General features: G+C 39.5%; 43 protein-coding genes. 10 read left to right on the forward strand and 33 right to left on the reverse strand.

The genetic code is table 11. The features are described from left to right. Positions 1–361 (forward strand): transposase (locus ABJL82_RS12545; RefSeq protein WP_347275034.1); only part of this gene is annotated, 361 nt, incomplete at its 5' end. A 310-nt stretch (positions 362–671) separates the two neighbouring features. On the opposite strand, the gene ABJL82_RS12550 is transcribed toward ABJL82_RS12545, so the two are convergent. The 12 genes from ABJL82_RS12550 to ABJL82_RS12605 form a co-directional block, all read right to left on the reverse strand. Beyond that, positions 672–1,850 carry a glycosyltransferase family 4 protein gene (locus tag ABJL82_RS12550; protein WP_347275035.1) on the reverse strand — a complete coding sequence of 393 codons (1,179 nt, stop codon included), beginning with the start codon at positions 1,848–1,850 and terminating at the stop codon, positions 672–674. A gap of 35 nt (positions 1,851–1,885) precedes the next feature. Beyond that, on the reverse strand, positions 1,886–2,110 hold the full coding sequence (locus tag ABJL82_RS12555) for a four helix bundle protein (protein ID WP_347275076.1): 225 nt from the start codon (positions 2,108–2,110) through the stop codon (positions 1,886–1,888). 310 nt (positions 2,111–2,420) lie between these two features. Continuing rightward, positions 2,421–4,256, reverse strand: coding sequence for an IS1634 family transposase (locus tag ABJL82_RS12560; protein WP_347275036.1), 1,836 nt, complete (start codon positions 4,254–4,256; stop codon positions 2,421–2,423). A gap of 241 nt (positions 4,257–4,497) precedes the next feature. After that, positions 4,498–5,526, reverse strand: a complete 1,029-nt coding sequence (locus ABJL82_RS12565; RefSeq protein WP_347275037.1) for a radical SAM protein — start codon at positions 5,524–5,526, stop codon at positions 4,498–4,500. 138 nt (positions 5,527–5,664) lie between these two features. Further along, positions 5,665–6,582 (reverse strand): methyltransferase domain-containing protein, encoded by a 918-nt coding sequence (locus ABJL82_RS12570; protein WP_347275038.1) that lies wholly within the window; start codon positions 6,580–6,582, stop codon positions 5,665–5,667. Between the two features lies 1 nt (position 6,583). Then, the gene (locus ABJL82_RS12575; protein WP_347275039.1) at positions 6,584–7,831 is read right to left on the reverse strand and encodes a glycosyltransferase family 4 protein; all 1,248 of its coding nucleotides are present in this window, start codon (positions 7,829–7,831) and stop codon (positions 6,584–6,586) included. 2 nt (positions 7,832–7,833) lie between these two features. Continuing rightward, complete coding sequence (locus tag ABJL82_RS12580) at positions 7,834–9,003, reverse strand: glycosyltransferase (RefSeq protein ID WP_347275041.1); 1,170 nt, start codon at positions 9,001–9,003, stop codon at positions 7,834–7,836. A 136-nt stretch (positions 9,004–9,139) separates the two neighbouring features. Then, entirely contained in the window at positions 9,140–10,489 is a 1,350-nt protein-coding gene (locus ABJL82_RS12585) for an O-antigen ligase family protein (protein ID WP_347275042.1), read from the reverse strand. A gap of 171 nt (positions 10,490–10,660) precedes the next feature. After that, the gene (locus tag ABJL82_RS12590; RefSeq protein ID WP_347275043.1) at positions 10,661–11,599 is read right to left on the reverse strand and encodes a glycosyltransferase; all 939 of its coding nucleotides are present in this window, start codon (positions 11,597–11,599) and stop codon (positions 10,661–10,663) included. Positions 11,600–11,604: 5 nt separating this feature from the next. Further along, the gene (locus ABJL82_RS12595; protein ID WP_347275044.1) at positions 11,605–12,504 is read right to left on the reverse strand and encodes a glycosyltransferase; all 900 of its coding nucleotides are present in this window, start codon (positions 12,502–12,504) and stop codon (positions 11,605–11,607) included. Positions 12,505–12,677: 173 nt separating this feature from the next. Beyond that, positions 12,678–14,345, reverse strand: coding sequence for a polysaccharide biosynthesis tyrosine autokinase (locus ABJL82_RS12600; RefSeq protein ID WP_347275045.1), 1,668 nt, complete (start codon positions 14,343–14,345; stop codon positions 12,678–12,680). A 176-nt stretch (positions 14,346–14,521) separates the two neighbouring features. Further along, entirely contained in the window at positions 14,522–15,361 is an 840-nt protein-coding gene (locus ABJL82_RS12605; RefSeq protein WP_347275046.1) for an SLBB domain-containing protein, read from the reverse strand. Positions 15,362–16,583: 1,222 nt separating this feature from the next. Between ABJL82_RS12605 and ABJL82_RS12610 the strand changes: the two genes are divergently transcribed. Further along, positions 16,584–16,784 (forward strand): hypothetical protein, encoded by a 201-nt coding sequence (locus tag ABJL82_RS12610; protein WP_099323956.1) that lies wholly within the window; start codon positions 16,584–16,586, stop codon positions 16,782–16,784. Positions 16,785–16,858: 74 nt separating this feature from the next. Here ABJL82_RS12610 and ABJL82_RS12615 read toward each other — a convergent pair whose 3' ends face one another. Next, positions 16,859–17,026 (reverse strand): hypothetical protein, encoded by a 168-nt coding sequence (locus tag ABJL82_RS12615; protein WP_347275047.1) that lies wholly within the window; start codon positions 17,024–17,026, stop codon positions 16,859–16,861. Between the two features lie 533 nt (positions 17,027–17,559). On the opposite strand from ABJL82_RS12615, the gene ABJL82_RS12620 reads away from it, so the two are divergent. Together ABJL82_RS12620 and ABJL82_RS12625 are read left to right on the forward strand one after the other, a co-directional pair. Beyond that, positions 17,560–18,927 carry an NAD-dependent succinate-semialdehyde dehydrogenase gene (locus ABJL82_RS12620; protein WP_347275048.1) on the forward strand — a complete coding sequence of 456 codons (1,368 nt, stop codon included), beginning with the start codon at positions 17,560–17,562 and terminating at the stop codon, positions 18,925–18,927. A 1-nt stretch (position 18,928) separates the two neighbouring features. Then, positions 18,929–20,563 (forward strand): acetolactate synthase large subunit, encoded by a 1,635-nt coding sequence (locus tag ABJL82_RS12625; RefSeq protein ID WP_347275049.1) that lies wholly within the window; start codon positions 18,929–18,931, stop codon positions 20,561–20,563. 19 nt (positions 20,564–20,582) lie between these two features. Here ABJL82_RS12625 and ABJL82_RS12630 read toward each other — a convergent pair whose 3' ends face one another. The 19 genes from ABJL82_RS12630 to fliE all read right to left on the reverse strand — a co-directional run bounded on the left by ABJL82_RS12630 (position 20,583) and on the right by fliE (position 38,551). Beyond that, the gene (locus ABJL82_RS12630; protein ID WP_347275050.1) at positions 20,583–21,344 is read right to left on the reverse strand and encodes a FliA/WhiG family RNA polymerase sigma factor; all 762 of its coding nucleotides are present in this window, start codon (positions 21,342–21,344) and stop codon (positions 20,583–20,585) included. Between the two features lie 154 nt (positions 21,345–21,498). Further along, the gene (locus ABJL82_RS12635; RefSeq protein ID WP_347275051.1) at positions 21,499–21,786 is read right to left on the reverse strand and encodes a hypothetical protein; all 288 of its coding nucleotides are present in this window, start codon (positions 21,784–21,786) and stop codon (positions 21,499–21,501) included. Between the two features lie 314 nt (positions 21,787–22,100). Further along, positions 22,101–22,946, reverse strand: a complete 846-nt coding sequence (locus tag ABJL82_RS12640) for a MinD/ParA family protein (RefSeq protein ID WP_347275052.1) — start codon at positions 22,944–22,946, stop codon at positions 22,101–22,103. An 86-nt stretch (positions 22,947–23,032) separates the two neighbouring features. Continuing rightward, positions 23,033–25,120 carry a flagellar biosynthesis protein FlhA gene (gene flhA, locus ABJL82_RS12645; RefSeq protein WP_347275053.1) on the reverse strand — a complete coding sequence of 696 codons (2,088 nt, stop codon included), beginning with the start codon at positions 25,118–25,120 and terminating at the stop codon, positions 23,033–23,035. Positions 25,121–25,196: 76 nt separating this feature from the next. Then, positions 25,197–26,246: a flagellar biosynthesis protein FlhB gene (gene flhB, locus ABJL82_RS12650; protein WP_347275054.1), complete on the reverse strand. Its 1,050-nt coding sequence runs from the start codon at positions 26,244–26,246 to the stop codon at positions 25,197–25,199. A 6-nt stretch (positions 26,247–26,252) separates the two neighbouring features. Beyond that, positions 26,253–27,035, reverse strand: coding sequence for a flagellar biosynthetic protein FliR (gene fliR, locus ABJL82_RS12655; protein ID WP_347275055.1), 783 nt, complete (start codon positions 27,033–27,035; stop codon positions 26,253–26,255). Between the two features lie 148 nt (positions 27,036–27,183). Continuing rightward, positions 27,184–27,453, reverse strand: a complete 270-nt coding sequence (fliQ, locus tag ABJL82_RS12660; protein ID WP_164995263.1) for a flagellar biosynthesis protein FliQ — start codon at positions 27,451–27,453, stop codon at positions 27,184–27,186. 42 nt (positions 27,454–27,495) lie between these two features. After that, positions 27,496–28,260 (reverse strand): flagellar type III secretion system pore protein FliP, encoded by a 765-nt coding sequence (fliP, locus tag ABJL82_RS12665; RefSeq protein WP_347275056.1) that lies wholly within the window; start codon positions 28,258–28,260, stop codon positions 27,496–27,498. 47 nt (positions 28,261–28,307) lie between these two features. After that, complete coding sequence (locus ABJL82_RS12670; RefSeq protein WP_347275057.1) at positions 28,308–28,772, reverse strand: flagellar biosynthetic protein FliO; 465 nt, start codon at positions 28,770–28,772, stop codon at positions 28,308–28,310. Positions 28,773–29,554: 782 nt separating this feature from the next. Next, positions 29,555–29,917, reverse strand: a complete 363-nt coding sequence (gene fliN / locus ABJL82_RS12675) for a flagellar motor switch protein FliN (protein ID WP_347275058.1) — start codon at positions 29,915–29,917, stop codon at positions 29,555–29,557. Positions 29,918–29,951: 34 nt separating this feature from the next. Continuing rightward, the gene (gene fliM / locus ABJL82_RS12680; RefSeq protein WP_347275059.1) at positions 29,952–30,905 is read right to left on the reverse strand and encodes a flagellar motor switch protein FliM; all 954 of its coding nucleotides are present in this window, start codon (positions 30,903–30,905) and stop codon (positions 29,952–29,954) included. A 48-nt stretch (positions 30,906–30,953) separates the two neighbouring features. Then, positions 30,954–31,520: a flagellar basal body-associated FliL family protein gene (locus ABJL82_RS12685; RefSeq protein ID WP_347275060.1), complete on the reverse strand. Its 567-nt coding sequence runs from the start codon at positions 31,518–31,520 to the stop codon at positions 30,954–30,956. Between the two features lie 74 nt (positions 31,521–31,594). After that, on the reverse strand, positions 31,595–32,320 hold the full coding sequence (locus tag ABJL82_RS12690; protein ID WP_347275061.1) for a hypothetical protein: 726 nt from the start codon (positions 32,318–32,320) through the stop codon (positions 31,595–31,597). Positions 32,321–32,341: 21 nt separating this feature from the next. Beyond that, positions 32,342–32,806 (reverse strand): flagellar export protein FliJ, encoded by a 465-nt coding sequence (fliJ, locus tag ABJL82_RS12695; protein WP_347275063.1) that lies wholly within the window; start codon positions 32,804–32,806, stop codon positions 32,342–32,344. A 14-nt stretch (positions 32,807–32,820) separates the two neighbouring features. Continuing rightward, positions 32,821–34,140: a flagellar protein export ATPase FliI gene (gene fliI, locus ABJL82_RS12700; RefSeq protein WP_347275064.1), complete on the reverse strand. Its 1,320-nt coding sequence runs from the start codon at positions 34,138–34,140 to the stop codon at positions 32,821–32,823. Further along, a complete protein-coding gene (locus ABJL82_RS12705) occupies positions 34,140–34,841 on the reverse strand; it encodes a FliH/SctL family protein (protein WP_347275065.1) in 702 nt (233 codons plus the stop codon). The genes fliI and ABJL82_RS12705 overlap by 1 nt, the downstream gene beginning before the upstream one ends. Next, entirely contained in the window at positions 34,838–35,866 is a 1,029-nt protein-coding gene (gene fliG / locus ABJL82_RS12710; protein ID WP_347275066.1) for a flagellar motor switch protein FliG, read from the reverse strand. Before fliG ends, ABJL82_RS12705 begins: the two co-directional genes overlap by 4 nt. Positions 35,867–36,088: 222 nt before the next feature. Then, complete coding sequence (gene fliF, locus ABJL82_RS12715; protein WP_347275067.1) at positions 36,089–37,843, reverse strand: flagellar basal-body MS-ring/collar protein FliF; 1,755 nt, start codon at positions 37,841–37,843, stop codon at positions 36,089–36,091. A 405-nt stretch (positions 37,844–38,248) separates the two neighbouring features. Next, positions 38,249–38,551: a flagellar hook-basal body complex protein FliE gene (fliE, locus tag ABJL82_RS12720; RefSeq protein WP_347275068.1), complete on the reverse strand. Its 303-nt coding sequence runs from the start codon at positions 38,549–38,551 to the stop codon at positions 38,249–38,251. Positions 38,552–39,073: 522 nt separating this feature from the next. On the opposite strand from fliE, the gene ABJL82_RS12725 reads away from it, so the two are divergent. Continuing rightward, positions 39,074–39,478 (forward strand): hypothetical protein, encoded by a 405-nt coding sequence (locus ABJL82_RS12725; RefSeq protein ID WP_347275069.1) that lies wholly within the window; start codon positions 39,074–39,076, stop codon positions 39,476–39,478. Positions 39,479–39,535: 57 nt separating this feature from the next. On the opposite strand, the gene ABJL82_RS12730 is transcribed toward ABJL82_RS12725, so the two are convergent. Beyond that, positions 39,536–40,141 (reverse strand): hypothetical protein, encoded by a 606-nt coding sequence (locus ABJL82_RS12730; protein WP_347275070.1) that lies wholly within the window; start codon positions 40,139–40,141, stop codon positions 39,536–39,538. 338 nt (positions 40,142–40,479) lie between these two features. Here ABJL82_RS12730 and ABJL82_RS12735 point away from each other — a divergent pair, with 338 nt between their 5' ends. From ABJL82_RS12735 to ABJL82_RS12755, 5 genes are all read left to right on the forward strand, one after another. Further along, entirely contained in the window at positions 40,480–41,349 is an 870-nt protein-coding gene (locus tag ABJL82_RS12735) for a prephenate dehydrogenase (protein ID WP_347275071.1), read from the forward strand. A 13-nt stretch (positions 41,350–41,362) separates the two neighbouring features. Next, positions 41,363–44,230 (forward strand): phosphoribosylformylglycinamidine synthase subunit PurL, encoded by a 2,868-nt coding sequence (gene purL / locus ABJL82_RS12740; protein ID WP_347275072.1) that lies wholly within the window; start codon positions 41,363–41,365, stop codon positions 44,228–44,230. A 221-nt stretch (positions 44,231–44,451) separates the two neighbouring features. Next, positions 44,452–45,237: a phosphoribosylformylglycinamidine synthase I gene (gene purQ / locus ABJL82_RS12745; protein WP_347275073.1), complete on the forward strand. Its 786-nt coding sequence runs from the start codon at positions 44,452–44,454 to the stop codon at positions 45,235–45,237. Positions 45,238–45,325: 88 nt separating this feature from the next. Beyond that, positions 45,326–45,796, forward strand: coding sequence for an NAD(P)H-dependent oxidoreductase subunit E (locus ABJL82_RS12750; RefSeq protein WP_347275074.1), 471 nt, complete (start codon positions 45,326–45,328; stop codon positions 45,794–45,796). Between the two features lie 180 nt (positions 45,797–45,976). Continuing rightward, positions 45,977–46,505, forward strand: a 529-nt coding sequence (locus ABJL82_RS12755; RefSeq protein ID WP_347275075.1) for an NAD(P)H-dependent oxidoreductase subunit E, incomplete at its 3' end; no start/stop codon positions are given.

Below are 46,505 nucleotides of genomic sequence, written 5' to 3' on the forward strand. Positions count from 1 at the left end.
ACTACAAAACGCAGAAGTCGAAAGCCCTCCTCCTGATGAAACGAACCGTAAGGGAAAAAGGGGGAGGGTAAGAAGGACAAAGGCACGGAATCTTCTGGAACGATTGAGGAAGTATGAGGGTGATGTGTTGAGGTTTATGGACAATAAAAATGTCCCCTTTACGAACAATTTGGCAGAAAACGATATCAGGATGACAAAGGTTCAGCAGAAGATATCGGGCTGTTTTCGTTCTTTGGAGGGAGCGAAAATTTTCTGCCGCATTCGGAGTTATCTCTCGACCTGTCGAAAACAAGGGGTAAATTTGAGCCGGGCATTACAGATGCTATTCCGTGGTGAATTGCCTGATTTTGCCAGCTCGTAGCGACAGTGGGTGAAAATACGCTGAATAGATACTCATGTTATTCTTGATACGCTTCAACAATATCCCCTTTTTTCTGTGATAAAACAACTCAGGGCCGTCTGTCTTGTCGAATTGAGGTTTTTCTACGCTGTACTCAATTGGTACTGTTTTGCATACGTGGATATTCTTTTTTTAATCCTCCCCCGCTTTCTTATGCAAGGTTGTAGTAAAATTGGGTATGCTAGTGCGAAAAAACAAGTATAGTATTTGTCAGTTACCTATCGCAAAAGTTTGCTGAAACTATAACCATTTAGACGGCAAACTTTCAACATCAAAGCGTGCCATTATATACCTCCAGAGTCTTTTCCGCTATCTTTTCCCAATTATATTTTTCAGCAATAGTATTTATCTGTTTCTTCCTTTGTTCTTCGTTTAATGACCTTTGAATAAATCCTTGTATCTTCAATGCAATAGCGTCAACATCTCCAGGCTTAAAAAATCTGTCGCTTTCCAACCATACCTCTCTGTTAGCAGGAATATCGGATGCAATACAGGAAAGACCATAGCTCATCGCCTCAAGCAAAACTATCGGTAAACCCTCATAGTAAGAAGGTAGTACAAAAAGCCCCGCGTGGCTATAAAGCTCCCGCAGCGGTTCACCAGTGAGGAATCCTGTCAATATAATATTACTACTTTGACTCGCCTTATTTTTTAAATCCAGGCTGTAGTTATCTTCATGATCAGCCCTGCCCGCGATAACCAGTTTCCACTTTTCTGTTAGAAGGCGGGAGTTAGCAGTTGTCAGTTTATTAAAGGCGACAATCAGGTCGTGAAACCCTTTTTCAGGCACAAAGCGCCCTACCGCCAGGATATATTTCTCTTTTGCGAGGGCATACTTTCCCAACGTATTGTTACCCGGTAAAATTGCAGGCAACACTACCCCGTTGGGTATTATTGTTGCGCTTCTCTTGTATTTAGCATGAATATGATCCGCTATTGTTTGAGAAATAGTGATTATGTCGTTAGCCCATTTACTCCCTGCAAGCTCTCCGAGTTTCAAAATACCCTTTGCCAGTATCCCCCACTTCTTTCTTTGATAATCAGGCCCATGATGAGTCATAACTACTTTTAGTCCAAAAAGCCGGGCGAGTGGTATGAACAGGGATGGCCCTATTGCATGGATATGCAGGATATCAGGAGAAAACTTTTTGGCGGCAAAAATTCCGATAAAGGTATGTAAAAATGTCTCAAGGAATTTATTCTTTAAGCATGGCAAAGGGATTAACTTTACCCCTTTGTATTTAGTAATCTTTAAATCAACGTAGGGTTTTCTGGTAAAAACTATTACCTCACAGCCTTTTTCAACCAATTGAGGATAGAGATTTTCGCAATGTGTCTCTACACCGCCCTGTATGTGCGGAAATCCACGGGTACCGAGAACGGCTATTTTAAGTTTAGAATAGTTCATGGGTGATGGCTGATAGCTCATGGGTAATGGCTTATGGTTCATGGGTTTTAACTCTAAAATCAGCCATCAGCCATCAGCTAAATAGTTTTCCTTATTGAATTTATAAGACTTGAAAGCTGCTTACCAATTGTATCTCCTGCTATTCGTAAATCATTAAGGTTTGAACCGGAAATCCATTTCTTTTTGTAAAATATAGTTAGAAAAGTAATTGTTTCGAATAGTGATCCACGTGCAATATGCAGATATTGGATAAATTCCTTTTTAGAATTACGTCCTTTGCCTTCGGCAATGTTTGAGGAAATTGGATGTTACATGTGATTCTAATTGTTCTATAAGCCTGTAATGATTCCGATTAGTATTTATTATTTCAGCAATATAAATGACACTTACTGCAAAATCTACAGCTTTTTGCCAAACCTCCAAATCTTCAAAACTAAACTTTATTTCACCCATCTTCTTCCCCTCCATTAACCATCAGCCATCCGCTAAGGGAGCGACCAAAAATAACATTGCATTATATCCCATGTTCCGGAAAGAAATTACTAAAGTCAAATTTGGCAAACACTTATAAACATTGATTCTGCGACTACATGTCTTTTGGAAGTCTTTTAATTACTGGCCGAAAACAACATTGGACATTCCAAGTTTTTCCAATAGCATTTGTGTGACGGCGGGAAGTTTCACGGCTTTCTTTAGGGTTTCACCGGTATTTTTAGCCTCAAGAGTGGCGATATCTATATCTTTGAACGGCGCATAGAGTTCCTTTGAGTTTAAAAAATCTTTTTCTCCTATTACCTTTCGTTGGTTTGATAGATAACGGTTTATAAAATATGCCAGGATGCAGATAGTATAGACGGCTTTAACATGTGCCCCGGTATTGACAAAGAATGGTCTGATTTTTAAAAACGATTTTACATTTTTAAAGACATCTTCTATTTTTGTCTTGTCCCGATAGGCTCTAACTATAGATTGGGGTTTTGCTTTAAATCCAACTCCATCTTCCCGTTCTGTATGGTTCGTGATAAAAACACATACGCCGTCCAACAATCTATCTGCGGCTATAATATCAGTTAACAGCTTGATTTCTATTTTGAAACTTTTGACGGATTTGACCTGCCCGTTTTTCAGTCTATAGGTAACGGTTATGGACGTCAGAACAGGGTCTTCGAAATATTTATGAATCTTTAGCCTTTTAAGCGCATCTACAATGCGGCTCTTTGTTGCGTCATATTGCCGGTCTCTTTGGGCATTTTTAAGTTTTTTATTCTCTTCTTTGAGATAATCCTTAAAAAAGGCTATTTTCTCGTCTCTATTATTGCGGTCTTCTATAAATAAAGTGGTATTAAAACCGGTAATAAAACGCTTGTTTCCTATGACACCATTGTCATGGTAGTATAATTCATCATCATAGTTTAAAAATCCTTGCGGGATAGGTATATTGGAGGCGTCCTTATCTTCTATGGATAACCCATTAAGAGACTTTAAACTGACGCCGCAAGAGGGTATCTGATTTCTATCCAATGCCGAGATGTATTTGAGTTTGGCTTCTTCTATCAAATTGGCATTGTCCTCAGAGATTATGCCTCTGTCAAATACAAGGGTGACGTTTTTATCAGTCAATTTGAATCTGGTTTTACAGGTATTGATATTCTGTTTGAGGGTTTTTACCTCAGCGGTGTTCCCGGGGAATACATCCCATTTGAAAGGATATCCCTCAGAGTTGATAAGAACACCCAGTAAGACCTGTCGCCTGCCATGACACTCTATTTTGCCCTTGCCAAATGCCGATAGATCACAGTTATATCCCACAAAGTAGGAAGTAGTGAGGTCGTAGTTGATAAATTTATAGGATTCCGGACGTTTCCTGAAGGTTTGGTTAAAAAGGTGGTTCTCTATAGATATTTTGTTTTTGTGTATTTTATCTAATTCATAATAGATTTTATCGTCATTTAGGCCTGAAAGATCAATTTTAAGAACGTCCTCCAGCGCGCTCTTTTTCGCCCAAAGAGGAATGGAATAATGAGAACACGGATCGGTGCACCTGTTAATAGTCAGTATCTTTGCAATCGTATTGGTAGGAAGGGCGCCTGCAGTGACGTCGTAGTCAAAAGCCTGATCAAGCTGCCACTGGTTCCACAACTCATTAACAACGGCTATATCGAGATATGCCCTGCTTTCCAGGACTGCAACGTCTTTGAGCTGGGTCTGCAATTGATCTGTGTTTTCAACTGTTTTACATATCAGTTTGATTTGCTCGGCTTGAATATCGGAAAGTTTCCCGATGGGCCAAAGTATTCTTTTTCTGACCTTTTTACCATCCCTGTAGGATTCGGCAATAGAGTAAGATTTATAGGTTTTCCCTTTGTATTTAGAATTGCTATAAGTAAGGTGCATAATGTAGTCCCAATATTCTTTGACTACACTATCATTAATAAAATATTTTGTCAAGTCAGTATTTATAGGGTTATAAAGGATTTATAGTAATAAATAGGCCGTCTATTCTGCGACTACATGTCACTTTGAATTTGCGGAAAACCCGCTTAAAATAAGGATTTTGTTGAAATCTTTCCGGAAAGGGGGGTATATAGTACCAATAGTATCGTTGCAGTATCTTTGTGTATATCACAGGAGCAACCATGATAATTAGTTAAATTAATAAAAAAAATACCAAATTATTTTTGGACAGTGCCTAAGAACCATCACCCATCTCCGGTAAGCACAATTCAGGTTTTTTACTCATCATAACACGTAGTTTATTTTTCACAATCCACTGCATTGGAATACGTATATGCTTCTTTATTACAGGCGCTGCATTACCCACCATCCAGCATCGTTTATCGCATGTATCAACGGCATTACGAACCGCATCTGCCTTTTTGCTATTCCAGATATCTTCAAATGAACTTTCTTTAATATTTCCCATAGGCATTTTACAGTTCATGCCATTGCAGGGAAGAATGTCCCCTGATGGGTCTATAAAACAGGATTCGGAACCCATTTCACATTTTAAAAACCTATTGCCACCATAGATGTAATTCATAAGACCGTAATTAAAATATGCACGGAACCATTTTTTCACAGAGTTGGATTTTAATAACTCCACAATAAGCTTTGAAAACTCCCCACATACTATATCTTTATTCTCAATTCTATTATCCAGCTTATGGAAATAATGTGAATTATGAAGTGCAGCAGTGGCAAACTCATAGCCAAGTGCATTTGATAACTCATAGAGTGGCATGAGGTCTTTACAATTCATATCCTGGACTGTCATACCAAAGCCAATGTCCTTTAAACCCATTTTCCGTAATGTGAACAGTGTTCTCAAGCCCCTGTCAAATCCTTCTGGAATTCCTCGAATAGTATCACTAGCTTTTGGGAATCCTTCGATACTTATCCTTATTCCAATATCAGGATGTTTTTGGCACAAACCTACAATCCGGCAGGTTAAAAATCCATTAGTACTTATAACTATTCGTTTTGTCTTAGGACGTATTGCTTCAATAATTTCAGTAATATCCTGCCTGAGAAAAGGCTCCCCACCGGTAATATTTATAAACTTCAACCCGAATGGTAATTTTTCAATATCTTTTATGGTAATTTCTTCGTTTGATTTAGTAGGATAATGCCACACATCACACATGTTGCACTTTGCGTTGCATCTGTAAGTAAGTATGATGCAAATTTCCCTTGGCGGTAGCATTTTCTGATTCACCATAGTTTGTCCTTTTTTAGTAAAAAGAAGTTTTTAAAATAAGCGTGTAACCCTATTATATTTATATTCACAACATTAAGATACTAAGGACACGAGGCATTATTTCTTCTTTTCTTTGCGGCGCTGTGGCTTTGTGTGAGATTATTTCTTTCTCGCCATTAGCAAAAAACCAAGTGTTTTCATTTCTGAAGAATCCATATTCCTGAATTTTTTATTTAGCCTTGGCTTAACTTTCTTTAAATATTCTTCTTCCACAACAGCAACAGGTTCTACCTTTACATCAACCCATCCTTTTTTTTCTAACATATCTTTATACTCAAATACCCTTACTCTATTTGGAGATCCTTTAAACTTAAAGGTATTCCAAAACCAATCACAATATCTATATATATTTAAAGGGTCACGATCTCTTATCCATGAAGTGTGTGTCTTCAAATCAATTAATGCAACTAATACTCCACCCTGATTAACAACATTGCTTAGTTCAATAAATGTTTTTTCGACATCTGTAAAATGTTCAAAAGCAGCCTGGCTAAAAACAACATCGACTTTCTCTTTAATTTTTGAAATCGCGAAACTTTTATCAATAATATAATTTATTTCAGCATATTCATTTTTATAACATTTACTTAATGTTTCTTTTAAGTGTTCAATATTACAGTTCGTATAACGTTCCTTTAATCGTTCAAATAATTTCTCATAAAATTTTACTGGTGACGAAAAGGCTAACTTATTCACATCAAGTGCAATATACTTTTTCGCTCCTAGCGCTAATAATATTAACCCTGCTCCAAAATCAGGACCTGGTCCAAGCTCAAGAACTACTTTCTTTGTTAAAGGCTTTTCATCCTTAGAATAGAAACGAAGATATTCAATCCAACTATCAACAACCTTGAAATCATAATCAATAGATCTCTCTATTTCATTGACAGAAAAAGCTCTTGGTGTCTTATAGCGAAAGAATCTGTGTCTCAAATAATTCAGGATAATAAATACTGCGCCGATAAAATGATATTTATTATTTTTAACGTCTCCAGCTTTGACTGTCTTTATGTTCATGTCAATATTTTCCTATCGCTGATTGATAAATGTTTATTAATCCCTGATAATATTTTTCAGCGTTCAAATTTTGTTCTACAAATACCCGGGCATTTTCCCCCATCTTTACGGTTTTACCAGGGTTGTCCAATACGTATCTAATCTTTTCAGCCAGCTCATGGGCATTTCCTGATTCAAATGTCAATCCTGTTATTCCATCTTTTACTAATTCCGGAATTCCACCGATTTTTGCCCCGATAACCGGCATGCCAAGAGCAAAGGCCTCTAATACTGACATAGGATTGTTTTCATACCACTCGGAAGGAAGAACAACAGCCATGCATTTTTTGATCTCTTTATATAACTCCTCACCTTTCATATATCCAAGAAATTGAATATTATGATTCCCACCAAGTTTAGCCTTTTCTTCCAGGTCCCCTCTTATTGGACCGTCACCGATTATCTTAACCACAACATTGCGAATAGTATCCAGCAGTTTTGTCGCTTTAATGAGTGTATATAACCCTTTCTCCGGCACTAGTCTGCCAAAATAAACTATGGCATTCTCGCGACTATTTTCCCCGCCTTTACCATTTCCAAATTTCTTCATATCAACAAAATTGGGCAAATGGATGATTTTCTTCCTGAATCCCATCTCCACCAGTTTTTCTTTCAGAAAAAGGCTTGGGGAAATGAAGGCATCAACATTGTCATATATGCCAATAATACTGTGATGCACATACATCTCAAATGCACTAAGACAGCTTTTCGCAAGTGACCTTTTAACACACTTGTTTTTGATTACCGATAAATAGTACCCTCCGGAGCAGGCATCACAGTTTTTACCATTGACCATCATTAGATAAGAAGCGCAGACCATCTTATAGTCATGGAGCGTCATCACTACAGGTATATTCCTTTTTTTTAAAGTATGCAGGATTGAAGGGGATATCTGATGGTATATATTATGGAGGTGTGCAATATCCACGGGATATTCATTCAACAATTTAGAAAGCAATTTCTTTGCCTTTAGAGAATAAAGAATCCTGCCTGTGTTTTTTAGTTTGTTTATCACACTATTGCTATTCGTATTCAACTCTACATAAGACATGAAATAATCCCTGTTTTCACAGGATAGATTTTCCGGATGTTGCATGGAGAAGAATATAGATTTGTGACCATGAGATTCCAGTATTTTTGCCGTCTCAAAGTAAACAGTCTCACACCCGCCGCGCATATAATGAAATTTATTGATGTTAAGGATATTCATTTTTACAAGTATTTTTTAAATTCGATATATCTGGCTTCCCAGGAATTTTCACTTATAAAGTGTTCAAACTGGTCATCAGGAATTGCGCTTAATTTGTTTTCGCCTTTAAACAGGGAATCCTGAACAAATTTAATGAACTCTTCTTCTGTGTGAGCAACATATAAATATTTTTCATATTCAAGGGTATCAGGTAATGCGGTAGAAACTATGGGTTTCTTAAAATACAGGTATTCAAAGAGTTTCGTTGGGAACACCCCCTTCCCATGCTCACTCAATACATATGGAATGATAAACAAATCCATGCACTCCATATATATTGGAAGCTGTTTGAAATGTTTCCAACCAAGAAAAACAATATTCTTACAATCGAGTTTCCTCTTTGCTTCGGATGTTTCACTTCCGATTAATATCAACGTAGCAGCAGGTATATCTACTGCAAGTTTTCTAACAAGGTCAAAGTCAAAAGTTTGGTGGAAACTGCCGATATAACAAATTCTATTCTTGCCTATATTTGCCAAATCGCCTGGTATTCTAACATCTTTTATTCTGTTAATATTATAATTCCCGATATCTATTCCCTGAGGTATGCGTACTACATTTTTATTCAATTCCAGTTTTTCATTAAAAATAGTTATTGAATCGACAATAACCAGATCAACTTTTTTTGCTATATTTTTATCATTAAAAACAACTTCTGGCGGAAAGTATTTATTGAATTCGAACCTCTGTACACAATCATATATTCTTTTTAAGGCAGGAATTTTATCAAAAATATCATTCACGTAATTCGCTGGATGGCTAATAATAACACTATCAAAATGATTTATTTTGTACTTTTTCATTATTTTTCTTATCTGCAAAAGTGCTAACCTCGCATTGAGGAATCGAAAGATTCCTCTTTGAAAAGGGAATATCTTTAATTGTATAAAACAAAGATGCTTCATAGTAAACTGGCCTTTTCCACCAATGTTTCTAACCAAAAAAAATCTTTTAATGAATGCTTTAAGCATTTTGATAATTCCCACATTTTTAGCACTTATTCTTTCAATGTAAAATACATTAAAATCTTTAACCAAGAATTCGACTATTGTTTGTTGTCGTTGTTTTAATAACTCCCAATCACGAATAGAAAATGAACCTATAATCAAAATATTTTTATTTTTTATATTCATTAAAATCTTTTCTGGTTAATCACCTTTTAAAACGAGCTACTATTAAAGTGGTACAATAATTAATTATTTAAAATTCTTACGCAGCCTAAAAGATACCGGAGGATATTCGTATGATTCATACCTTTCTCCATTCATACTAATTCCTCTCAAACTCAAGACCTGAAGAAATATTTTTTTGCAGGTTTTCCCGTACGATTAACCCATTATATATCCCAAGCAATCCCCAAAATAAATGGCTGTATCCAAGTGCGTTATCTGTTATACCAAATATTATAAAACCAACAAGCATTAGTAATGCCGCCTTTGCAAAATCGCTTTCTTTAAGGTTTTTTATTGCAAAAACAATCATAGTAAATAATAAGATTACATAGCCTATACCTCCGAAAATCCCCGTTTCGGCAAACATTAACATATAATCCCCATGTGCAGCTATATTTCTACCGAATTCATGGACGGATAATCCAAAGAATGTCCCAATCCCACTACCAAAGACAGGATGATCTTTGAAGATACTCAGCGCATATTGAAATAACTCTAACCTCCCCAATGCAGAGCTATCAACGGTTGACGCACGAGAAATGATCTGGTTCGATATAAACACAAAGATTATCCCTAACGGCAAAGCAAATCTCAGTATTTTTTTATATTTGAACAAGAAGAAAAAGAGGATTAATTGGATAGCAACGGCGGCCCAGGTAATTCTGGTAAAAGTTAGAAGTATATTTAATAAAAACAAAAACGGGAGAAGACGATAAAGATATTTGCCGTCTTTTTTTCTCATAAAAAAATAGAGGTATAACGGTAAAAAAATTAACAGAGCAAATGAATAGCCAGATGCGTGCGGAAAGCTGGTTCGTATTCTTTCAAAACTTTGGATAACTTGATAATCCAGATAAATAAGATTAGTTATTGAACGTCCATAAAAGATATTATACCCTGTTATGTACTCAACAATTCCAAAGACTAACAATGCGATAAAGATAGCCGTTATGAATTTGAATATTTTTTTCTCAATGTTTTTATTGCTAACAACAACAAAGTAGGTTAATAAATAAAAGGAAAAAGCTGCAAGTACCCTGGTTAAACCCCTGACAGATGCCGGCAAACTCACTGAAAATGGCGTTGTTAACACTAAATAGAGTGAAAGCAGAGCTATAGGATATATGATGCTTTTATCCCAATACTCCCTTTTTACCTGAATAAAATCTTTTAACCTTATATAAAAAAACAAAATCATCATTATATTGAGAATACCAAGCAAATTAATACTTTGGTTTCCCGATAATGAAATACTCAATCTATCTGCAAATCCTGCAAAAGCCAGATAGACAAAGAAATAAATATTTATAACTGCCAGTTCACTCCTCGAAACAAAGATGATGGTTATCGCCATTAACAAAAAGACAACCGCCAGTTTGATATCATATAATAAAGAAACTGCAAATAGAGTTGAAAGCAGCGCTACCGCAAAGATGTTTTTTCCCATTTCTTGTAACTTCTTAATAAATTGTGGTAGTTGGTAGTAAAAATATAATTAACACCTTGCGGCAAACATTTTTATTACTGGAATTTTTCAAAAAAATAAAGTGTTACAAAATGAACAAACCTGGCTCCCTTTGGCAGCGACTTTATTATGTTTGGGTAAGTTGCCAGTTCTTCAGGGATTATTGTTTGTTTTTAAAAGACCGACGATCCCTTCTGTAAAACCTTGCAGTTGCTGACCCTTTTCCTGATTACCGTTACATAAGAATTCGATCCCATAGATTATCCATAAGCCTGATAATGAATAGAAAAATACTATATTAGACATCATTGTTTTCTTTGCATGTTTTTTATAAATGTAATAATAGTTTTTTACTTCCATTACCATTCTAAGTCGAATATCCATGCGATTTGATTTGCTACAATTATGATATAGTCTAGCCTCCGGGATCATTTTTAAAACCGCTTCCCGTGATATCCTATAGGACAGTTCTGCATCTTCCCGAAAGCTATAGCCGGTAAACCATTCATCAAATTTATCATTATTCAAATATTCTCTTCTAAAATTCATATTACAACCTGAGAGCATCTCCACTTGCATTGGCCTATCAATTGCTATTCCTACTATGGGATACCCAAAACCGGAAACGGTCATATTCCCATCATAATTATTGAGCAAAAATATTTTTAGCATTGCCCGTCGAAGTTTCCATTTCCACCCTTGCAATTCACGTTCAATTATTACGTTTCCACCAACTCCTCCTAATTTTTCATCATTATTAAAATAATGAAGTACCTGTTCAAAATAATCCTCAAACAAAACGACATCGTCATCTAAAAAACTAACAATTTCTCCTCTCGCGATATCTATGCCCTTGTTTCTTGCAGCAACCGAATTTTTTTTTGTCTGGTAGATATATATAACCTCTATCTTATTAGATTTGGTTAGCAATTGCTTTCTGCAATCTTCTATGTACTTTTTCGTATCACCGGTATCGCTTTGGTCAACGATAATAACTTCTAATGGTAATACGGTCTGCATCAAAATGGAGTCAATAAGTTTTGCTAAGTCATTTTGCCGATTACACGTCGGAACGATGATGGAATAATTCATAATTGTTATTCGGGTAAATACTTGCCTTTCCTGTATTGAATAAATCCATTGAAGGACCCTAACGCTGAAACCCTATCAAGATATAAAAAGTATATCATTTTGCTTCTGTATAGTAAGAATGCGAAAAAAAGAATGGCTTTCCCTACGTATTTTCGAAATATTTTCATATTTAAAATTAATTTATTATTTGGCTCTTTTATTGTCTGAAATTTATTATCATATTTCGCATTCAGTAAACAAGCGCCATACGCATGTTTTTTGCTTTGCAGATATAATCCTTTTGGGCTTGCTCTATGATGATGATATACAACACAATCAGCGGCATACATTAATTTCATCTTGCCATGGATTTGCATCCGCCATGCAAAATCGGCATCACCACCGGAAACCCAATGTGTTTCAAAAAGACCTATTTTATCGAATACAATCTTCTTGTAGCATACATTTGCAGTTACGGCAAATGGGTAATAGGGATGGTTGAAATATCTTGATTGGTCTAATGCTTTTGTAAATAATTGATATTCTTCCACCAATGTTTTCGGTTCTCCACCTCGAATCTCCCCTGCTACACCCCCAACATCTTCTGCAGCAAAATACTTTATTGCATTACACAACCAATATTTATTTACTACACAGTCGCTATCAGTAAATGCAAGTATCTCACCTTCGGCATTTTTGACCCCTAAATTTCTTGCGGCATAAGAACCCTTCACGTCTTTTTCTATTAATAGTTTAACCGGAAATGCCTTAATACTTTGTAGAGAATTATCCGTAGAACCATTATCTACGATAATAATTTCCAATTTTTCTTTAGGATAATTTAGTTCCAGCAAAGACCGTATACATTCCGAAATTCTGGAGGCATCGTTATAATTCGGTACAATTATTGAAATTTTTGGCGTCATGAATTAACCCCTTTAAACATGTATATTTTATTATCTCCCTTCCGCAGTCGGCAGTCGGCAAATTGCAGATTGAGGACTGAGGACTGAGGACTGAGGACTATTTTCGCGCTTGTTTAGTTCCGGCTATGTCAGCTTAGGTGTAGGTATTTTGTACCAATACTATAGCGTCCCCTCTACAACCACCTATAAAGTATCTTTGGTATAACAAAGGTGCGGTTATTTAAAATGGCGCCAATTATATTGGCCTTTTTTTGTACCAAGGGTGCAATTAATGCCTTTATTACGGGATGTTTTGTCTTGCTTTCATTTACGACCAGGACTGTTCCATCTAAAGATGAACTCAATATATCAGCATCGTGAGAATTTCTTAAATTCGCATAGTCAACAAATACAAACCCATATTTTTCCTTAGCTTCTTTTATGGTATTGGCCATACGGGTGGAATCAAAAAGTAGCGTGGGATTAAGCGTTGTGTTGCCGGCAGTTAATACCGACAGGTTGCAATCTATCTCTTTGACAGCTTCTTCCAGTGCAATTTTTCCCTCGAGTACGTGCGTAAGTCCGGAATTATTCGGAATCTTAAATATTTCGTGTATTTCCGGGGATTTCAGGTTCGCGTCAATAACCAGTACCTTGTGGCCTTCTCTCGCAAGGGAAAGGGCGATGTTTGCAACGATGGTAGTAGAACCTTCCAGATGTGAGACGGCGGTTATCAAAAGAGCCTTTAGTTTTTTGTCTTTCATCAATAGATACATCTGGTCAGAGAGGTCATGATAGGACGAATTCAAAACAGTTGCTTTTTTAGTGTTGCGGAGCAATGATTTATTTCTAAACCATTTTTTTGGAATAGCGCCTAAAAGCGGCAAATTCAAGAATGTCTCGACATCCCGCGGCGATTTGAATGTATGGTCAATATATTCTAGCCCAAAGGCGAACATAATTCCCAGGAATATGCTCATAAAGAAGGCGAGGACAATGGATATTTTTTTCTTATCTCCCGTTGAGCGAAGAGGTACTAGGGCCTGTTCAATAATTTTGACGCTTGCCGGGCCTATTGCCTCTATATCAGGAAGTGTTGCACCAGTAAGATTTTGGGTCAACTTTTCGATGTTTTCTCTTAATTGTACGACAATTGGCTGTTTTTCCCCATATTTTAGCTGAAGTTCTGCCAATTGTTGTTCAAGATCAAAAATAATATACGAGCGGCTTACGACGTTGGCAATCATAGCTGCAGATTTCGGGTCGAAGTCGGTAGCGTGTATTGTAAATAACAAGGTGCCCTTTATTGGTTCTGCTATTATATTTCTTTTGAGTCTTTCAACCGCCTTGCGGAATGCATATGGCTGCTCATATATATTACCGGAAGGATTTGCCAGCTCACCTTTGGTACGCGATATTCTAATTTGTAGATCATCATTTAAATCACTATAAGATTGTGGCTCATTTTCAGGTGAGACAGTATCTGATTCCGACATATTAAGTCTTAAATCTATTAAACGCGCTTTAAGTGGAGAACAGTAATTCTTTTCATAGTCAGGAGGACGCTCGTGGAGTTTAAGCGCCCTGACTGCACGTTCGATTACAGGATTTGAAATTACAATCTCGCTCTGGGTAAGAGATGCTTCGGATTGTTCATAAGAACCAAAACCTCTATAATAAGGAGAATCAATTTGTTTTTGTGCAGAAACAAGTATTTTAACCTGAGCTTCATAAACAGGCGTCCTGAGTTCCAGGCCGACAAAGACACTTATGATAACAGTAATAAATGCAGTTATAATTACTGCTTTGTGTCTGAATACGACCCGTAAATAATCCCGCAATGTACTTAAATTTGAATTCACATTCCCTCCATAGTGCTTAGCAATTTATAATGTAATCTGAACCAGTGCTTACTTGCGATAATAAACGATATTATACAAAGCACTTGAATAAGCAAAAACACAGGCTTTCCGGTACAAATATATTACTTACCAACTTATGCAATTAAGCAGTAGCCGGAAATAAAATATTTAAAACACTAAAGTATTCCTTCTGCTGCAACCACTATATCATCCGGCTCTAATAGGATATCTTTGCCGACGTCTCCTTTCACGGCGCCTTTAACATCTACTTTAATGCTTTCATATCCCGATTTGCCAGGGACTATTCTAAGAATTTTAACCCTGTCAGGAGAACCATATTTTGCAAAGCCTCCCGCCATAGAAATTGACCGGAGGACTGTCATATTCTCCTCAAGTGTGAATTTGCCTGGTCTCACTACTTCGCCATACACAAAGAAATGTCTGCTCTTTTCTACTACCAATATATCCCCAGCCTCAAGGTGCGTATCAATGTTCGTATTGCTTTTTTTTGTATTTTTGAGGTCGATATTGAATTCCTTATATTCCTGATTGTCCTTCTGCTTACGTCTGAGTTTTACACTTCCATAAAGGCCGTCCAGAGTTATGCCACCCGCTGTCGAAAGGGCCTTTAGTACGGTAATATCATCCTCAAGTGTAAATTTGCCGGGGTTTTTAACTTCACCATACACAAAATAATTCATGCTCTTAGACGCTGACAATGATACTGATACAACAGGATATTTTATATAACCAGTAAGGCTTTTTGTGAGTTCTTTTTCAATATCAGACAGCGTCATCCCTTTAACATAAATGACGCCAACATAGGGAAAAGATATAGCGCCATCTGACGTTACAGGCGCTGTTGTTCTAAGGTTATCATGGCCCTGTACAATTATCTGAAGGACATCATCCACATTTACAGTATATTGTTCCCTGGACTCATCTGCATAATTAGTTTTCGATATAATAAACAGACTTAAAAATATAAATAACACTACGAAAAAGCTTTTAAACATCGCTACCTCCTTAAATAAAATATGCAATGACATTGCTTTTTAAGCTTTCACCGCTTCGCACAATTCCTCTGTCTTTGCAAGTTGAGTATTATATTGGGTTGCCTTTTTTTAGCCATCTTCAAAGGGAATTTCCGGCGTCCATATTGGTTTCTCTCCGCGTCTTTGAAAAGCAATTCGTAAATCACAATTGTCTTGCACAGGCACATGATGTTTTACTGGTAGCAAACAAAAGACCAAAAAGTCCGCACCGGACATTCCGATTCCATTGCTAACTGCTAAAATTAGAAGAGGATAAATACGAATTTAAAATAAAATAATGATTTTCCATTATTTTGCCAAACGTACTCTCTATAATACATATTGCATAATGCATACAGTAGTTTTCACAGTATATCCGCAGGAGAAGGCCTGTTAAATAGTGGAGAACCAACATAAAAATAATAAGGCACAACAGACAAGATACACTTAAGAGAAATGGTTTCGGAAAAATATTTTTATGCAGAATTTGCGTGATTGTATGCAATGCCACAAAGTGAATGTTATTACTATAACCATGCATTTTGAATAATGTATTGGAACGAATGGTATGCAGATATGTGTGACTATTGGAAAATATTTCATCTACAAAATACCTAAGTAAAGATAATCTTATTACTTAGGTTTACGATACTATAATTTGTGTAACAACAAATTTTGTTCTTTTTTTTAGACGCAATATTTGCGCAATTATGGATTTTTTCTAAATGAATTGACACAATAAGGTGAAATTCGAAATGCGAAACAGATTCTAATGATAAAATGAATTGAAATTCTAAACGAGGTTGAAGCACGATCAAAAATCCTTGTTGGAGATTTCGAAAGAGATTACGCGAAAAACTATTTGATAGTGTATGAGGGAAACCTGTTATTGCTATTTTCGACAAAAGGGGAAAATTCGAAGATACTGCTATTCGCATGTTTTTATCTGTATTAATTGATATAAACTGTGATATAACATATCGCTAAAAGTATTGTAACAATTTCTAATAATTTATTTTTTTGAAAAACCTCAATAAATTTTATGGAAAAGGGGGATGAAAACCTGGAATGAACTGACGAGAATATTATGAAACATCACAAGGCGCTGTAAAATAGTATCCCACACGGAGCCTTACGCCTTGGCGCTTCCAATGTGATATACATCGTGTGGAATTTAATTTTTAAAAATATTCAGAGGGAATATATGAGCAACTCAGAAAACGAACAGGAAGTACTTGTAGTTATATCAAAATTGAAAAACTATATCCGCTCAACCGCCGGAATGAATACGGCCGGCAATGTTGCGTCGAAGCTATCTGGTATCGTCCGCAACTTGTGCGACCAGGCAATTGAAAATGCTAAATCGGACGGACGCAAAACGGTGATGGAAAAGGATTTTTCCTGAACGTCCGCCTGTTTTTAGAAAACAATGGGATACGCTAATGATTATTATTTACAAAAATAAATAACCATTGTGCCTCAGCAAAACATCTTAAGCGGGACGGCAATTAAGCCGTCCCGCTTAAACCTGTTGTTGCAATCTACGGCCTTGATGCTTACCCCATTTATTTTTTTGTCTCTCCTTTCTACCCCAGGACCAACGGCATTACATGGCCTTTTTTTCACCTTCTGTTTAATCTTTGTCATCACCTCTCATAAACTGGTATGTTGTGCTGCCCAAAAAATACCTCCTCGCCACGTAATTAAAATATTGAAGTTTTTTTCAAAAAACCAAAGTGTTATTAAATCTTGTTATTCATCTTTAGAAAATCTTATTTGTTTGACTATAATTACATTTAACTATAATTACAAAAGAACTCGGGGTAAATATTCTACGGCATTGTAAAATGTTAAAATAGTTTGGATTTTAAAAAAACAAAGGCCCAACGGCATTCATTTTTACCCACCCCTCAATCCCCTCCCAAGAGGGGGCTTCTCAAATTCCCCTCTTGGGAGGGGCAGGGGTGGGTTTGTTCATCGGTTAACTAAAAATATTTAAATTCCTATACTTTAAAGTAGTTTTGTTTTTATCAGGAGACTTTGTTGACTTTACTCTTTCAATAATAAATAATGATTCGGTGAAGAAACATTGCACGTGTATCTGCAAAATATCTCTCCTTTTTATTCTATTAGAGCGAATATTTTTTTAACATAAAAAAGCAATTTCAGGCGGGCGATAGATGAAAATTAAATCAATAAATCCCTATACAGAAGAGCTTCTCGAAGAGTTTGAACTGCTTACGGAAAATCAGTTGCACGTGGAAATAAAGAAATCCCGCGAAGCCTTCCTTAAATGGCGTAATGTTGAAATATCCGAAAAAACGAAACTCGTTCAAAATTTAGCCATGGAATTACGGAAGGAACAAAGGAGATACGCTGCCACCATCACAAGAGAGATGGGAAAATCTATTACAGAATCCATGGCAGAGGTGGAAAAATGCGCGAAACTGTGTGAATATTACGCAGAAAATGCCGAGGCGTTTTTAAAGACAGAGTACATTCAAACCGGAGAAAAACAATGCTACGTAACATTTGAACCGTTGGGAATCGTACTGGCAATAATGCCATGGAATTTTCCTTTCTGGCAGGTATTTCGCTGCGCCGTGCCTGCAATCGTCTCCGGAAACGCCTGTGTGCTGAAGCACGCCTCCAACGTTCCACGGTCCGCCCTTGAAATAGAAAGCATTTTTATCAATGCAGGGTTTCCGCATAACATATTTAAGACCCTATTAATCGACGCAGGATCAGCAATAAAACTCATTGATGAAGATAAGGTAGACGCAGTTTCCCTTACCGGTAGCAATAAAGCCGGAGAACAAATAGGGGCAATCGCGGGGAAAAGGATTAAACCCATTGTTCTTGAACTCGGTGGTTCAGATCCGTTTATCGTGCTGAAAGATGCGGATATTGACAGAGCTGCTGAAAATGCGGCAAGGGCTCGGATGCTGAACGTCGGACAAAGCTGTGTTGCGGCAAAGAGGTTTATTGTTATTGAAGCCGTTGCCGGACAGTTTATCAGCAAGTTTACGGAACATTTCCGGTCTTTAAAAATGGGAGACCCTATGGATGAGAATACAACGGTATGCCCCCTGGCGCGAAGGGATTTTGTGGAAGAATTGGAAGGTCTGTTAAACGACGCAAGACTAAAAGGCGGAAAGATTGTTTTTCCGGATGAACCAAAGCCCCAAAAGGGGTTCTTTTTTACGCCATGCATCGTGACGAATGCAACCCGGGATATGAGAATTGTCAGAGAGGAAGTATTCGGGCCAATTGCCCCTGTTTTAAGAGTTGCAAATGAAGAAGAGGCTGTTTTGGTTGCAAATGATACGGAATATGGTCTGGGCGCATGCATCTGGAGCAAAGACGTTGATAAAGCACAAAGGCTCGCGGCGCGCATTCAGTCGGGTATTGTGGCAATCAACGACATGGTAAAATCGGATCCCCGAATGCCGTTTGGCGGTATAAAGAAATCAGGGATCGGAAGGGAATTGTCCCATTATGGTATTAAAGCATTTGTCAATATAAAAACTGTGGTGGTAAAAAATTAAGATGAAGGCTTCTGATTTATTCGTTCACCAGTTACTGGAAGAAGGCGTTGAATATATTTTTGGTTTGCCGGGTGAAGAAAACCTTGATTTTCTCGACTCCATTCGCAAGGCAAAAATAAAACTCTTTGTTACGCGGCACGAGCAGGCGGCGGCTTTTATGGCGGCAACGTACGGAAGGCTTACCGGAAAGGCAGGGGTCTGTTTTTCTACCCTCGGGCCTGGCGCAACAAACATGGTCACCGGAATCGCACACGCCCAGCTAATTGGCGCCCCATTGATCGCCATTACCGGACAAAAGGCGCTCGTAAATAACTGGCAGGCTAAATTTCAGGCGGTAGATACCGTCAGCCTGATGAAACCGATTACAAAACAAAGCGTGTCAATCATTGACCCAAACAATATTCCGACAATTGTAAGAGAATCGTTCAAGATTGCAGAAGATGAAAGACCGGGCGCCGTTCATATTGAACTCCCCGAAGATGTGGCGTCTTCAAGGGCAAACGCCCCGACTCAAAAGAGGGGATTTATCAGAAGGCCATCCCCGGATCACCGCGCGATTGATGCTGCAGCGGAACTTATTAATAAGGCAACACATCCTTTGATTATCATTTCTTCCGGCGCAAACAGAAAACGAATCACAAAACGTCTTCAGGACTTCATAAATAAAACGCATATTTACGTAGTACACACGCAGATGGGAAAAGGGGTAATCGGGGACGACTGTCCATACAGCCTGTTCGCCACAGGCATACACAAGAGGGATTACGTAAATTGCGGTATCGATTTGGCTGATTTGATTATCACCATTGGATATAACACGGTTGAATATCCACCTTTTGTATGGAACAATGACCTTCATAAGAAGATTGTAAACATCGACTTTGTTGACGCACAAACGGATAAATATTTTAATCCGGATATTGAGGTAATCGGGGATATCTCCCATTCATTAAGAAAACTGGCGGTAAAGATAGAGAATAAAACCACTCCGGAATTCGAAAAGCTCCGCAATTTTCTGGAAAAAAAACTGGAAGCAAAAGAAGAGGGGAAATATCCCCTTACTCCCATAGAAATTGTGTACCACGTCAGAAAAACACTCGATAGGGAAGACATTGTCACACTGGACAATGGCATTTACAAACTATGGTTTTCAAGGCTCTACAGAACCTATGCACCTGACACCCTGCTTCTTGACAATGCGCTTGCTACCATGGGCGCTGGATTGCCATCAGCGCTCACGGCAAAGCTGCTCAATCCCGGGAAAAGAGTGCTTGCGGTTGTTGGCGACGGTGGTTTCATGATGAATTCTCAGGAACTGGAAACGGCCGTCAGGTACAAAATACCGGTTGTTGTACTCATCGTAAATGACAATGCCTTTGGTTTCATAAAATGGAAGCAAAAGAATATGAAGTTAAGGAATTTTGCCCTGGATTACAGCAACCCCGACTTTGTAAAGTACGCGGAGAGTTATGGCGCAAGAGGTTTTAAGATAAACAAAGGAGAGCACCTTTCTGACGTACTACGCCAGGCTTTTTCCATTAACAAACCTGCAGTCATTGAATGCCCCGTTGACTATTCCGTAAATTACGACGTATTTTCACAGGAGCTTCAAAATTGTGTGTGTGAATTGTGGTGATATTGCGGGAAAACGAAGACTACTTAACAGGAATTTTCTTTACCTTAGAACGAAGCATAAATAAACCCTGATGGTGAATTTGTGAAACCCGCGATTCTGAAATATCCAGCATTTGGCTTATTTCCCTTAGCATTAAGCCTTCGTAATAATAGAGTGTTATTACCAATTTTTCACGAGCCGGCAATTCTTTAATTGCCGCAACTAAAAGTTCTTTTTCTTCCTCTGTCTCAATATTACTTAACGGGTCGCCTATTTTTGAGTCGGTAAATAGCATTCCTGCCGCTTCTTTATTACCATCCTCCGACTTTGCATTAATTTCTTCGAGGGAAAAAAACATGCCTAAGTTAATTTCTGTCAATAATTTTTCCCACTCAGCAGTATCAATCTTCAGTTCTGCCGCCATTTCTTCCGGAAGCGGAGGCCTGTTTAATTTTTGTTCTAATGTTGCATATGCCTCTCTCGCCAAAGAGACCTTATCACGAACAGAGCGCGGCAGCCAATCTTGTGCCCTCAGGTGATCCAATATCGCTCCCCGAATTCTTGAGACGGCAAATGTTCCAAACTTCGTGTCCATGCAGGGGTCAAATCTCTCTGATGCTTCCAGCAAGCCAATAACACCGTATTCGATAAGATCCTCTTTATCCACAAAAGAAGGTAAATAAATGGTAAATTTGTTTACTACATACTTTACCAGCGAAAGATTATCTGTAATTAATTTTTCTCTGTCTATCACACTTTTATTCTTGTAATTTGGCTTTTCCTTACTTTTTTTAACTATCATACTTTTTGTCCGAAAATAGATTTTCAATCATCCTTCGTAACCGAAGGTCGTAAATTTTATTTTATTTAAAAGCAGTTTTCATAATCCAGACAACCATCGAACCATCGTTCTTCAGATTCGATAATCTGCCAGATTAGTAAAAATCCATACGGTATTATCTGCCCACACCTCCGTTTTTTTCGCTATTGCCGTCAGTTTCTAACCCGTTTAACCGAGATTGTTCAGGCGCATCTTCTGTATTTTCTTTTTGCGTGGCCGTAGTAAATACGCTAAGTACGTATTTTAGGAAAAAATGGCTTATAACACCCGTAATTCCCGCAATTATAATACTTCTGAGCGCCAGTGCAGGCAATGATACTTTTGAGTTCAGCCCAATGAAGCATGAAACAAAAAATACAAATATTATGAGATATATTCGTGCCTGAGCAAATATCTGTTCCATATCACCAACGCTCCCCCGCCATATTTTATTTAATTCTATAATAGTACTTCCGTATATAAAAAATAAGAAATTCGAAGTACGAAATACGAAACAAATCCGAATAACAAAGCATAAAGTTCAAAACAAATCCAAAACATACAACAATATGAAGCACGAAATCGAGATACGAAAAAGGCACTTGTTTAGCATTTCAAATCATTTTGTAATTAAAATTTGCTTCGTATTTCGTGTTTCGGATTTCGTATTTCATCATTAAGTATTCTGCCAAAAAAGTGCAAAGAAATTACTGATAAGGTGCTAACTCGTCAAAAAGGTTATCCATCAAAGGTGGATACATTCGTAATTCTTCTGAAGTAATCTCCAACGCCAAGTGATTGTGTTGAATCACTATTCTTTAAAAGCGTGGCAACCAATTTATTAAGGCAACTGGCTGCTTTTGTGTTAGGATAAAGAGCCGTAAAGGGTTTTTGCATACGCGTTGCAATGGAAACATTTTGATCGTGAAGCATATAGCCGACGTATTCCAGTTTTACATCGAGAAACCTTTGCGATACCAGTACTATTTTTTTTACCGTGGAATCGGCTTCATCCTTGCTATCCGAATGATTTATAAACAACTTTATCGTTGTATTTTTTCTTTTTCTCGAAAGAACCTTTATCATAGCATACGCATCTGTTATCGCCGTTGGCTCAGGTGTTGTAATAAGCAATATTTCATTTGACGCTAATACAAAATTCAATACATCAGATGAAATACCGGCGCCTGTATCAACAATCACAATATCCACTTCTTCATCTAATCCACTGAAGCTTTTATATAATTGTTCTTTCTGGTTTGCATTCAGATTCGCCATATCTTCAATGCCGGAACTGGCGGGTACGATTTTTATCCCTTCAGGCCCTTCAACAATTATCTCCTTTACTTCTTTCCGTCCTTCAATGACGTCCTGCAAGGTATATTCGGGATGTATTCCCAATAAGATATCGATATTGGCAAGGCCCAGGTCAAGGTCTATCAGCAAAACCTTTTTTTTGTATTTCCTCATAATTATCGCAATGTTTGTGGCGATGTTTGTTTTCCCAACGCCACCCTTGCCGCTCGTAATCGCTATAGTTCTTACGGCAGAAAGGCCTGTCGCCGTATTTTGGTTTTCTATCACGTTGTGCAATGCCTCCACGGGTAAAACGTATTTACTGCTACAAATAAAGAATAGTGTTCACAATTTTTTTGCATTTCCTTTTATTCCTAAAGCTTCACAACCCCTACCGAATCAATCATTACGCCGGGTGAAATTTCCTTATACGATAATACCGCCAACTGCGGCAGCGCATTTTCTATAAGCCGGCGGACATGGCTTCTCACGGATGATGATGTTAACAGGACAACTTCATAACCGGAAGAAAGAGAACCTCTTACTATTTCCGCTAATTTATCAATTAATTTATGCGCCATATTGGGGTCCAGTGCCAGCAGATTTCCCTTTTCTGTCTTATGAATTGCGTTTGCTATGGTTTGTTCCAGATGGGGGTCGAAAGAGATCACACCTATCTTGCCTTCGGTATTCTGATATCTTTTACAGATTGTCCTGGAGAGTCTTTGCCTTACGTATTCGGTCAATTGTTCTATATCCTTTGTTGCCGGAGCATAATCCGCTATTGTTTCAAGGATGGATGAAAGATCCCGTATAGGCACTTGTTCCTTTAAAAGGTTTTTAAGAATCTCCTGGATACTGCCAAGGGAAATGATATTGGGCGTCAACTCTTCCACAATAGTCGGATAATCCTTCTTTACTGTTTCTAACAGTTTTTGTACGTCTTCACGGCAAACGATCTCGTATGCATGTGTTTTTATAATTTCAGTTAAATGTGTTATCATTACGGACGCGGGATCCACTACCGTATATCCCAAAGCTTCGGCGTCTTCCTTTACCGCATCGGTAATCCAAAGGGCGGGAAGTCCGTATGCAGGGTCTAATGTTTCTATGCCATTCACTTTTTGGGTAACTGCTCCGGAGTCTATTGCAAGATAGCTGCCCGTCAGCAATTCTCCGTGTGCAATTTCCTGTCCTCTTATTTTTACCACGTACTTATTTGTCTCCAGTTGCAAATTATCCCTTACCCTAATCGGCGGAACGATCATCCCCATATCTTTTGCAATTTGCATACGCAAGGTATTTATTCTCTCAAGAATACCGCCATTTTTATTCGGATCAACCAGCGGTACCAGCTTATAGCCAACCTCAAGCTCCATCCGGTCAACACGCAGCATGCCTTCAACACTCTCCTCCTTCTTCGGTTCCCGCGCCATGCCTTCAGTCTCTTTTACAAGCGCTTCCGCCAGTTCTGTCTCCTTAGAAGACCTTCTGAGAACAAAATACATCGTCCAGAAGAAACCGGCAAGAACCAAAAACGGTATTTTTGGCAATCCCGGTACAATGCTAAACAGCGTAAGAATTCCTCCCGCAAAAGCAATGGCATTAGGTTGACTAAACAACTGCCCGGTAACATCCGTTCCCAGATTCTCACCGGTAGAAGAAGTCTTGGTGACAATGACCGCAGACGCCGTGGCGATAATAAATGAAGGAATCTGGGAGACAAGGCCATCCCCAACGGTCAAAAGAGTATAATGCTGCATTGCCTCGGAAACAGACATTCCGCTCCGCATACCCATAATAATTCCGCCAACAATGTTTATGAGTACGATTATTATGCCGGCAACCGCATCACCGCTGACAAATTTACCGGCGCCGTCCATTGCGCCATAAAACTCTGCTTCCCTGGAAAGCTTTTCCCTTCGTTCACGCGCCTCTTTTTCTGTGATGAGTCCCGCATTTAAGTCCGCATCAATACTCATCTGTTTACCTGGCATTGCGTCAAGAGTAAACCTTGCAGCCACTTCCCCGATTCTCGTTGCACCTTTTGTTATGACAATAAACTGTATTACAACAATAATTAAGAAAATAACCAACCCCACAAGCATATTGCCGCCAACAACAAAATCTCCAAATGCGCCAATCACCTTTCCACCGTAACCTTGCAATAATATCTGCCGGGTAGAAGCCACATTGAGCGCCAGGCGAAAAAGCGTCATAAACAGCAATATAGAAGGGAAAGACGATAAATCTAATGCTCCTTTTATATGGAGAGCAACCAGCAGCAACAAAAGAACCAATGAGATATTTGTCGTAACAAGCAAATCAATAATAAAAGGCGGCACAGGTATAATAAGCACAATAAAAATACTTATCACGCCAATAATTAACGCCATATCCCCTTTAAAAAGATATTTAAAAAAGGCGTTTTTCCCTTGAGAATTTAATTTATCTGCTGCCATGATTTATCTTGTCACTTTTCATTAAAAAAACATTTTAGGAATTTTCATCACTGTTGCCTCTGCCTGTTTTCCCCATTTACTTCTTTAATCCGTACACATAGGACAATACCTTTGCAACTGCATAGTACAATTTTTGTGGTATTTCTTTGCCGACATCCACTGTTTTGTACAATGTCCTTGCAAGCGACCGGTCTTCAACAATGGGAATTTTATTTATTTTTGCAATTTCTTTTATTTTCAGGGCAATATAATCCGCTCCCTTTGCAACGACTTTAGGCGCATACATTGATTTACGGTCATATTTTAATGCTACGGCGTAATGCGTTGGATTCGTTACGACAACATCTGCTTTTGGGATCGCGGAAGCCATGCGTTTCAACGCCATCTGAATCTGTGCAGACCTGATTTTCGACTTTATTACCGGATCACCCTCCGCTTGTTTCCTTTCATCCTTCACCTCTTTTTTAGACATTTTCATGCCGCGTTTGTATTGCCATTTTTGATAGATATAATCTATCATTGCAAGGATCACTAGCCCTATCGATACACGCATTACCAGTCCGAATGTCAGCTTCGTGGTAAGAATAAAAAATTGTGCAATGCCTATGTCTATCAGGTTATCCAGTTTGGCAAGTTCTTTTTTGATGTAAAGGATGCCGATACCGCCAATTATCAGAAGCTTTACAACAGAAAATAAAAGTTTTACAAAGGATTGAACATTAAAGAGTTTTTTTACGCCGCTTATCACATTGAGTTTCGTTAAGTCAGGCTTTAACGGCTTGAGGGTAAACAAAAGACCGGTCTGCATATATGAAACAATCAATCCAACAATCAATAATCCACCCAGGATAGGGAGCAAAATTTTCGCGCTTACATAGATATAATAAATAATCTTTTCTACAATAATGTCCGGGGTAATATCCTTCTGTGATAAGTTCTGAAGGGTATAAACGGTTATCTCTTTCATACCCGCATACATAATATTACCCAATGCATATAACAGTAAAAAACCTACCAGGATAGCAATCGCACTGCTTAGGTCGGCGCTTTGGGCTACGCTTCCTTTTTGGCGCGCCTCGCTTATACGTTTGCCGGTGGGTTGTTCGGTCTTTTCCGTATCAGCCATTTCCCCTCACATTGCCGATAGCAACGACATTAATCCCTTTTCAAAACCAACGATATACATCCTCATTGCGCCAATCATGAGTGGAAACGTGACAAAAACCACAATGAAGCCTATTATTATTTTTATTGGGTATGCAATAACAAATATATTAATTTCCTTCGCCACCTTCGCCATCAACGCCATTGCAACTACCGACAACATCAAAACAACAAAGGCGGGGATGGATATTTTAATCCCTATTACGAAAAGCGTTCTAAAGAGACTGAGTATTTTTGTTAGTATTGCCGTTGTATAATCAAAGCTGCCAATGGGCACAGCATGGAAGCTTTGCGCAATTGCATTTATAAAATAGTGATGACCATTAATTGCCAGCAATAGCAATATGGCTATCAAATTGTAAAATACGGAAACGGTTGGCTCTTCATCTCCGCTCAGGGATGAAGGGTCGGCGATAACCGCCATATCCAGTCCCATTTGGTTACTTAACAAATACCCGGCCATACTAAACGCAGCAAACAGTAATGACGCCGCAAATCCAACAACAGCGCCAATAGCAATCTCTTTTACAACAATTAAACCAAAAGGGATAAGCTCCGAAGGCAATTCATGCAGATTTTTATCCAGATTGGGATAAAGAATAAATGCCAGTATCAGGGCAATAGCTACACGCAGGAGCATTGGTATATGGGTATTGCTAAAGACCGGGGCGAAAAGGAGTATCCCGCCTACACGAAAAAACACCAGCATTAAAAAGGGCAGGTCGTTAATGAAATCGAGCAAATTTTCCATAAGCACCTAACCTGGCCTAGCCAGAACCAAACAAGCGCGAAAATAGTCCTCAGTCCTCAATCTGCAATTTGCAATTTGCCGACTGCCGACTGCGGAAGGAGCCATTAAATATTTTGCCAAAAAATGTAAAGAAATTACTGATAAGGTACTACTTACTGTATTTTGCCAGTTCACCCAACAGGTTTACCGTGTATGACGTCATAATCCGCAGCATCCACGGCAAACAAAATAGGAACATCCCCAGAACGGCAAACACTTTCGGCAGAAATGTCAGTGTTTGCTCATGAATACTAGAAACAGCCTGGAATATACCGATAGCTAGTCCAACGATCATTGCAACCCCAAGCAGGGGCGCCATCATAAGAAAGGTAGTTTGCAAAAAATCTTTTCCAATAGTGGTTATTACTTCCGGAGTCATATCATATCCTTAAATGTTTATGGCAAATGCTTCGCCCCTACGCTACGCTATACTTGTGATCAAAGACTGGATGATTAATTGCCAGCCGTCAACCAGAACAAAAAGAATTAATTTAAATGGCATTGAAATCATAACCGGCGGCAACATAAACATACCCATGGACGTTAATACGCAGGCAACCACCAGATCGATTACAAGAAAAGGCAGAAACAAAAGAAATCCCATCTGAAAAGAAGTCTTCAGTTCACTGGTGACAAATGCAGGAATTAATATATGCATAGGAATGTCGCTCGCAGAAAAGGGTTTTTCTACTTTTGCAATGTTTGAAAACAAAGCAATGTCTTTTTTCCGCGTCTGTTTCAGCATGAATTTACGAACAGGCTCAACCCCCTTTTTCAAAGCCTCATCCTGCGTAATTTCCTCTTTGATATACGGTTGTAATGCGTCTGAATTGATTGAGGTCCAAACTGGCGTCATAACAAAAAACGTTAAAAAGAGCGCTATGCCGATAAGAATTTGATTCGGGGGAAGTGTATGAAACGACAAAGCCTTTCTCACAAAAGACAAGACAATAATAATCCTGGTAAATGAAGTCATCGCCAGCAAAAGTCCAGGCAATAAAGTAAGACCTGTTAAAAAAAAGACTATCTTTAATACCCCTGCCATTTCCTTTGGGTTTTTTACACTATCCAGGCTCATCGTTAGTTTCAACGGAGAATCGGTTTCGCCGGCAGCTTCTGCAGCCCCTAAAAAACTCAGCAACGCCATTATTCCGCCAAAAATTAAAAAACCCGTCCATTTTTTCATAAGTGTTTTCCCCGGAACAACAATTCTATTTTCCCTGCCAGTGAGAGTTATTTTTTAAAAAACTTCATATATTCACCGCCTCGGTCCTCTGTATCAATTAAATCAACAATCTCTTTTTCCGTAATTTCTGTGAGAGTTTGCATCTTTTCATTTGAAGCGCCTACAAGCAATAATTTCCCCGGTACTTTAATGAAATAGATATACCTCTTTGCACCCAGTGAAGTTGTTTCTATGATTGAGATATAGCGCTTTTTTTTATGAATACCTGTTTTAATCCCAAGTTTCTTGCGTAAAAGATACATCATGACGACAATGATAATAATTACAATACCTAATGATTTTATTACTTTTGTAACTTTTGGGAAATTAATCGGGGAGATAACCCCAATGCCTTCATCTTTTACGGCAACCTCTTCTTGTCTTTCTCCGGAATCAACAGCATCCCCTGCGGCATAAGTGGGATTACCTAAGAAAAACAATAAAAAGAATACAATGAGTAAATGTCTGTTCATTAAATATTTTGACAAAAATTACAAAGAAATTACTGATAAGGTACTGTTACGTCACAACAATTCGCAAACAATATGCCTTAAGCCTATTTACCAATGTACCGCATTATTTAACTGTGGCAAAGGAATGGATAAGTGCATGCCTTAATAACATATGCAACTTACGCTTTAAAAAAATAATCCATTTTACATAAATAATTCTATGTCATAAATATACATCACCATTACGCCGGCGATTGAAGCGTAGTTTTTTTCTACGCAAAGTAGTGTTTTTATACATATTTAAATGCATAAGCTGGCATAGCCAGAACCAAATAGGCATGAAAACAGTCATTAGTCATTAGTCATTGGTCAACCGCCGTCTGCCGACTGTAGATAAGAATTTCAATGATTGTAATATCTTTGCTTTTTGAAAAATCCAGGAGAGCATAAAAAACGAAGTGTAGGGTGGATTGGAAAGAGGGACGAGGGACGAGAGACGAGAGAAAGACAACGAAAAGAGGCGAGTATAAAACGTGTGGTTCAGGCTTCGTCGTGAGCTCAGCCGAACGGTTACAAACCTGAACCAACGGAGGAGGTTGAATTAAATGTCAATTTGTTTAGTCATTGGTCAAATGCAAAGACACGGCGTTCCGCGTCACTACAAATTCTTTAATCTGTGAAATCGTTCGACTGAGCTCACGACGAAGTCTGTGTAATCTGTGGTTCCGCCTTTCGTATTTCGTGGTTGTTTTATTTTTATAAAGTGCAAAAGAATTTTCGTTATGATGCGGTAGCCGTGTGTCTTAGCCGAGATTTCTCACCCTATCCTGTGGGCCGCATATTGCTGTAATTTTCAAACCAAAACGTTCTTCCACTACTACCACCTCTCCTCTCGCCAATAATTTTCCGCGGACTAATAATTCAACCGGAGTACCAGCCACTTTTTCAAGTTCAACAATTGATCCCTGAGACAAAGCAAGAATATCCTTAATGAGCATATTCGCGCGTCCCAATTCCACGGATACAGGCACAGTCACATCTAAAATTAAATCTAAATTCGGCATGCCTTCGCCGCCCTTTTGACTGTCCATTTCTTCCGGAATTAATTGGCTAAATTCCACTGATTCTATGGTGGGCTGCGCATCATCTTTCTGCTCTATACTCATATTTCACCTCTTTAAATAAAAACCAATACCACTATTACGAAACGGATGTTATTTTTATCGCGAGTTTTTTGCCGGAAACCCCTGGAGTTCCAAAAAACTTCGGCATTTCATCTATTTCCAAACTTAAATGGTCCGTAATCTTATTATCAAGACTTATCACATCTCCTACTCTGAGATTGATAAGTTCGTTAAATGATAACTGTGTTGTACCCAATATTGTGTTCATTAATAAAGGGACTTGATTGAGCGTTTGCTTTATTATGACAATCTCTTCTTCCCGATTAAGGGTTGCCTCTGTTATTTTTCCCATAACTGCTTCTAAAGTTGCAACAGGAAGACAAAAAACAAGCGTACCGGTGCCCAATTCACCGCTAATCGCAAAATTTATGGCAATCATACTTTCCGTGTTATGCGCCACCTGTAACGACCGCAAGTCCATGTCTGTTTTTGCAATTTGCCACTCTATCTCTGCAACATCATTCCAGCACAGACACATCGAATGGAGTACATTTAACAACACTTGTGAAACCACAGATTCTTCGATAATAGTAAGAGGCCTTATTTTCTGCTGTATTTTCCCGGGCCCGCCTAATCCACGATCTATCATAGCAAGGCAAAACCCCGCATCCAGGGTTAAACAACCCTTTCCCCTGTACGGCGTAAGGTCAACAACACTTGCACACACAAGGTCCGTAAACGAATTGATAAATAATTCATAACTAAATTCCTCTATCGCAATAAGTTCAACGCCAACGGTGGTTCTTACATATTGAGAAAAAGTCAAACCCATGTTAACCGCCATGTTCTCGCTAATTTTTTGCAGTTGCCGTTTTTGTTCCCGCGGAAACCTGTCTGGCCTTCTGAAATCATAATGCTGAACCTTTTTTACCACTTTTTGTTCAATTTGCTCTCCAACCAGTACCTGTCCGCTCTCTATCGCATTGAGCAGGGCATCAACTTCTTCATTGGATAAAATAGCATCTGACATAGCGTATTACCTGAATAAATGGTTACAATGATTTTCTGTAATTATGATTTATTGAACAACAAACTCTTCAAAATATACCTGTAAAACAGCTTTTTCCATACTCAATATCACATCAACGGAATCTTTTATTTCACGTTTAATGTATTCCCGTCCCTCTACAGAATCAATATCATCTATGGTCTTTGAGGAAAGAATGGAAATAAGCCTGTCTTTTACCTGTATTGTTCTGGTTTCTAACTTACCTCTTGCCTCTTCATCGCGTACTTCCAAAATTACCTTTGCCTTGAGATACCTTCTTAAATTAGACCCGCTAAGATTAACAACAATCGTATCTATCGGCACGATAACAGGACCTTGTTGCAAGGGTTCCTTGGAATCTTTATCTGACTTCAATGGGATTTCATCGTTGTATTTCGTTATTTCCCCTATGCGGCCTTGCAGCTCTTCGGTTATTACATTAACCGGTATTTCTGCTCCTGTTGATATATTCGCGCCGAAATACATGCTTACCATAAAAAACATACCAGTCGCGAATACTATAAATTTACCACGTATTTCCCCGATATTAATAGTCATATGCCCCTTCTTTTTTTGAAATGCGTCTTTTTTTCTCATAAATACCCTTTTCCATAAATGTTAAAATGTTTTATCACTTTATTAAAATAAATGCAGAAAAAAAATCTCATCCCTTATTGGTTTCCACTGCTCCTTGCCCCATCTTCCAGCAATTTCAGCTTTTCGCTAAGCTTTACCGCAAGAAACGGGGTAACAGATTCCAATATTTTTGCAGATGTTTTTTTATCCATCATTGTTAACAATTTTACCGCGGTCTCTTCGTCCATTTCCTTTAAAATCATGGCAGCCTTTTGAGGTTTCATTCCCCCGTAAACCTCGGCCAGCTTCTTGATATTCTTTAATTCGCGATCATCAAATTGAATAGTCTCTTTTTTTAATTCCTGCATTCTTGCGGTTATCAACTCAAACGCCTTATTCAACTCTTCTCTGAGTGTTTCAATTTCATATCTCTCTTTTTTAAGGTCGGCGCGTAGTGATTCAAGCATTTTTTCCCTAAGATCCAGGAGTTCCTTCTTCTTGTTGTATTCGTGTTTTTCTTCTGTTATTTCATTTATCATCTTTGAGACTTCGCTTGATGACAAGGGTTTAAACACCTTTGCTGCATTCGATTTATAGACGGAAGGCAGCTTGCTCGCATACAAATTCTTAGCTTCTTTATCTTCTCCACCGGCAGTATCCGCCGCAGAAGTATCTACATTCTCCTGAGCAGCTTCCTGCGCTTCCGGTTCTGGTGCAGGGTCTTTCCCTTTCATAAAAAGAAACCAATATGCGGCTCCTCCCAGAACGATCATTCCCAGTCCGGCCATCATCAGCATTTTTTTGTTAATCGGGAGCTTCATAGTATAATCTCCATAAATTGATTATTCCAATACATCCTTTTCCCTGATGTGTTTGTGATAAAACCGGGAAGTTGCTATCTCGTCCAGTTTTTTAATTTCAAGGCGTTTCTCCTGATCATCAAATTCCTTTTTATGCCTTTCCCTTAGTTTTTCCAACAACTTTCTTTTTTTAAAAACATGTAATAATTTTTGCCTTACCTGCTCTATCTCCTCAGAAATCTTTTTTATTTTTGATTTTTGGACAATAATGTCACGGTTAAGACTGGCAAAATACGACTCAAACAAAACAAATGTTGACGCATCCGCAAACGTCTGCAGCATCTTTGTCATTTCAGTCTGCCTTGTCTCTAGCAAAGATTTTAGTAATAACTCCATCTTCTTTTCTTCCTGGAGTTTTTTTTGCGCAGTTTTTAATTCTTTGGAAATCTCTTCTTCTTTAAATTTTTCAATATCAAGTAATTTTTGAAATTTAAAGCAAAATTTCATAGCCGGGAAAGACCTTATGTAAACAATGCCGACAATTTCGAAATGGATTCGTTAAAATTACCATTTGTGGTCATATCCTGTTTAAGATAATCGTTTATAGCGTCTATGACTGATAGGGCGTAATCAATTTTCTTGTTGCTCCCCTTTGCGTACGCCCCGATATTTATCATATCTTCAGCTTCTTTATACGTTGCATATACTGCCTTTAACATCTGCGCAGCCTTCCTGTGTTCACCGGTAATGATGTCATCCATACACCGGCTGACGCTTTCCAGGATATCAATGGCGGGATAGTGGTTTTGGGACGCCATTGCCCTTGACAACACCACGTGTCCGTCAAGAATACCCCTTACGGCGTCAGCAATGGGTTCATTCATATCATCACCATCCACCAATACCGTATATAAACCAGTGATGCTGCCCTTAGTGCCCGTGCCGCTTCTCTCCAGAAGCTTTGGCAATAATGCGAACACCGAAGGGGTATAGCCCTTTGAGGTCGGGGGTTCTCCTATTGCCAGCCCAATTTCCCTTTGTGCATTGGCAAACCTTGTAACAGAATCCATCATGAGCAATACCCGCATACCACGATCTCTGAAATATTCCGCAACACTGGAAGCGATATAGGCGCCCTTTACCCTTAATAAAGCAGGTTTGTCAGAAGTAACCGATACAATTACGGATTTTTTCATGCCTTCTTCACCGAGATTTTTTTCAATAAACTCCCGGACTTCTCTTCCACGTTCGCCAATAAGCGCAATAACATTAACCTCCGCCCCGGAATTCCTGGCAATCATGCCCATTAAGGTGCTTTTCCCTACGCCGCTCCCTGCAAAAATGCCAAATCTCTGTCCCTGCCCGAAGGTAAGCATGCCGTCTATTGCCCGTACACCTGTCTCCAACACCTCTTTTATCCTGCTTCTGGTCAAAGGATCCGGGGGGGAATTATAAATGGAAACCCTTTCTTCCACGTTTAACGGCCCTTTTCCATCCATCGGCTCTCCCAGTCCCCCTAAGATTCTTCCCATTAGCCCCATTCCCACACCCACCGTTAATGGCGAGCCTGAAGCGGTTACTCTGTTTCCAGGGCCTATTCTCTCTAGTTCCCCTATGGGCATAAGGAGTATCCTTTTTTCTTTAAATCCTACCACCTCCGCCGGTATTGGCGTTTCTCCATTATTGGAATGTATGTAACATAGTTCTCCTACAGGAACAGAAGGCCCGTTTGATTCAATTACCAAACCTGCGATATGGGCAACCCTTCCGGTGCGTTGAACCAACACCGTTTCCGATACCTTTTTTTTGTGCGAAGCAAAATCAATGCATTGCGTGGCCATCACTCTTTTTCCCCTACAGATTTTCTAATTTCTTTCCACCGTGTTTCAAGCAAGTTTTCAACATCGCCAAAATCCGTTTCCACAACACAACCGCCGGCTGATATCTTTTTATCCTCTATGATTTTTACGCTAAAATCCTTTATCCCTGCGTCTTCAGCCGTAAACCGTTTATAATCCTCCGGGGAAAGACGCAAGGATACGATCTTATTATTCCCAACATAAGAAAGAGCCTCTGCGACAACGTGTTTTATAATGCTGGCGCCATTTTCGCCAATTTCATAACCAACAACTTTATTCGCAACAGCCAATACGAAATGTATGATCTCCGATTCGGAGTCCTTCCAGATTATTTCTCTTTTCTCCGTTAATTGTTTCACCGCATCCTCAAACAGGGTGATCAATGCTGCATATTTTTTCTTTGTTTTTTCTACCTCCGCTAGAAACTCCTTTTCCGCAAAGAGTTTCCCCTCTTTGTATGCTTCTTCTCTCGCCAGTCTGATTTCCTGTTCCTTTAACGCCCTTAATTCATTTTCCTTTGCTAATTCAAGTTCTTTCAGCTTTTCTTCTTCTTTTATATTTATCAACCCTTCTTCTGTTTTAAGCGTGTTTATTTGCTTTTTATGAGAATGAGGTATTACAGTCTCGATAACTTTCACTCCCTTTATAACAGGTGAAGAATAGACGCGCTTCCCGGTTTTCATACTAATTTATCGTCCTTGCCGGAAGACCCCCCCTTCTTTTGAACAACATTTTCTCCCTTTGCTTCCAACCGCTTTACCGCCTCTACAATTTGCAATTGTGCGCTCTGCACTTCGGACAGCAATCTAGGCCCCAACAGCTCTCGTTCTTCCCTTACCGTATCGCCAATACGTTTTGACATATTTTTGAAAAACTTTGTCTCAACCTCCTCATTCGCCGTTTTTAATGCCAGCGCAATAACATTTATATCCACTTCAGTAAGTATTTTTCTAAACGCTTCATCATTAACATAAATCATATCATCAAAAGTAAACATCAACTTCTTTATTTCTTCAGCAAGCTCCGGATTTCTACGGCTTATTTGTTCAATCACATCCTTATCCACTCCGCCCTCCAGCCCGCCAATAATCTCCGATGCAAATTTATGCCTTTTCTTCGCAGGCGTCTTTCGTCTTCTTCCTTCCGTTTTTATCTTTGCCATAACTACCTCGTTTACCTTGGTAATTAAACTTATCGGAGGAGGCTCGAGCGTTGCGATCCTCATGATAATATCAGATTGCGCTTCCAGGGGAAATCTGGACAACAGCCTGGAGGCGCGTTCCGGTTCCGTATATGATAATATAAGTGCAATCGTTTGCGGGTGTTCTCCTATCAGCAACCGCATGTATTCATCGTCTGAAACATCCTTTAAATTGGAAAAAGGCGTGGGGAGCATCACCCCCTGCTCCACATTTGCTATGATATCATCGCTCTTGTCTGCCCCAATCGCTTTTTCAAGCACCTTTCTAAAGGCATTTTTATCATGCTCCACCAGGCCGCCACAGAGTTTCATTTCTTGCCGGAGTTCGTCCAAAACGGCGTCCACAATCTCATTATCCACATTTTCCATGCGGGTAATTTCAGCGGATACCGCCACAATCTGATTCTCATCAAAGGTCTTAAGTATTTCCGAAGCGACATCAGGATCAAGTATTGACAAGGCAATTGCTGCCTTTTGTATGCCGGACAAGTTCAATTTCGTTTTCATATCAGTAAAATATCCTGTTCTTTTATCAAAATAAAAAAGAGTGTTTTATGAAACAGGGGGTAACAATGATGAACACGGACAAACAAGTTTGGTAACTTCTCAATAAGTTGAGGTTTTTATAATAATTTCTATCTTCCACCGTCTGCAATCCACAATCCACAATCTGCAATTTGCCGACTGTAGATTGCCGATTGCTGATTGCCATGAAAACCCCACTATATATTACGAGGAGATATATTCTCCTTCTATCCACCTCTTTAATGCTGTCGAGGTAAGATCGGTATCCTTATGCATTTGTCCGAGTATTAATTTTCGTTTTTTCTCTCTTTTCATTCCTTCCATTATTTCTTCAGGATTTTCCGACTCTTCCATAGCCAGCATTTCTTCTACTGCCGCTTCCAATTCCTCCTTTGTGTATTGGATGCCTTGCCGCTCTTTGCTTATGCGTAATTCTTCAAACAGTTTATTCCTGCCTGCGGCGTCGTCTTGCTGCATTTTGGCAAATCCTTGCTTACCAGGCTTTCCCTTAGCCGAAACGTGTTCCATTTCAACCGTAGGCGCCGCCTTCTTTTTAATCTTCTTCATGCTTCGCAGCATAAACATCAGAAACATCAGCACTGTTATACCGAGCGAACCGTTTTTGGCCAGTTTTAACATAAATTCTTTTTGCTGTTCCTTCTTTAAAATTGCTTCTTCCTCTGCATAATCAGCTTCGTAAAACTGTACATTTTGTATCTCAAAACTATCATTACGGGAAACCATATTTACCCCCAGCGCCTGTTTCACAAGAGAAGCAATCCCCTTTATTTCCTCATTGTTTCTGGAAACATACGTTTGTTGTATTTTTCCATCTTCAGACTCAATTTTTTCATACTTGCCATCAACAAGAACGGCAACGGACAATCTTTTCAAATTCGCCCCGTGGTCTGAAACCATACGTTCTACCTTGCTTAATTCATATTGCGTTTGCGCAGTTTCCTCCTCTTCAGAAGAACCGGAGGATTGAAGCATACTTGATTGCGACAAGTTAAGATTTGCCTGCATTCCGGGAACACCTCCCCCCGAAAACGGAGCGCCGCCGGATACTTTGGTAGTTACCGTTTGAACCTTAGGCACCCTGCGTTCAGGATCAAACTCAATTTGTTTTTCATCCACATGGCGAAAATCCAGGTCAGCGCTTACCCTGACAACAGATTTTCCCGCTCCAACAATCCTGTCCAACATATCCTGCGCCTTCGCCACGTAATATTCTTCTATTTTTTTCTTTATCTCCAATTGATCATTGCTCGTGCCTGTCTGTGAAAAAGGGGATTCTTTCTCCGAAAGCAGGTTGCCCCGCGTATCGGTTACCGTAACATTTTCAGGGCTTAATCCCTCAACGCTGGAGCTTACCAAATGTACGATGCTTGCAACCCGTTCCGGCTTTAACTTACCGCCGTTTTTTAGTTTCAACACAACGGACGCCGTTGGGGGTTTTTCATCTTCAACAAATAAAGATTTCTCAGGTATGGCAAGGTGTACCTGCGCCCAATCTACAAAATCCAGATGTTTAATTGTTTTCGCAAGTTCGCCCTGAATTGCCCTGCGATAATTTATCTTCTGGATAAAATCAGAAGAGCCAAAGCCCACTTTGTCCAGCAACTCATACCCCGTTTGTTCATGGGGCAAACCTTCACTGGCAAACTTGAGCCTCATCTCATAAATCTTATCATTGGGAACGAGAATCGTAGTCCCATTCCCACTTATCCTGTATGGAATATTCGCTTCTCTCAGATGATTTATAATCTCCCCGCTCTCTTTCGGGCTTAATTCTCCGTACAATAATCCAAAGTCTGGTTTCCTCGCCCATTGCATTACACCTACTATGCCAATCAGAAATGACAGGGTTAACGATATCATAATAAATTTATGCGAAAAACTAATTTCCTCCCAAACATTCTTTAACTGCCCTGTAAAACTATTCATGTCTAAATTCATAGTAAATGCTCCTTTTTATGGTTATGAGTATTTTATTGGTACGTTTGGATACCGAGCAATTACAATACCAACAGATAGCAATAGACCCATCAACAACAAAAATGTCATATCCTATTAATAAATAATACATTACAAGAATCAGTCAAATATTGTTTTTAATACGAATCCGGGCGAATGAATGTGAAAGTCGATAATTACACTCTACCGTAAACTGAGTGTATATTATTTTAACAAAGAGACGGGAAGATATTCTTTTGTCTTATTATTTAAACTGTTTACCAATGTCGAAACAGTCAAATGTTTGACGAGGGGGAAAAAGAATTATTATTTAAATGAAGAAGGTGCAAATTGATTTTTTGCGGGATGGTACGTGCGGGACTGGTGACCTTGAAGTGTGGAAAACGGCTATTTTTGTTCTTTCATTATTTCTGTATACGTTTTTACTAACTTATTACGGGCCTCCATCATATACTTAAAACTCGCCTCCGCTTTTGACATGGCAACCATAACCTCATGTATATTTTCAACTTTGCCCGTTGACAAATGCTCTATGCTATCGTTGGTTTTTGTTTGCAACTCATTAATCTCATTAAAAAAACTGCCGAAGGCATCCTGAAACGAAGTCCCTTTATCTGTTTGTTTCTTAGAATCAACGTCATTCTTATGATTCTGAATTATTTGATCTTTTCCGAGGGGTGATATCGCCATAAAAGGAACTCCACATTGTATAGTTTAAAGGCAAGTCTATAGATTTTTTGAACACGCAACAAACTGATAGACTAAGTACTGGGGATTTATTCTAACAACGTTGTTGGCGGTGTCAACAAAAACCCAGAAATTAAGGTGATGCCATACCTGTCTTTTTAGAAATATTATTGGTGGATTCGGCGTAAAAACCAACGCCTTAATCCACCCTACTCATAATTTAAACGCGAAGGCAAAAAAAGATTTTTTACCGGATAATACTGTAGTAAGATATCCGGAGCAAAGATAATCTATGGCAATTAGTCATTAGTCATTGGTCATTGGTCATTGGTCATTGGTCTTTCGTCTTTCGTCTTTCGTCTTTCGTCTTTCGTCACTCGTCATTGGTCATTGGTCATTGGTCAATTGTAAGCTTGTGAATAATTTTTTAATCTGTGTAATCTGTGAAATCTGTGGTTTCTCTTTTGTATTACCGTATTTCGTGCATGTTCGGTTCTGGCTTGTCCAGGTTAGGATAGTATTGATATGAAAGTATTACTTTTCACCCTGTGCCAGGCGGCAAATATTGATATTAAAAATAATTTAAACATCCTCGGAGCCTTCGATATGATTACGACGGCAAGGGTACCCATTGTATATTCCAGCACCCTTGTATTGAAGTTGCGGTTTGATAAAAGAGACGCAGGGAAGAAGACGTTCAGAATATCTTTCATTGATGCGGACGGGAAGAAACTATTGCCCACATTAGAAAATGAGTTTTTCGTAACAATTCCAGACGGGAGTTCATTTTGCTTCATGAACTTTATTCACCCAATTTATAAATTACCATTGAACAATTTTGGCAATTATTCCATAGATTTTTCTATAGACGGATCACTTGTCTGGTCGTTTGAGTTGATAGTAGCCGAAGCAAGAAAAAATGTCACATAGCGCTGCAAAGAGGTTTTTACCGAGTGATGCTATAGTTTATTACGTTTCTGAAACCGGTTATCCAAATGAGAATCCCATTTTTTTGAGAATATGGATCCTTTTATCTCTCCATCGTACAAGATCGTTTAAACCAATTTGGGGTGTTTTTTTCTCGATTTGTATGAGCTCCGGCAATCCTGATATCATCTTGGCGTCAATTTCCGGTCTTCCGCCGTCTATAGACTCTCTCAGGTTGACAAATGCGTTTTGCGATGGAATGTTGTATGCTTTTATGAAATAAGAGACACTTTGTAAAACGCCCCTAAGGGTATATGTTCCGCGTCCGGTAACAGTAACGTTCTCACGTTCAACGAACCTTTTTGCAAGGCTTTCATCATAAAAAAACCTTGGCGACAATTCGTCCTGCCGTACAATTTTCGAGTTATTATGCCCAAACATTTTTCTTGCATGTTCTACAAGAGACCTTTCCTGTTCTTTTACAGAAGAGAACACTAGCCCGTCCAAAACAATGAATCCAAATACTCCTTCGTTTTTCGATGCCGTCGTTATACTGTTCAACAGTCTGGCATGGTATGTCAGTTTACCGGAAGAAGATAAGAGAAAACTCATATACGGACTTACCAATAAATATATTTCTTTTATGTTTCTGCTTTCCTCTGCCATATTTCTTCAAAATTCCTTGCTAGTCTGCTATCCTTATCTATACATTATACTAATTATATTGGGCGGTGGAATTCCGTTTCTTATTTCTATGCCTGATTGATGTATTTAATATATAATCACAAAACAAAACCAAGTCAAGGACTATGATTTAAGCGTAGGTATTTACACATGCATTTTTATTGCATACATTGCCATTGACAAGCACATTTGCTTTCTAAAAACCTACGGTTTAACAGAGTTTAAAACATTGACAAATTAACGTTTTAACGGTAATATGCGTTCCTTCAACGAATTCCATCTTACCTTCAATTTATACCATTAAATACACATTTTTTATCATGATGCAATTTGGGAATGTTTGCATAGTCGGTCCCGGGCTTATTGGCGGCTCTATCGGTTTGGCGTTAAGAAAGAGGAATCTGGCAGAGACCGTCATTGGAATCGGACATCGGGCTTCTTCCTTAGAAAGCGCCCTGAAAATAGGCGCTATAGATGTGGGACATTTAAACGCCGATAATGCAGTCAAAAATGCGGATATTGTTATACTTGCCACTTCGGTGGGTAAAATTGTTGAGTTTGCAAAACAAGTCATCCCCTTTATGAAAAACAATTCTGTCCTGACAGACGTAGGAAGCACCAAAAGCTATATCGTCAGGCAGATAACTAAAGACATGAGAGATGATGTTTCTTTTGTAGGAGCACATCCGATTGCCGGTTCAGAGAAAAGAGGCATTGACCATGCTTCTCCGGATCTTTTTGAGGGATGCATATGTTTTATAACGCCATTCAACAGCAATAAAAAGGCGGTGGAAACCATTTCTCACCTGTGGAGTTTTCTGGGGGCAAAGGTGGAAAACATCTCTCCTGAAAGGCATGATGAATTGCTTGCATATGTCAGCCATCTCCCTCACCTTGCCGCATCATGTCTTGTAAATGCTATAGCGGAAGATGACTTAGCCTATGGTGCAAACGGCTTAAAAGATACCACAAGAGTGGCCTCCGGCGACCCGGAGTTATGGAGGGATATTTTTGGTCAAAACCGTGAAAACACGATAAAGTCAATTGACCGGTTTGTGGCAGAACTCACTGCATTTAAAAATGACCTGCTTTCCGGAAATAAAGATATGATACTGAAACGGTTGAAGCAGGCTAAGATATCCCGCGATAGCATTTTCCATAATAATTCCAGGGCGCACGCTAAAGAATAAGCAGGTGGTTTTTATGCATTCAAGAATAGAAGTTTTTTTAAAGGACGAATATGCAGACCCACTTGGGAAAAATGTTATATCAGAAATAGAAACCTTTGGTTTCGCGAAAGTAAAAAACATCAGGGTCCGGCAGGTCTATATCTTTTTCGGAAAACTAACAGAGAATGAATTAGACACTATTGCCAAAAAGCTTTTGGCAGATTCAGTCACACAACATTACCTATGCACATCAGATTCTTCTCATCAACCCCCTCACGAACACTTCCATATTATAGAGGTAAGCCGTAAACCCGGCGTTATGGACCCTGTTGAACAATCGGTTATAAAAGCGCTTCGGGATATTAATATTTCAGTTGACGGCGTTAAAACCGCCCATAAGTATATGATTGACGCTTCTGTACCTGCAGAGGCGATACCTGTAATTGCGGCAAAGGTTTTGGCAAATACCAATATAGAAGACGTATTTATCTATCCCGAAATACCCAAATACCGGCAAACGGTTTTTAGTGCGCCTTTTAAAAAGAAAATCATACCACTTATAAACGCACAAGATGTCCAATTGGAAAAAATAAGCGTGGAAGGCCAATTGTCTCTAAACATCCATGAGATGCGTGCAATTCAACAATATTATACCACTCTGAGGCGTGAACCAACGGACATTGAATTAGAAACCATTGCGCAAACATGGTCCGAACATTGTGTGCATAAGACACTGAAAGGACGTATCTGTTTTAACGGAAAAATAATCGACAACCTGCTGAAAAATACCGTGATGAAGGCTACAGAAGAATTGAATGCCCCATGGTGCGTTTCCGTGTTTAAAGACAATGCGGGTATTATTGAATTTGACGAGGAATATAATGTCTGCTTTAAGGTGGAAACCCATAATCACCCTTCTGCAATAGAACCGTACGGAGGCGCCAACACGGGTATTGGCGGCGTAGTTCGGGACATTATGGGCACGGGCCTGGGGGCAAAACCGATCCTGAATACCGATGTATTTTGTTTTGGGATGCCAGATACGCCGCCGGAGAAGATTCCCAAAGGCGCTTTGCATCCAAAGAAGGTTTTTAAAGGTGTTGTTGCCGGGGTAAGAGACTACGGCAACCGTATGGGGATACCCACGGTGAACGGCGCCATTTATTTTGATGAACGGTATATCGGGAATCCCATTGTTTTCTGCGGTACGGCAGGCATTATCCCAAAGAATATGTGCCAGAAAGAATCCCGGCCTGATGATCTTATCGTTGTTGTGGGCGGGCGAACCGGGCGTGATGGCATTCATGGCGCAACGTTTTCTTCGGCAGAGTTACACGAGCAGTCAGAACACATGTCAGGCGGCGCTGTCCAGATTGGCAATGCAATAACGGAGAAGATGACACTCGATACGCTGTTGCAGGCACGCGATAGGGGATTGTACAACTGTATTACCGATTGCGGTGCGGGAGGATTATCTTCCGCTGTGGGCGAAATGGGACAGCATACAGGGGCATGTGTTTATCTGGAGAAGGTTCCGCTGAAATATGAAGGGCTTTCCTATGCTGAAATATGGATTTCCGAGGCGCAGGAGCGCATGGTTCTTTCCGTTCCAAGAGAAAAGGAAAAGGAGGTTCTTGCCTTATTTAATGCAGAAAATGTTGAAGCGACAGTTATTGGGCACTTCACCGGCGACAACATGCTCCGGTTGTATTATCAATCGGAAATGGTCGGCGAGCTGGAAATGGATTTTCTTCACAATGGCTTGCCACGATTAGAACGGGAGGCAATATGGAGTGCGCCCGGTTTTGAGGAACCATTTCTCCCCGAAAAAGAAAACTATGGAACTGATTTAAAGAAACTACTTTCTGAATGGAATGTTTGCAGCAAAGAATGGGTAATCCGGCAGTATGACCATGAAGTGCAGGGTGGAAGCGTTCTGAAACCGCTTCAGGGTGTGCAGAATGACGGGCCGGGTGATGCATGTATTGTTAAGCCGGTACTCTGGCGAAACAAAGGCATTATTGTATCAAACGGCATGAACCCCCGCTATGGCGATATTGATCCCTATCATATGGCCGCATCTGCCATTGATGAGGCATTGCGCCAGATTATCTCCGTTGGCGGAAATTTAGAGCGCGTTGCCTTGCTGGATAATTTTTGCTGGGGCAACACAAATAAACCCGACCGCCTTGGAAGTCTTGTCATGGCTGCACAGGCTTGCTACGATATTGCCGTGGCTTACGGAACGCCGTTTATTTCCGGAAAGGATAGTTTGAATAATGAATTTATTACAGAGACGGAAACAATTGTTATACCGCCTACGCTTCTCATATCTGCGATTTCCGTTTTGGATGATGTAAGGCATGCCGTTTCCATGGATGCAAAGGAACCGGGAAATTTAATATATCTCGTCGGCGTAACCCGTAATGAATTAGGCGGTTCGCATTATTACCATATCCATGGGCATAAAGGAAAAAATGTGCCGGTGGTGAATGCTTTTTCAGGGAAAAAAACCATGAATACCCTGTCGATAGCAACAGCCCGTGGCATTGTGCGGTCGTGCCATGATTGTTCGGAAGGTGGATTGGCCGTTGCAGCGGCAGAGATGGCATTTGCCGGAGGCTATGGGATGGAACTTGATCTTTCTCAGGCAGTTGTCGAGAGCGAAATAACAAGAAATGACACAATCCTTTTCTCTGAATCCAACACGCGATTCCTTGTTGAGGTTAAGCCGGAACATAAAATAGAATTTGAGGCAGTGATGAAAGACGTATCCCATGGTTTATTGGGCAAAATAAGGCAGGAACCCTGTCTGAAAATTATCGGTTTAAACAATACCACTATCATAGAAGAAGACATTTATGCTTTGAAAGAAGCATGGCAGTCTCCACTTCGATGGTAATGCGTATGGATGTGTAAAAAAACCTGTTTTTTGCCTGTCTGACGGGAACAAACAGGAAAACAATCCTCAGTCTCCAATCCCCAGTCGGCAATTTGCAATTTGCCGACTGCCGACTGCCGACTGCACAAGGGATCATTTAATATTTTGCCAAAAAGTGCAAAGAAATTACTGATAAGATACAGATACTCCCCTTCATTTGTTATTGATTCAAGGTATTTTCCATGAAAACTCCAAAAGTCTTAGTCCTTCGGACCGCCGGAACAAATTGCGACAACGAAACAAAGTACGCCTTTGAAAAAGCTGGAGCAAAGGCAGAGGTAATTCATATTAACGCCCTGCTGAGCAATAAAAAAATACTGGAAAACTATCAATTATTAGCCTTACCGGGAGGGTTTACTTACGGGGATGATGTGGCTGCAGGTAAAATCCTGGCAAACCAGATAAAATACCATCTGGAAGATGAAATAAAAAATTTTATTGATGCAAAAAAACTTATTCTGGGCATATGCAATGGTTTTCAGGTGCTGGTGAGGGCGGGTTTACTGCCTTCGTTTGAAAGATTTCATCAGGAGGCAACGTTAACCCACAACGATTCCAATAAATTTGAAGATCGTTGGGTGTATTTAAAAATTTGCGCGGACACATCATATTTTATACGCCGGGAGCATGCTCCAATTCTTTATTTGCCGGTAGCGCACGGAGAAGGCAAATTCCTTGCGAAGGACAAAGATGTTTTGGATAAAATGGTGAAAAACTGCCAGATAGTCTTTCAATATGTTGATAAGAATGGAGAAGATGCAGGCTACCCGATGAATCCCAACGGATCGGTTCTGAATATCGCAGGCATTTGTGACCAGACGGGGCAAATTTTAGGCATGATGCCGCACCCTGAAAGAAATGTTGACCCTACACAACAACCGTGCTGGACACGTCAGGGACTGAAAGATTCGGGAGATGGCTTTTTGATTTTTAAAAATGCGGTTCAATATATGAAGGAAATTTTTTAAACTTTGACAATAAGTTATTTCCCCACATTAACAATAGTAAGAAAGCATTACCGGAACAGTATATTTTTTATTGCAAGGAGAAGGCATTATGCCGGACGAAGCAAATTCATTATCAGTTAATTTAGACAAATGTCATTCCATTCTTTCCCGTGCAGCGTCAAACGATTTAATTCCGATATTGCAGGAGATGCAGGAGGAGTACGGATATTTGCCCATGGCGGCGATGGAAGAAGTGTCGGTGCGGACGGGCATACCGTTGAGCAGGATATACGGAGTAGTGACCTTTTATGCGCAATTTTCGTTGGTACCCCGCGGAAAACATACCATCAGGCTGTGCGCCGGCACTGCCTGCCACATAAAGGGCGCCCCGGACATCGGGGAGAAAATAGCAGACGTCCTGCAGGTAGAAGAAGGCGAAACAACACCTGACTATAAATTTACCCATAAAACGGTGGCATGTTTAGGCACGTGTTTTTTGGCGCCTGTAATGATGATAGACGACCGCTATTATGGGAAATTGACTGAAGAAAAAACCGAGGAAATTCTCAAGAGTTATTAGTCATTAGTCATTAGTCATTGGTCATTGGTCATTAGTCATTAGTCAATTGTAGGGACATGGAGCACTTTGTTTCTACGGATTTTTTTAATCTGTGTAATTCTGTGGTTCCCCTTTCGTATTTCGTATTTCATGCTTGTTTGGTTCTGGCTATGCCAGTTTAGGAATGAAGGAGAAGTGTTAATGGAAAAATTGAATAGCGGTGATGCCCTGAAAGGGTACAGAAAATCTTTGGAATCGGAAAAAAGCAACGGGGGGAAGATACGTATTTTAATCTGTACGACAGGCTGCAGGGCATTGGGTGCCTGGGAAGTGTACAAAACCTTTCAGGCGGAGATCGAGATGCAGTCCCTTAAAGACAGGGTGGAAGTGGTGGATACCGGCTGTCAGGGATTGTGCACAAGGGCGCCCGTAGTAACGGTAGAGCCGATGGGGGTATTTTACGGCAGGGTTACTGAGAGCGACGTGCATGAGATTGTTTCCAGGACAGTCCTTAAGGGGGAAATTATTGAAAGGCTTTGCTGCACGGAAGATGGAAAACGGGTGCCTTACCGGAAAGACATATCCTTTTACAAAAAACAGAAGAAGATTGTATTAAGGAACTGCGGGGTAATCGACCCGAAAAAGATAAGTGAATACATTTTGAGGAATGGGTATGCCGCCATTGAGAAAGTACTTTCCGGCATGTCCCCTGACAAAGTAATTGAAGAGG

Origin of the sequence: Candidatus Kuenenia sp. (assembly GCF_039794105.1) — a bacterium.
Lineage (GTDB): Bacteria > Planctomycetota > Brocadiia > Brocadiales > Brocadiaceae > Kuenenia.

Coding starts and splice junctions, on each gene's coding strand:
- flhB (WP_347275054.1), bottom strand. CDS start 26,246: ATGGCTGATACGGAAAAGACCGAACAACCCACCGGCAAACGTATAAGC.
- fliM (WP_347275059.1), bottom strand. CDS start 30,905: ATGTCAGATGCTATTTTATCCAATGAAGAAGTTGATGCCCTGCTCAAT.
- flhA (WP_347275053.1), bottom strand. CDS start 25,120: ATGGCAGCAGATAAATTAAATTCTCAAGGGAAAAACGCCTTTTTTAAA.
- ABJL82_RS12575 (WP_347275039.1), bottom strand. CDS start 7,831: ATGAATATCCTTAACATCAATAAATTTCATTATATGCGCGGCGGGTGT.
- purL (WP_347275072.1), top strand. CDS start 41,363: ATGCATTCAAGAATAGAAGTTTTTTTAAAGGACGAATATGCAGACCCA.
- fliN (WP_347275058.1), bottom strand. CDS start 29,917: ATGAGTATAGAGCAGAAAGATGATGCGCAGCCCACCATAGAATCAGTG.
- ABJL82_RS12730 (WP_347275070.1), bottom strand. CDS start 40,141: ATGGCAGAGGAAAGCAGAAACATAAAAGAAATATATTTATTGGTAAGT.
- ABJL82_RS12685 (WP_347275060.1), bottom strand. CDS start 31,520: ATGAGAAAAAAAGACGCATTTCAAAAAAAGAAGGGGCATATGACTATT.
- ABJL82_RS12625 (WP_347275049.1), top strand. CDS start 18,929: ATGAAGGCTTCTGATTTATTCGTTCACCAGTTACTGGAAGAAGGCGTT.
- ABJL82_RS12615 (WP_347275047.1), bottom strand. CDS start 17,026: ATGACAAAGATTAAACAGAAGGTGAAAAAAAGGCCATGTAATGCCGTT.
- fliI (WP_347275064.1), bottom strand. CDS start 34,140: ATGGCCACGCAATGCATTGATTTTGCTTCGCACAAAAAAAAGGTATCG.
- ABJL82_RS12620 (WP_347275048.1), top strand. CDS start 17,560: ATGAAAATTAAATCAATAAATCCCTATACAGAAGAGCTTCTCGAAGAG.
- fliE (WP_347275068.1), bottom strand. CDS start 38,551: ATGGCGATATCACCCCTCGGAAAAGATCAAATAATTCAGAATCATAAG.
- ABJL82_RS12550 (WP_347275035.1), bottom strand. CDS start 1,850: ATGAACCATAAGCCATTACCCATGAGCTATCAGCCATCACCCATGAAC.
- ABJL82_RS12630 (WP_347275050.1), bottom strand. CDS start 21,344: ATGATAGTTAAAAAAAGTAAGGAAAAGCCAAATTACAAGAATAAAAGT.
- ABJL82_RS12595 (WP_347275044.1), bottom strand. CDS start 12,504: ATGACGCCAAAAATTTCAATAATTGTACCGAATTATAACGATGCCTCC.
- fliF (WP_347275067.1), bottom strand. CDS start 37,843: ATGAATTTAGACATGAATAGTTTTACAGGGCAGTTAAAGAATGTTTGG.
- ABJL82_RS12605 (WP_347275046.1), bottom strand. CDS start 15,361: ATGTTTAAAAGCTTTTTCGTAGTGTTATTTATATTTTTAAGTCTGTTT.
- fliQ (WP_164995263.1), bottom strand. CDS start 27,453: ATGACTCCGGAAGTAATAACCACTATTGGAAAAGATTTTTTGCAAACT.
- ABJL82_RS12580 (WP_347275041.1), bottom strand. CDS start 9,003: ATGAATATAAAAAATAAAAATATTTTGATTATAGGTTCATTTTCTATT.
- fliG (WP_347275066.1), bottom strand. CDS start 35,866: ATGAAAACGAAATTGAACTTGTCCGGCATACAAAAGGCAGCAATTGCC.
- fliP (WP_347275056.1), bottom strand. CDS start 28,260: ATGAAAAAATGGACGGGTTTTTTAATTTTTGGCGGAATAATGGCGTTG.
- ABJL82_RS12705 (WP_347275065.1), bottom strand. CDS start 34,841: ATGAAAACCGGGAAGCGCGTCTATTCTTCACCTGTTATAAAGGGAGTG.
- ABJL82_RS12570 (WP_347275038.1), bottom strand. CDS start 6,582: ATGAACATAAAGACAGTCAAAGCTGGAGACGTTAAAAATAATAAATAT.
- ABJL82_RS12735 (WP_347275071.1), top strand. CDS start 40,480: ATGATGCAATTTGGGAATGTTTGCATAGTCGGTCCCGGGCTTATTGGC.
- ABJL82_RS12670 (WP_347275057.1), bottom strand. CDS start 28,772: ATGAACAGACATTTACTCATTGTATTCTTTTTATTGTTTTTCTTAGGT.
- fliR (WP_347275055.1), bottom strand. CDS start 27,035: ATGGAAAATTTGCTCGATTTCATTAACGACCTGCCCTTTTTAATGCTG.
- purQ (WP_347275073.1), top strand. CDS start 44,452: ATGAAAACTCCAAAAGTCTTAGTCCTTCGGACCGCCGGAACAAATTGC.
- ABJL82_RS12610 (WP_099323956.1), top strand. CDS start 16,584: ATGAGCAACTCAGAAAACGAACAGGAAGTACTTGTAGTTATATCAAAA.
- ABJL82_RS12690 (WP_347275061.1), bottom strand. CDS start 32,320: ATGAAGCTCCCGATTAACAAAAAAATGCTGATGATGGCCGGACTGGGA.
- ABJL82_RS12565 (WP_347275037.1), bottom strand. CDS start 5,526: ATGGTGAATCAGAAAATGCTACCGCCAAGGGAAATTTGCATCATACTT.
- ABJL82_RS12590 (WP_347275043.1), bottom strand. CDS start 11,599: ATGAATTATTCCATCATCGTTCCGACGTGTAATCGGCAAAATGACTTA.
- ABJL82_RS12725 (WP_347275069.1), top strand. CDS start 39,074: ATGAAAGTATTACTTTTCACCCTGTGCCAGGCGGCAAATATTGATATT.
- ABJL82_RS12635 (WP_347275051.1), bottom strand. CDS start 21,786: ATGGAACAGATATTTGCTCAGGCACGAATATATCTCATAATATTTGTA.
- ABJL82_RS12750 (WP_347275074.1), top strand. CDS start 45,326: ATGCCGGACGAAGCAAATTCATTATCAGTTAATTTAGACAAATGTCAT.
- fliJ (WP_347275063.1), bottom strand. CDS start 32,806: ATGAAATTTTGCTTTAAATTTCAAAAATTACTTGATATTGAAAAATTT.
- ABJL82_RS12585 (WP_347275042.1), bottom strand. CDS start 10,489: ATGGGAAAAAACATCTTTGCGGTAGCGCTGCTTTCAACTCTATTTGCA.